Source organism: Zooshikella ganghwensis (assembly GCF_018263875.1).
GTDB lineage: Bacteria > Pseudomonadota > Gammaproteobacteria > Pseudomonadales > Zooshikellaceae > Zooshikella > Zooshikella ganghwensis.
Genome location: NZ_JAEVHG010000025.1, coordinates 1 through 57,671 on the forward strand (window position 1 = coordinate 1; position 57,671 = coordinate 57,671).

The 57,671-nt window shown below is 39.5% G+C and carries 62 protein-coding genes and 1 CRISPR repeat array (1 of these 63 running past the window's edge); of the genes, 38 read left to right on the forward strand and 24 right to left on the reverse strand.

All coding sequences use genetic code 11. The features are described from left to right. Together KHS79_RS22865 and KHS79_RS22870 are read left to right on the forward strand one after the other, a co-directional pair. Positions 1–1,892, forward strand: a 1,892-nt coding sequence (locus KHS79_RS22865; protein WP_325167769.1) for an RHS repeat domain-containing protein, incomplete at its 5' end; no start/stop codon positions are given. A gap of 18 nt (positions 1,893–1,910) precedes the next feature. Beyond that, the gene (locus tag KHS79_RS22870; protein WP_212722390.1) at positions 1,911–2,189 is read left to right on the forward strand and encodes a hypothetical protein; all 279 of its coding nucleotides are present in this window, start codon (positions 1,911–1,913) and stop codon (positions 2,187–2,189) included. 54 nt (positions 2,190–2,243) lie between these two features. Here the strand turns inward: KHS79_RS22870 and KHS79_RS22875 are convergent, their stop codons facing one another. Then, positions 2,244–3,161 (reverse strand): ADP-ribosylglycohydrolase family protein, encoded by a 918-nt coding sequence (locus KHS79_RS22875; protein ID WP_212722392.1) that lies wholly within the window; start codon positions 3,159–3,161, stop codon positions 2,244–2,246. Between the two features lie 1,120 nt (positions 3,162–4,281). Here KHS79_RS22875 and KHS79_RS22880 point away from each other — a divergent pair. The 4 genes from KHS79_RS22880 (at position 4,282) to KHS79_RS22895 (ending at position 6,698) form a co-directional block, all read left to right on the forward strand. After that, a complete protein-coding gene (locus tag KHS79_RS22880) occupies positions 4,282–4,542 on the forward strand; it encodes a type II toxin-antitoxin system TacA family antitoxin (protein ID WP_212722393.1) in 261 nt (86 codons plus the stop codon). Beyond that, entirely contained in the window at positions 4,542–5,066 is a 525-nt protein-coding gene (locus KHS79_RS22885; protein ID WP_212722394.1) for a GNAT family protein, read from the forward strand. The genes KHS79_RS22880 and KHS79_RS22885 overlap by 1 nt, the downstream gene beginning before the upstream one ends. Before the next feature lie 150 nt (positions 5,067–5,216). Then, entirely contained in the window at positions 5,217–5,909 is a 693-nt protein-coding gene (locus KHS79_RS22890) for a Fic family protein (protein WP_212722395.1), read from the forward strand. A gap of 435 nt (positions 5,910–6,344) precedes the next feature. Beyond that, positions 6,345–6,698, forward strand: a complete 354-nt coding sequence (locus tag KHS79_RS22895) for a helix-turn-helix domain-containing protein (RefSeq protein WP_212722396.1) — start codon at positions 6,345–6,347, stop codon at positions 6,696–6,698. A gap of 55 nt (positions 6,699–6,753) precedes the next feature. On the opposite strand, the gene KHS79_RS22900 is transcribed toward KHS79_RS22895, so the two are convergent. Beyond that, entirely contained in the window at positions 6,754–7,311 is a 558-nt protein-coding gene (locus tag KHS79_RS22900) for an MbcA/ParS/Xre antitoxin family protein (protein ID WP_212722397.1), read from the reverse strand. Further along, positions 7,304–9,934, reverse strand: a complete 2,631-nt coding sequence (locus tag KHS79_RS22905; RefSeq protein ID WP_212722398.1) for a P-loop NTPase family protein — start codon at positions 9,932–9,934, stop codon at positions 7,304–7,306. The genes KHS79_RS22900 and KHS79_RS22905 overlap by 8 nt, the downstream gene beginning before the upstream one ends. Positions 9,935–10,115: 181 nt before the next feature. Between KHS79_RS22905 and KHS79_RS22910 the strand changes: the two genes are divergently transcribed. The 4 genes from KHS79_RS22910 to KHS79_RS22925 are packed head-to-tail and all read left to right on the forward strand — an operon-like array spanning position 10,116 to position 13,588. Then, positions 10,116–11,261 carry a type I-F CRISPR-associated protein Csy1 gene (locus KHS79_RS22910; protein WP_212722399.1) on the forward strand — a complete coding sequence of 382 codons (1,146 nt, stop codon included), beginning with the start codon at positions 10,116–10,118 and terminating at the stop codon, positions 11,259–11,261. Then, positions 11,258–12,034, forward strand: coding sequence for a type I-F CRISPR-associated protein Csy2 (locus KHS79_RS22915; RefSeq protein ID WP_212722400.1), 777 nt, complete (start codon positions 11,258–11,260; stop codon positions 12,032–12,034). Before KHS79_RS22910 ends, KHS79_RS22915 begins: the two co-directional genes overlap by 4 nt. 1 nt (position 12,035) lies before the next feature. After that, positions 12,036–13,073, forward strand: coding sequence for a type I-F CRISPR-associated protein Csy3 (gene csy3, locus KHS79_RS22920; protein ID WP_212722401.1), 1,038 nt, complete (start codon positions 12,036–12,038; stop codon positions 13,071–13,073). A gap of 5 nt (positions 13,074–13,078) precedes the next feature. Then, on the forward strand, positions 13,079–13,588 hold the full coding sequence (locus KHS79_RS22925) for a type I-F CRISPR-associated endoribonuclease Cas6/Csy4 (RefSeq protein WP_212722403.1): 510 nt from the start codon (positions 13,079–13,081) through the stop codon (positions 13,586–13,588). A 143-nt stretch (positions 13,589–13,731) separates the two neighbouring features. Beyond that, positions 13,732–14,239: a CRISPR direct-repeat array (repeat unit 28 nt; unit sequence GTGAACCGCCATCTAGGCGGCTTAGAAA). Positions 14,240–14,332: 93 nt separating this feature from the next. On the opposite strand, the gene KHS79_RS22930 is transcribed toward KHS79_RS22925, so the two are convergent. The 8 genes from KHS79_RS22930 to KHS79_RS22965 all read right to left on the reverse strand — a co-directional run bounded on the left by KHS79_RS22930 (position 14,333) and on the right by KHS79_RS22965 (position 20,665). Beyond that, on the reverse strand, positions 14,333–14,818 hold the full coding sequence (locus KHS79_RS22930; protein ID WP_212722405.1) for an AbrB/MazE/SpoVT family DNA-binding domain-containing protein: 486 nt from the start codon (positions 14,816–14,818) through the stop codon (positions 14,333–14,335). A gap of 284 nt (positions 14,819–15,102) precedes the next feature. Then, complete coding sequence (locus tag KHS79_RS22935) at positions 15,103–15,465, reverse strand: hypothetical protein (protein ID WP_212722407.1); 363 nt, start codon at positions 15,463–15,465, stop codon at positions 15,103–15,105. 307 nt (positions 15,466–15,772) lie between these two features. Continuing rightward, on the reverse strand, positions 15,773–16,318 hold the full coding sequence (locus KHS79_RS22940) for a hypothetical protein (RefSeq protein ID WP_212722409.1): 546 nt from the start codon (positions 16,316–16,318) through the stop codon (positions 15,773–15,775). Between the two features lie 36 nt (positions 16,319–16,354). After that, complete coding sequence (locus KHS79_RS22945) at positions 16,355–16,696, reverse strand: helix-turn-helix domain-containing protein (RefSeq protein ID WP_212722412.1); 342 nt, start codon at positions 16,694–16,696, stop codon at positions 16,355–16,357. 43 nt (positions 16,697–16,739) lie between these two features. Beyond that, on the reverse strand, positions 16,740–17,213 hold the full coding sequence (gene radC, locus KHS79_RS22950) for a RadC family protein (protein ID WP_212722415.1): 474 nt from the start codon (positions 17,211–17,213) through the stop codon (positions 16,740–16,742). Between the two features lie 116 nt (positions 17,214–17,329). After that, positions 17,330–18,523, reverse strand: a complete 1,194-nt coding sequence (locus tag KHS79_RS22955) for a hypothetical protein (RefSeq protein ID WP_212722417.1) — start codon at positions 18,521–18,523, stop codon at positions 17,330–17,332. A gap of 156 nt (positions 18,524–18,679) precedes the next feature. Next, the gene (locus tag KHS79_RS22960; protein WP_212722419.1) at positions 18,680–20,203 is read right to left on the reverse strand and encodes a hypothetical protein; all 1,524 of its coding nucleotides are present in this window, start codon (positions 20,201–20,203) and stop codon (positions 18,680–18,682) included. Positions 20,204–20,410: 207 nt separating this feature from the next. Then, positions 20,411–20,665, reverse strand: coding sequence for a hypothetical protein (locus KHS79_RS22965; RefSeq protein WP_212722421.1), 255 nt, complete (start codon positions 20,663–20,665; stop codon positions 20,411–20,413). 500 nt (positions 20,666–21,165) lie between these two features. Here KHS79_RS22965 and KHS79_RS22970 point away from each other — a divergent pair, with 500 nt between their 5' ends. From KHS79_RS22970 to KHS79_RS23035, 14 genes are all read left to right on the forward strand, one after another. Beyond that, positions 21,166–21,885: a DotI/IcmL family type IV secretion protein gene (locus KHS79_RS22970; RefSeq protein WP_212722423.1), complete on the forward strand. Its 720-nt coding sequence runs from the start codon at positions 21,166–21,168 to the stop codon at positions 21,883–21,885. Between the two features lie 8 nt (positions 21,886–21,893). Continuing rightward, positions 21,894–23,003 carry a DotH/IcmK family type IV secretion protein gene (locus KHS79_RS22975; protein WP_212722427.1) on the forward strand — a complete coding sequence of 370 codons (1,110 nt, stop codon included), beginning with the start codon at positions 21,894–21,896 and terminating at the stop codon, positions 23,001–23,003. 10 nt (positions 23,004–23,013) lie between these two features. Then, positions 23,014–24,399, forward strand: a complete 1,386-nt coding sequence (gene traO / locus KHS79_RS22980; protein WP_212722430.1) for a conjugal transfer protein TraO — start codon at positions 23,014–23,016, stop codon at positions 24,397–24,399. 10 nt (positions 24,400–24,409) lie between these two features. After that, positions 24,410–25,231 (forward strand): hypothetical protein, encoded by an 822-nt coding sequence (locus tag KHS79_RS22985; RefSeq protein ID WP_212722433.1) that lies wholly within the window; start codon positions 24,410–24,412, stop codon positions 25,229–25,231. 26 nt (positions 25,232–25,257) lie between these two features. After that, a complete protein-coding gene (gene traQ, locus KHS79_RS22990) occupies positions 25,258–25,767 on the forward strand; it encodes a conjugal transfer protein TraQ (RefSeq protein ID WP_233468566.1) in 510 nt (169 codons plus the stop codon). A gap of 16 nt (positions 25,768–25,783) precedes the next feature. Next, positions 25,784–26,269, forward strand: coding sequence for a DUF6750 family protein (locus KHS79_RS22995; RefSeq protein ID WP_212722438.1), 486 nt, complete (start codon positions 25,784–25,786; stop codon positions 26,267–26,269). A gap of 62 nt (positions 26,270–26,331) precedes the next feature. Next, positions 26,332–27,024, forward strand: a complete 693-nt coding sequence (locus KHS79_RS23000; protein WP_212722440.1) for a hypothetical protein — start codon at positions 26,332–26,334, stop codon at positions 27,022–27,024. Beyond that, on the forward strand, positions 27,025–30,069 hold the full coding sequence (locus KHS79_RS23005; protein ID WP_212722442.1) for a hypothetical protein: 3,045 nt from the start codon (positions 27,025–27,027) through the stop codon (positions 30,067–30,069). After that, positions 30,066–31,310, forward strand: a complete 1,245-nt coding sequence (gene traW / locus KHS79_RS23010) for a conjugal transfer protein TraW (RefSeq protein WP_212722444.1) — start codon at positions 30,066–30,068, stop codon at positions 31,308–31,310. The genes KHS79_RS23005 and traW overlap by 4 nt, the downstream gene beginning before the upstream one ends. A gap of 1 nt (position 31,311) precedes the next feature. Further along, positions 31,312–31,899 carry a hypothetical protein gene (locus KHS79_RS23015; RefSeq protein ID WP_212722447.1) on the forward strand — a complete coding sequence of 196 codons (588 nt, stop codon included), beginning with the start codon at positions 31,312–31,314 and terminating at the stop codon, positions 31,897–31,899. A 1-nt stretch (position 31,900) separates the two neighbouring features. After that, positions 31,901–34,099, forward strand: coding sequence for a DotA/TraY family protein (locus KHS79_RS23020; RefSeq protein ID WP_212722449.1), 2,199 nt, complete (start codon positions 31,901–31,903; stop codon positions 34,097–34,099). A gap of 44 nt (positions 34,100–34,143) precedes the next feature. Next, positions 34,144–34,665: a hypothetical protein gene (locus tag KHS79_RS23025; RefSeq protein WP_212722452.1), complete on the forward strand. Its 522-nt coding sequence runs from the start codon at positions 34,144–34,146 to the stop codon at positions 34,663–34,665. A gap of 35 nt (positions 34,666–34,700) precedes the next feature. Then, positions 34,701–34,901: an EexN family lipoprotein gene (locus KHS79_RS23030; protein WP_212722454.1), complete on the forward strand. Its 201-nt coding sequence runs from the start codon at positions 34,701–34,703 to the stop codon at positions 34,899–34,901. A 111-nt stretch (positions 34,902–35,012) separates the two neighbouring features. Next, on the forward strand, positions 35,013–35,357 hold the full coding sequence (locus KHS79_RS23035; protein WP_212722456.1) for a hypothetical protein: 345 nt from the start codon (positions 35,013–35,015) through the stop codon (positions 35,355–35,357). A 181-nt stretch (positions 35,358–35,538) separates the two neighbouring features. Here the strand turns inward: KHS79_RS23035 and KHS79_RS23040 are convergent, their stop codons facing one another. Then, the gene (locus tag KHS79_RS23040; RefSeq protein WP_094789546.1) at positions 35,539–35,946 is read right to left on the reverse strand and encodes a type II toxin-antitoxin system HicB family antitoxin; all 408 of its coding nucleotides are present in this window, start codon (positions 35,944–35,946) and stop codon (positions 35,539–35,541) included. A 58-nt stretch (positions 35,947–36,004) separates the two neighbouring features. Beyond that, positions 36,005–36,187: a type II toxin-antitoxin system HicA family toxin gene (locus KHS79_RS23045; protein ID WP_094789547.1), complete on the reverse strand. Its 183-nt coding sequence runs from the start codon at positions 36,185–36,187 to the stop codon at positions 36,005–36,007. Positions 36,188–36,566: 379 nt separating this feature from the next. Between KHS79_RS23045 and KHS79_RS23050 the strand changes: the two genes are divergently transcribed. Genes KHS79_RS23050 through KHS79_RS23060 form a run of 3 tightly spaced genes read left to right on the forward strand, consistent with a single transcriptional unit; the run spans position 36,567 to position 38,278 of the window. Then, entirely contained in the window at positions 36,567–37,196 is a 630-nt protein-coding gene (locus tag KHS79_RS23050; RefSeq protein WP_212722458.1) for a hypothetical protein, read from the forward strand. 12 nt (positions 37,197–37,208) lie between these two features. Further along, positions 37,209–38,042 carry an abortive infection family protein gene (locus tag KHS79_RS23055; RefSeq protein ID WP_212722460.1) on the forward strand — a complete coding sequence of 278 codons (834 nt, stop codon included), beginning with the start codon at positions 37,209–37,211 and terminating at the stop codon, positions 38,040–38,042. 2 nt (positions 38,043–38,044) lie between these two features. Next, positions 38,045–38,278, forward strand: a complete 234-nt coding sequence (locus KHS79_RS23060; RefSeq protein WP_212722462.1) for a hypothetical protein — start codon at positions 38,045–38,047, stop codon at positions 38,276–38,278. A 117-nt stretch (positions 38,279–38,395) separates the two neighbouring features. Here the strand turns inward: KHS79_RS23060 and ssb are convergent, their stop codons facing one another. Beyond that, positions 38,396–38,935: a single-stranded DNA-binding protein gene (gene ssb / locus KHS79_RS23065; protein ID WP_212722464.1), complete on the reverse strand. Its 540-nt coding sequence runs from the start codon at positions 38,933–38,935 to the stop codon at positions 38,396–38,398. 13 nt (positions 38,936–38,948) lie between these two features. Next, positions 38,949–39,290: a hypothetical protein gene (locus tag KHS79_RS23070; protein WP_212722466.1), complete on the reverse strand. Its 342-nt coding sequence runs from the start codon at positions 39,288–39,290 to the stop codon at positions 38,949–38,951. 106 nt (positions 39,291–39,396) lie between these two features. Between KHS79_RS23070 and KHS79_RS23075 the strand changes: the two genes are divergently transcribed. The 7 genes from KHS79_RS23075 to KHS79_RS23105 all read left to right on the forward strand — a co-directional run bounded on the left by KHS79_RS23075 (position 39,397) and on the right by KHS79_RS23105 (position 46,226). Continuing rightward, the gene (locus KHS79_RS23075) at positions 39,397–39,798 is read left to right on the forward strand and encodes a lytic transglycosylase domain-containing protein (protein ID WP_212722468.1); all 402 of its coding nucleotides are present in this window, start codon (positions 39,397–39,399) and stop codon (positions 39,796–39,798) included. 9 nt (positions 39,799–39,807) lie between these two features. Then, positions 39,808–40,929, forward strand: a complete 1,122-nt coding sequence (locus tag KHS79_RS23080; protein WP_212722470.1) for a secretion/conjugation apparatus DotM-related subunit — start codon at positions 39,808–39,810, stop codon at positions 40,927–40,929. Continuing rightward, entirely contained in the window at positions 40,926–41,879 is a 954-nt protein-coding gene (locus KHS79_RS23085; RefSeq protein ID WP_212722472.1) for a DsbC family protein, read from the forward strand. Before KHS79_RS23080 ends, KHS79_RS23085 begins: the two co-directional genes overlap by 4 nt. A gap of 15 nt (positions 41,880–41,894) precedes the next feature. Next, positions 41,895–44,105, forward strand: a complete 2,211-nt coding sequence (locus KHS79_RS23090) for a TraM recognition domain-containing protein (RefSeq protein ID WP_212722474.1) — start codon at positions 41,895–41,897, stop codon at positions 44,103–44,105. Next, positions 44,102–45,154, forward strand: coding sequence for a toprim domain-containing protein (locus tag KHS79_RS23095; protein ID WP_212722477.1), 1,053 nt, complete (start codon positions 44,102–44,104; stop codon positions 45,152–45,154). Before KHS79_RS23090 ends, KHS79_RS23095 begins: the two co-directional genes overlap by 4 nt. A 127-nt stretch (positions 45,155–45,281) precedes the next feature. Then, positions 45,282–45,758 (forward strand): type II RES/Xre toxin-antitoxin system antitoxin, encoded by a 477-nt coding sequence (parS, locus tag KHS79_RS23100; protein ID WP_212722479.1) that lies wholly within the window; start codon positions 45,282–45,284, stop codon positions 45,756–45,758. Then, positions 45,759–46,226: an RES family NAD+ phosphorylase gene (locus KHS79_RS23105; protein ID WP_267910773.1), complete on the forward strand. Its 468-nt coding sequence runs from the start codon at positions 45,759–45,761 to the stop codon at positions 46,224–46,226. It begins immediately after the preceding gene. Positions 46,227–46,363: 137 nt separating this feature from the next. Here KHS79_RS23105 and KHS79_RS23110 read toward each other — a convergent pair whose 3' ends face one another. Both KHS79_RS23110 and KHS79_RS23115 read right to left on the reverse strand, forming a co-directional pair. After that, the gene (locus KHS79_RS23110) at positions 46,364–46,855 is read right to left on the reverse strand and encodes a hypothetical protein (RefSeq protein WP_212722482.1); all 492 of its coding nucleotides are present in this window, start codon (positions 46,853–46,855) and stop codon (positions 46,364–46,366) included. A gap of 122 nt (positions 46,856–46,977) precedes the next feature. Next, entirely contained in the window at positions 46,978–47,433 is a 456-nt protein-coding gene (locus KHS79_RS23115) for a hypothetical protein (RefSeq protein WP_212722483.1), read from the reverse strand. A 262-nt stretch (positions 47,434–47,695) separates the two neighbouring features. Here KHS79_RS23115 and KHS79_RS23120 point away from each other — a divergent pair, with 262 nt between their 5' ends. The 4 genes from KHS79_RS23120 to KHS79_RS23135 all read left to right on the forward strand — a co-directional run bounded on the left by KHS79_RS23120 (position 47,696) and on the right by KHS79_RS23135 (position 51,578). Beyond that, a complete protein-coding gene (locus KHS79_RS23120) occupies positions 47,696–47,956 on the forward strand; it encodes a hypothetical protein (RefSeq protein WP_212722484.1) in 261 nt (86 codons plus the stop codon). 7 nt (positions 47,957–47,963) lie between these two features. Further along, positions 47,964–50,450 (forward strand): zeta toxin family protein, encoded by a 2,487-nt coding sequence (locus tag KHS79_RS23125; RefSeq protein WP_212722485.1) that lies wholly within the window; start codon positions 47,964–47,966, stop codon positions 50,448–50,450. Continuing rightward, positions 50,447–50,944 (forward strand): hypothetical protein, encoded by a 498-nt coding sequence (locus KHS79_RS23130; RefSeq protein WP_212722486.1) that lies wholly within the window; start codon positions 50,447–50,449, stop codon positions 50,942–50,944. Before KHS79_RS23125 ends, KHS79_RS23130 begins: the two co-directional genes overlap by 4 nt. A gap of 343 nt (positions 50,945–51,287) precedes the next feature. Beyond that, positions 51,288–51,578, forward strand: a complete 291-nt coding sequence (locus KHS79_RS23135) for a hypothetical protein (protein ID WP_212722487.1) — start codon at positions 51,288–51,290, stop codon at positions 51,576–51,578. Between the two features lie 67 nt (positions 51,579–51,645). On the opposite strand, the gene KHS79_RS23140 is transcribed toward KHS79_RS23135, so the two are convergent. From KHS79_RS23140 to KHS79_RS23170, 7 genes are all read right to left on the reverse strand, one after another. Beyond that, positions 51,646–52,278: a hypothetical protein gene (locus KHS79_RS23140; RefSeq protein ID WP_212722488.1), complete on the reverse strand. Its 633-nt coding sequence runs from the start codon at positions 52,276–52,278 to the stop codon at positions 51,646–51,648. A gap of 29 nt (positions 52,279–52,307) precedes the next feature. Beyond that, positions 52,308–52,970 (reverse strand): OmpA family protein, encoded by a 663-nt coding sequence (locus KHS79_RS23145; RefSeq protein WP_212722489.1) that lies wholly within the window; start codon positions 52,968–52,970, stop codon positions 52,308–52,310. Between the two features lie 19 nt (positions 52,971–52,989). Continuing rightward, on the reverse strand, positions 52,990–53,352 hold the full coding sequence (locus tag KHS79_RS23150) for a hypothetical protein (protein ID WP_212722492.1): 363 nt from the start codon (positions 53,350–53,352) through the stop codon (positions 52,990–52,992). An 18-nt stretch (positions 53,353–53,370) separates the two neighbouring features. Next, positions 53,371–55,560, reverse strand: a complete 2,190-nt coding sequence (locus KHS79_RS23155) for a DNA topoisomerase 3 (protein ID WP_212722494.1) — start codon at positions 55,558–55,560, stop codon at positions 53,371–53,373. Positions 55,561–55,626: 66 nt separating this feature from the next. Further along, positions 55,627–55,938, reverse strand: coding sequence for an IcmT/TraK family protein (icmT, locus tag KHS79_RS23160; RefSeq protein WP_212722496.1), 312 nt, complete (start codon positions 55,936–55,938; stop codon positions 55,627–55,629). Continuing rightward, positions 55,928–57,085 (reverse strand): plasmid transfer ATPase TraJ, encoded by a 1,158-nt coding sequence (traJ, locus tag KHS79_RS23165; RefSeq protein ID WP_212722498.1) that lies wholly within the window; start codon positions 57,083–57,085, stop codon positions 55,928–55,930. Before traJ ends, icmT begins: the two co-directional genes overlap by 11 nt. Beyond that, positions 57,082–57,671: the 3' portion of a type IV secretory system conjugative DNA transfer family protein gene (locus KHS79_RS23170; RefSeq protein ID WP_212722500.1), read on the reverse strand. 289 nt of this gene lie beyond the right edge of the window; 590 of the gene's 879 nt are visible here — the last part of the coding sequence; the start codon falls outside the window, past its right edge — the gene reads right to left on this strand; the stop codon is at positions 57,082–57,084. The genes traJ and KHS79_RS23170 overlap by 4 nt, the downstream gene beginning before the upstream one ends.

Here is a 57,671-nt window from a genome sequence, read left to right on the forward strand (position 1 = left end):
AGTACGGTAATGGTGCGACAACGCTACGGGTGTTTGATGCCAAAACCGGACGTTTGCAAGACAGTGGCGCGTATATCAGCAGTACCACGCAAATTGAAGACCTGCACTTTGCCTACGACGCGTTAGGTAATCTCACTCAGCGGGAAGATAAACGACAGAAGATCCACGAGACGTTTGCTTATGATCAACTGAACCGTTTAACGGAAGTGACCGCCAAACTCAGTAGCAACACCTTAACCACCAGTGTGCAGTACGATGCATTGGGCAATATTACCCATAAATCCGATGTCGGTGATTACCAGTACGCAGACAAGTGTGGTAGCCAACAAGCCGGTCCCCATGCGTTAACCAAAACCACCGGCAGCCAAAATGCTACCTACTGCTACGATGCCAACGGCAACATGACCAGTGGTAATGGCCGTACCGTGCGCTATACCGCCTTTGATAAACCCGATCAGATCATTCGTGGCGATCATCAAATCGACTTGGTATACGGACCAGATCAAAAACGGGTACGCCGGATTGACCAAGGCCCTACCGGTACCTCCACAACCTACTACCAATCCGGTATTTATGAAAAGGTGGTCAGTGATACCGGCAAAATACAGCACAAGCATTACATCGGTGAAGTGGCGATTATCACCAAAACCGAAAATGCTGGCACAGAAGATGGCACAAAAACCAACTACTTCCATCGGGATCACTTAAGCTCAATCACGGCCATTACGGATCAAAACGGCCAAGTTATAGAACGCTTCAGCTATGATCCCTGGGGTAAACGCCGTCAGACCGACTGGCAAGCCGCAATTGATTTTACGCAAATCACCAGCACCATTACCAAACGTGGCTTTACCGACCACGAGCACCTAGATGGTGTGGGCTTAATCCACATGAATGGCCGCGTTTATGATCCGAATGTGGGGCGGTTTTTAAGTGCGGATCCGTTTATTCAGTTTGAAAGCAACTTACAAAGCTATAACCGTTATAGTTACGGCTTAAATAACCCATTAAATGGTTCAGATCCGACTGGATTTTTATGGGAGGATTTTACAAATTGGTTGAGCAATATCTGGGGGAGTAGCCCTCAATCAGGAGCACCCATTGAGGCTTATAACAATGGTGGTTCTGAAAATGGGCCTGCTGATAATAGCTATATTACTCCGCTTAGAGCAGAGTACCAGCCTCAGAAAGAATTGAACTACGGAGAACAAATCGCTAATGATGTCATGAACCACTACAACCAAATAGGTCGTGGTGAGTCGAATACCACTGATGGCAGTGATCTTCAAAATAGGCGTATGATGACTCCTTTGAGGAGGGAAAATTTTGGTAGAGTACAGCAGCCTTCGTATAATAGAGCACAAAGGAACTCTGATCCTGATATAGGAGGCTATTCCCCAGTTGGTGGTGAGTATTACAATGAAAACGGTGATCTAGTATCTGTAGAGGTTGCTAGTTATGGTGGACTAGTAAGCTCAGATGGGTTAACTGCTTATGACTTTGATCATGAGTCAGGCTTGTTAGTTAACCCTAGAGCAACTGGAGCTGTAGGAAATGTTTGTGCAATAGCATGCCTAGCTCCAATTGCAAAAGGCTTGTTATTATTCCGAAGTAGCTATGTCACTGTTACTTCATGGGCTGCAGCAGGTCAGACTGCAGATTTAGCAGCGGGTCGTTGGGTAATGATAGGAGGAGCTACCAGGTGGAACTTTATAAGAACTGGTTTGTGGGGACCACAAATGACTGTGAGGCCTTTTTCTTTCTCTTGGGGCGCTGGTCAAAGCGCTTTTACTCCAGTTACGGGACAGGTTTTAAGGTCTAGGGTAGGACTTGGCCCTGGGCTTGATGGTTTAAAAGGTGCTTTATTTGGTCAGAGGTATCTGAGGTATTAAGTGGATTTACTTTTTTACATGATAACAATTCTTTTTCTTCTAAAAGTAGCATGGAACTTTTTAGTTCCACTACTTCTTGTTCGTATGGAAAAGAGTGGTAGCTCTCAAAGACGTATATCAATGATGCCTATTGAAGTAGTGTTTTGGTTGTTGGTTGTCGTCTATGCTTTTGTTAAAAACGATTTTTATATATTTGGTTTAGGATCGCTTGGTATAGCTTTTGTAGGTGCAGGTCTGATAGTTTTATCTTATATGACTTGTATTGTTTTCGCTTGGTATAAAACTAAAAAAAACTAATGATGTTGGTTGAGGGTTCGCTGGGATACTAGATTATATTTAGCTGTATATAAGTTAGAACCCTGGTTGACCCTCCTGTTTGATAAATAGCTTTTCAGCAAATTTGATTATTTCGTTGCTACGTTCAACGGCTTTAGCCTTATTTTTAATAGATAAGCTTCCGTTAAACGCTCCCCAAATTGCACCAGCCATAGAGCTAATTGTATCAGTATCCCCACCGAGTTTGATTACTTGGTCTAGCATTGAATCAAATTCCTGGTTCCTAAATTTTAACGAAAAGTAAATGGCTGTAACGCATGATTGTGGTGCTGCTATTCCATTGCCTAAATTACTTATAATTTTTCTGAGTTTTATGTCGGATTGCTTTAAAGCTTCAGCGCAAAAAGTAATTTTACTTTTATAATCTTTTGAGTCGCATTGGCGAAACAAATATTCCAAGATTGCTTCGTTGCTGAATTTTTGAAACGCTATTTGGGTTGCAAGTGCTATTAATTTAGCACCTTCAATTCCTAGTGGGTGTGCATGAGTAATTTCAGCGCTTCTAATAACACTGTTCAATAATTCGTGAGTATTGGAAGGGAAGCACATTGCTAATATGGGAGCTCTCATTGCTGCACCATTTCCAAATGACCCAGTTTTAAATTTTTTTTTGTTGATTTCCTTCCAGTGAACTCCCCTTTTTATGAGCTTTAAAAGTTGTGAGGTTGAAGGGCCATAACCTCTTGACCATTGATAGCTTTCGGCAAAGGTGTGAGCTAAATGGTCTTGGTTGATTGTGCTGTTGTAGAGAAATGACTTTGCTAAATCAATAGCCATCTGAGTATCGTCAGTGTATCTCAGTTTTCCATCTTTTGTTTTACCTATTGCTTTCCAAAGCAATCTTTCTAGTGGGCCTCCCTCGTAGGGAGCACCAAATGCATCACCTATAGCAAGTCCTAGAAAGCAACCTTTGTACTGATCCATGCTTATCATGATAATGTTCCGCTAATATTTTTTGTTGATAGATAGGGTATTTCCGCAAGCTATACATTTATTGTAAAGCCCATAGCGACCATCAACTAACTTAGTGATGCCTCTACACTTGTTACAGTTGTAGGTTTTTCCCTTGGCCCAGGAAATCAACTGGATAGTACTTTGTATCGCTGATAGTGCTGCAAAAATAAAAACTATCATTCCTGCCCAAGGAGCGACACTTTTAGACTTCTCTGCAAGTGGAATCAATAACTGATGGTTAGTGAATGAACTTGGTATCAAATAGTATAAGAAGCTAAAAACAGCTAGTGAGAGAACTAATAACAAAAATGAGGGTAAAAAAAGCTTAAAAAGCATCCTATTTAAGTACAAAATTTATTCCTTATTTACAACTTAAACTTCCAGTATGAATTGTACATTAAGTGCCTGATAATGCCTATGGATATTGGTCAACAGGCTTGTTGTTTGCTTTTTGATCATTGATAAATAGCAAAAAGCCCTCAAAAGCTACCAATAATTTCAGGCACATTTTTCATTAAAAACAGATACTTATAGGTGATTCTGGCCAATTTGGTCAGAATCCCTGCCGATCCTCATGTTGATTCTTTTTCTTGCTCATTGGAAAATCCTGTGTTGTTGGGTGGTTGTAGTTCATATTTTTATAATTATTTATTTTATTTATTGTTGGGTTAATTATTTATATTTTTTGTTTTTTTGATTTATGGACTTTATATTTCATTAGCTAAAGAATTGCTGAGGTAACAATTAGCTTACTATTTAGCTGATTAGATTGTTTTAACAACTACTTATGCCCTTAGTGCTCCTACCCCGCCCCAGAATACCCAACCCCCTCGAAAAAAGTTCCGATAATTATAGTTATCGGCTATTTTTGGGTTGTAGGAGTAGTATACTATCAAAAACGGTAATACGTATTACTAAGTGCAAAAGCTCTAATATAGTGAAAAATGACGACAAACCGGCTGTAGGCCATTAATAGCAAAGGATTTCGCGTGCAGGCGCAGGACCTAGTCGAGATTGCCAATTACTTTGTGCGTGTTAAAATGACACGCTAATAATAAGTGTGCTATATTGACACGTATATGTTTCCGGAGACGAGATCATGTCACGCATTACCACCACACTCGATGAAACACAGCGCAAGCTGATTGATTCAGCCTTACCTTTATCAGGCGCTACCTCGATCAACTCTTTTGTGGCGGAAGCCGCGCTTGATAGAGCACGAGCACTCATTGAAGCTGAAAAAAGACTGTACCCCAATGAGGAGCAAGCTCAGCGTTTTTTTGAGGCACTGGAAAACCCTCCAGAACCTAATGACTATTTAAAAGATGCGTTGAAGCAGTTCTTAGGGTCAGATGCTTAATGGCTGATTTACCCTTTAAAACAATGGCATTAGACACCCATATTCATGATCGGCAGGCTTTTGATTGCGGCAATGAAGATCTTAACCATTATCTGCAACGAACAGCAAACCAGCATGGTCTCAAGTACTTATCGCAAACTTTTGTACTCACCCGTCGAGAACAGCGAAACTTCATTCGTGGCTTTTACAGTATTGGGCCTTGCGAAGTAGATACCTGTAAACTGCCAGCTGCGTTTATGAAAAAGTACAAGGGCTTGCTTGCCGTACCCTGTATTCGAATCAACCGGTTAGCCGTGGAACTGTCTGAGCATGGTAAAGGGTTGGGTAAAGTGCTGATTATTGACGCGTTAATGCGCTCACTGGTGGTGGCTAAATCGGTGGGTAGTGCTGCAGTGATTGTGGATGCCAAGACTGAAGCGCTTTTGTCACTTTATGAGAAGTGTGGCTTTATGGTTTATGATGAGTTATCTCTGTTTCTTCCCATGAAAACCATCAATAATTTATTTACTGAACTTGTACAGTAACTGCTTTATGTTCCGTGTGGAACAAGTACTTTCTATATTAACCAAATTCAGGCCACTGACGTGAGCATTTTTAAAGTAGACTGTACACACTATCTACTATCACAGCGTTTACTCACATTTTGCTCGCTTTGAATAAAAGAAAATAATCGTATGGCAACAGATAAACACTGGCATATTACGCCCAACAAAAATAAAGCATTAATGCTGGCAAAACGTGAAATTGCAGTGTTTGTACATGATGCTGTAGCACTGGAAGGTATTCACTTCACGTTCCCAGAGATCCAAACACTGTTAGAGGGTATTACCGTTGGTGGTTATAAACTCAGTGATCAGCAAATTGCAGTAAACCAGGGTAATGCGTGGCGGCACTTGTTTCACTCAATACAGCAAGGGACGTTTAAATTGAACGCTGACTATGCTTGTTGGTTGCATGGCATTGCAGGGAAAGAAGAAGCCATAGAGTGGGGTCAATTCCGTTCTGGAGGAGTCACCATTGCGGGTACTGATTACATGCCTCCCCAAGCCAGTGAACTACCTTGCCTGTTTGATAAAATGGTAGCGGGTGCCAAAGGGATAGACGACATCTATGACCAAGCGATTTTTGTATTCCTAACCATGGCGCGTCATCGGTTTTTCTATGGTGTGAATAAACGGATGGGACGGCTCATGATGAACGGTATATTACTCAATGCTGGTTACCCCGCAATTAACCTTCCAGTTAAACGAAAGCTGGAGTTTAACCAGTTAATGTTGGACTTTTATCAGTCTGGTGATCAAGGTCCTATGAATCAGTTTATGCGTTCTTGCCTGGATGATCGTTTGATTACTATTATGTGCGAGTAAAGCACAACGCATTAACCTTCTTTTTCGAGACAACTTTTACATACTTATAAATCAATGAGTTAGCGAATGGCCTAGAAAAGAAGTTAACGACCATCCATTACGCTACAGCTCTTTAACAATCAAGCTTTACAACGTTTTTCCTATAGTGAACCGCCATCTAGGCGGCTTAGAGAATGCCGCAATTCAGCCTCTGTAATGGATGAAAGTGAACCGCCATCTAGGCGGCTTAGAGAAACAAATCGAAATAATGACTACTTAACCCCCAGTGAACCGCCATCTAGGCGGCTTAGAAAACTTGCTGATTTTAGTGATTATTTAGCTGACGGTGAACCGCCATGTAGGCGGCTTAGAATGTAACTTCATTTATTCCCAGAAATAGCCAGAGCCAGGATGCTAACTATAATGATGTTTGGACTTTTTGTTTAAGGTGGCAACATGAGCAATAAAAATAAACCTGCCCCATTTGAATTACAGAAAGAATATAAGCTGGACGATGCCCCAAAAGCAGTAACCACAACTCAGCGTTTTGATAGTGTTTGGGATGCATTGGATTTTCCCCCCATTGAAGCCAAAAAGCTCAAAATTAAATCCAAGCTGATGATCGCCATTAATCAGGAAATTAAAGATAAAAAATTAACCTCAAGTGATTTAAAAAAGCAGTTTAATATCAGTGATCAACTGGTAGCTTATTTAGTTAATGAAAAGTTCGATGCGCCCAGTATTGACCAATTATTGGAAGTCGCATGGTCACTTAAGCTTCCAGTAAAACTCAATATCACGCATGAATGAGCAAGCAAACACACTACAAAATACCGCTAGTACGGTCTTTCACTGGAAGTACGTGTCACGCTAAATCACCATATTTCATGCGACTTAGCGTTTCGTAGACCCGCTCTATACCAGGCAGTGTAGTGAGCAGATCATAAGGTTTTCCATTGAAAGCCTCGTGCTCTGTCACCAGCCAACTTAAAAATACAGCTTCATCACCAAAGTAGTGTATGCCTCTTGTAAAGAGGCGACTCATCGCTAACACGTAGTTTGTCTGATGAGAAGAGAGAGTGTGTTGTTGGCTTAAACCTACATTTGGCTCAACTTCTTTATTTATCGTTAGGTCATCTGATGACATATATGCTTTAACAATAGGGCCATACTCATTAATTATAAAATCTATTTTATTGTGATCATTAATGCGTAAATTATGTAATTCCTTTCTATATTGGCTGCTCTCTGCTATCCACTGATCAATCCTAGTGTGGTTTGGATTATGGGTTGTTTTCTGTTCCTCATGTATCCATTCGGCACGCATAGCGATTAACAGTCCCAGGATTTCCTGTGCAGTTTCATAACGCGCTAACCTTTCAGACGTATTTTGGGCGTTACCTGGTAGATTATTTTCAGACATAATAAAACCCTATTCCTATACAATAATGCAGCGTTTTATCTTTTTGGCTGTGTAAGACGGCTGTCATGCCCTGTGCTTCTGTTAAGCCCATTTTCTGGCAATAATGTTGTTGTGCTTCCCATGATGAAGCAAGCCATAAGTCAATCGGCAGTGTTTCCAGCTGAACTTTCACAGGGGCATCAAAGATAGGTATGTTTGACAATACAGACGGCTTTAGTTGCACCGCCAGTGTTTGACTTTCTGTAGGCTCTCGCAGCGGATATTGCTGATAAAAACCCCGTGTTAATAAGTGTCGTTCATATTTGGGTTGCGTAATGAGCTTTACGGGTTTATCCAGCTGACTTTGCAGCATTTTCTGCTCATTCTTCGCCATAGTGGTCATGCCCTGAGTAGAACCAAAACGTAATCGGGCATCCAGCTCAAACGGTGTGTAGCCAACCTCTAACAACACACTCATGCGTGGATCAGTGTACCGGTTTCGTTCTGTTTCTAAACCAGGATAAGCATAATAGGTTTTGGCATCAGGAGCCGTATACCCATGAAACCCGATATCCATTATAAAAATATTGGGATGGCAAACCTCATATAAACGATGACGATTCACACGGCCTGCCGTCTGAATAATACTATGCAGTGAGGTCGGTTCGATAATCGCCCAGTCGAAGTCATGGTCACGACCTACCTCTTCAACAGGAGAGGCAACCACAATAAACATCACATCTGAGCCTGGACTACATTCAATTCGTTTTAATACCTCAGGGTGATCTAGTTGTTTTCCGTGCTGTCGGTTCAACACACGATCTAATACAGATTCTTTGTAAGCACGTGCGGCAAGGGTATCTTGTGCCGTATAACAGACGATATGGGTTGTCTTTGTATCGCAATGACGCGCCAGGTAATGCGTGAGTAAGGCAGCGGTTTTCACCCTGGCTACACGCACCAACCCAAAGGAAACACGCTTACCCTGTATATACTCATGATGATGGCAGTGTAATGCGTCAAATCCTGTATAAATTGTCTCAAAGTAGTGTTCCGCATCTGTACCTTTTGCCAATGGCAAAACTTGAGCACACTTGGTCACATGGTTGGCTTGAGCATGCTCTGTCATAAGCTGGCAGTAGGCTTGAGGCAATTGCTCTGTTGGTAGCAACTGAGGGGGAAATGCTGAATGAACCACCGCAACACTTGCCGTTACAGACTGTTTTAACGCGGTATAGTGGGCTAGTCCCGCTTGCCAGGCATCTTTCAACGCGTTGGCCTGGTAAGGCGGTAATGTTGCACTGGAACACACCACATGACGTCCTAATGCAGCTGCTGTTTTGACCAACAGCAGGAGTGCTGGAAAAGCTGATACGTTGTATTGGTCTATCTCATCAAGGATTAAATCACTGTGCATCAGTCGTGCAAGCGCTACGACATGATGGCCTTGTCTCCCTGGTTGGCTGGCCGCGATTAAATAATCAACGGTAGACACCAAAAACGGTGCGGCTAAAAAGCCATGCTGAGCTTCAGGAAAGCTAAACGCTAGCTCTGAAGGTAGTTTGGCTTGACTGACGGTATCAAAAAATACCTGTGGTTGTTCTTCCTCTTTCTTTTCATGCCAGGCGGGGTGATTATGCGCAAATACTTGTAGTGTGGGCTTGTCACCTATTACGACCGCTAATGTCTCCTGGTTTAAACCTAAATATTTACCCAGGGCATACCCTGATTGCAGTGTTAAACTACGTAGACCAAGGCAATAACTGACACGTAACCCGTTAGGCCGGAGCGCTGCCAGTAACTTAACATTGGCGATGGTTTTTCCGGCCCCCGTGGGTGCTGTGTTGAGTATCAGTAATGGACCTTCGTGTGCACCTACGGCTTGCAGTGTATTTTGCCAGGCATAAGGTGATTCGCCAGGTAACCTTTCCTTTAACCGCTGCATACTGCTATCAGGCAAGCTAGGTAATGCCTCATTAAATAAAGCCGCTGTAGTATGTTTTGTGGCATCAGCGACGGCTTGAAGGTGGAAATCAAGTGTTTGGTTATACCGAATTTCGCCAGCTTGTTGCATGGTATTGGCGTAAGCTGATGTGCCTGTCATTGCCATGTGTTGCGCGGAAACACGATGATCCGCCAGGATCATCGCGGCACGGGCTAACACCATCGGATAAAACCAACGCCCCTTGTCACTTAATGTCAGCCTGTGAGCCTCGTCCAGTAATTGCTGGTAAGGCTGCCAGTCAATGTCATCGACCAGGCTGAACGGGGTAATGGGTTCATGAGAACGACGGTGTGCTTGATCATCAAAAGCGATTGCTTTTGTAGGGCCTAGTAAAAAGTGATGGGTGGCGACAATTATGTTAAGTGCTGATACGCCATTATCTAATGGCTGGGTGCACAAGGTATTATCAGCAGTATTCAGTGCTTTTACATCAATAGTCCCTTTACTTCCCAGCTGCTCCAGGAGCTTGGCTGAAACCCAGCTGTGTTGGTAAGGATCTCTAATCGTGGGCTTGCCTTGTTGAGTAATGACTGACTCCAACATTGCCGCAAACCACTGGCCGTATTTTCCTAAGTCATGTGTTTTGCCTGCAATATACGCCAATTGCTGTATACAATTAACTACTTTTTGATGGTACATTTTTTTCCTAATACACGCTGTTTCTACTTATAATGTGCACACATTAATTCATGTAAAAGGTACCGTATTAATAGCGGATTGTTTAATTAATTCTGTGAAAGGAAATAAATAAATTTAAATAATAAGAATATTCTGATACTTTTCTAAGCCATCGTAGTGCCTTAGAACAGTAGGACAAATTATGTCGAAAGAGAGCAATCCGGAGCCTTTTAATGGCGAGTGGGTTGCGCGAAACAGGGATGAATTGTTGTCTATTTTTTCTGAATGTTTCGCCTCTCACTCCGCCAAGCTTGTTAATAGTAATATCAGTTCTACCGGTGTTAGAGTCAGTCGCCATGATCAGGCGAAAATGCCGTATATTTGTACTTCTTCCTTATTAGCAGCGGGTGAACCGTTAATTATCGATTGTACTGGTAATGCGGCTGTAGAAGGTCCTTACGCCAAACAGTTAAGAGCCATTGAGGCTGGACACGTCGCGGATATTGATCCAGCACAAATCGAGTTATTTAAATCCGTTTATGAAGAAGTGACGGAACACAGTGCTGTTTTGAGTGATGAAGCACTGAACCCAAGGCTTCGCCAAATTTATTTACCAAAAGACAACGCATATGTTGTCGCAACACCTTTACCCCCTTTAACCGTGATTCAATCATTACGCAATGCGATTGATCAGCATAACGAGGAGGCAAAGCAGGAACGTAGCACGTTAAAAAAAGGTGAAACGCCAGTTTTTCGAAAAATAGTATTGGCAGAAACGCCTTATGGCGGTGCCAATGCACAAAATGTCACCTCATTATTTCGGGCTGTTACACGCACATTGTATTGCCCTGCTCCCTCCTCTCAGCCGTCAATTAAAGAGGCATTATCCATTTATTATCGTGGGTTTGACTCACCGTTTATTCCTTATGCGCAGCAAGGTGGTATACCAGAAAGTGTGGCCGAACCATTAGCAGCAGAGGTTGCACAATGTCAAAAGCGTCCGTTAAATGCACAACAAGTGATGTGTTTACAGCAATGGGGTCATAAAGTGGGTCGCTACTTTATGTGGCTTGCCAATCACTTAGTCACTCTGGTTGCCCCTGTGGTTGATTCTATGTCAGATCTTCCTGAGGGAAAACGCTGTGTCGCAACACGACCTAACGTTGAGCAAGGTTTTTTTCATCCTAAGCAGCGTGATATGGCTTGGGTGAATGAAACTTCAGCATTTATTGTTCAGCGTTTAGCACATTACTCCCTGAAAAACGGCGAGCGTATGGGCTTGGACACAGAATTATCTGAGGCAATTGAGCATGGTGTAAAACACGTATTAATGGGAGGCAGCCAATGATTTTAATTAAGCAGCTGCATGTCTCTCGTTTAAATGCGTTATCCGGTGGTGTGGTTGTCAACACAACGCCGCTTACCGCGATATACGGTTTTGTGCACGCCCTGCAGCGCAAGCTGGATGAAACATTGGATCGCTTTGTGGTAATCCACCATGATAGTCGTGTACGTGGTGAACGCTTCTTTAACTACGACACGATGGCACCTGGCTTTTGTCGTAGTGCCAGCTGGATTAATGGTAAAGATTATCCAAAAAATGGTTTATCCTTATCCATCCAACCCCATATAGAGGCGGCTGTTACCCTCAGCCTATTAATTCATTGTGATATTCCTCCAGTAGACGCTTTACCACTGATCAAACAGTTTATGCATAACGCAAGGCTAGCCGGTGGGCCTGTTGTACGTTATCAGGATATTGTATTACTGGACGATGAAGCAGCCTTGGCTGAACATATCCATACGGGTTACTTTGTGGTTGAGCGCAAAGACCTCATCAACCCTGATCAGCCCGTGCCTAGTCTGATTTCTGCACTCGGTAATCAATCCATCCCCTGGTTATTTGCAACCAGTACTGGGTACCGAACGCTCTCTTCCCCAGAGGATCGTGAAGGGACCCGTTTATATGACCACGATTATCCTCACGCGTTTGTCGAGCCTATCCTCGGCCTTTACCAGTATGTACCGTTACGGCAAAGAATGGCAGAGCCTTTACCGTATTTAGCCGGTCACTGGGCAGATGAAAAAACATTTTTAATTCATCAGGTGGAGTATTCATAAAATGGCGGTTAAAACAGCAGGTGTATTAGCATTTCAACGCAGCCTATATGCAACCGATGCGCAATTTTACAGTGTCTTACCTCATCAACAGGAAAAACCTGTTTGGGTGATTCGCCATGGTATTCGTGGTACCCAAAATGTCAATAAAGCCACTGAAAAAGAATTTTCCAATATTCAAATTACCGATACCGCAAAATTAGATCCCGCTGCGGAAAAAATGAAAGTGGTTTTTGATATTAAATTTTTTGATTTAGCTAACTCACTTTTTGCTTGTGCTAAAGGTAAAAAAGATAAAGAAAAAGATACGGTAAAAAAATTTCGTGCGACGTATGATGCCTTTTTAACCCGTGCCAAAGATTCCCATGGTTTAAAAGAAGTGGTGCTGCGTTATGTACGCAACTGTACGAATGGGCGGTGGTTATGGCGTAATTTAACCCTTGCCAGTACCGCAACCATTACCGTGGTTAAAAATGATGAAACAGAGCATGGCCTTTCATTTGATGCAGTGGCGTTATCCCGTAAAGGCTTTACTGATTACACCGCTGATGAGTTAGCGTTAGCGGAACTGTTTGTAGCAAATCTACAAGGCTACGCAACAGATCGGTTTCGGGTCACGGCATTGTTAGACTTTGGCATGCCAGGTGTACAAGTGTACCCTTCGCAACTGTATACCTCGAATAAACCCAAAGGCTTTGCTCGCCCACTTTACGCAGTAGGTGCTGAGGAGCCTGTTCGTACTGTAGAGGATGTCATGCATTTTCAGGCAACCCGAAAAATGGGTCAGGCTGCATTACGGGATGATAAAGTGGCAAATGCCATTCGTACCATTGATACCTGGTATCCTGATTATGAAAGCATTCAACGTCCTATTGCGATTGAACCGCAGGGTGTCAGCCTTGAATTACAGGAGCGGTTTAGGATTAAAAAAGCCAGTGCATTTGAGATTATTCAGCAAATCGATGAATTAGATCCTGATTCGCCGAATGGTATGTTTATGATTGCATCCTTAATCCGGGGTGGAGTGTACAGCGGAGAATAATTCTTATGTTTTATGCTGACATCACCATCCCCTATACACCTAACAGGGATTCACCTGCGCGGGTTTTTTATGCTCTGAATGCACGCTTTAAAGATGCCCCAAAGACCTATGCGCTGGCATTGCCGAATTATGGACAACGAAATGCGCGGGGAATATTTCGGGTATTTGCCAAACAGCTTGAGTCATTAGTGGCGTTAAACCTTGCCAATGATCCCGTAGGACCTTTATGTGACTTTAAAATGCCTGTTCCTGTCGCACAGGATTATGCTGGCCCTTGGTGTGTTTACCGTCGCTACCGTGTTCCCCCCAGAGGGAGAAAAAACCGTATCCAGCGATTAGCTTATGCATTTGAACACAACCTGCCCCGTTTTGTGTTACACAGTCAGTCCAATCAGCAAGTTTATTGCGTATCGGTTGAGAAAATGCCTGTAGAAGAGGGGCAGCTTGGTGAAATCAATACGTGTAACTTTGGGCTATCAACAACAGAGCAGGTGACTGTATTACCTGACCTTTGAGTCGAGCACATTGACCCTTTTTTGGAAGCCACTTTTACACGCTTATAAATCAATATGTTAGCGTAGGAGCGAGAAAAAGGGTCAACGATCATATATTACGCTACAGCTCTTTAACAATCAGACTTTACATAGTTTGATCTATAGTGAACCGCCATCTAGGCGGCTTAGAAATTCGCTTTAGAGCGGGACCAGCAATCAAGCAAGTGAACCGCCATCTAGGCGGCTTAGAAATTAACGCCGAGAGCGTGCCTGGCGAGCGTTTTGTGAACCGCCATCTAGGCGGCTTAGAAACGAGGAAAAACAAAAATAGACGAGGATGTCACGTGAACCGCCATCTAGGCGGCTTAGAAAAATAGCGCGGGCTAGAGTGCTTTTCCCGACCCGTGAACCGCCATCTAGGCGGCTTAGAAATCAACAAGCATTCTACGGCAAGTACTGTCTGTGTGAACCGCCATCTAGGCGGCTTAGAAATGAAGGTGGTTTTTTTGCACCGACTAGGGCGCGTGAACCGCCATCTAGGCGGCTTAGAGATAAAAAGCTGACAAAAACTCCCATGTCCATAGGTGAACCGCCATCTAGGCGGCTTAGAGAATATTACACAGCAAGCAGTGGTGCTGTAGCACGTGAACCGCCATGTAGGCGGCTTAGAGATTACGTAACTTGTTGTATAGGGACATCTCTGTGTGAACCGCCATATAGAGGGTTGGCTAGATTACGAACTTGAAGACATTCATAAAGTTATTCTCACTCTGGTCTTCCAAATATCTGTACAACTATACTAGAAATATCTTTAGCTACTTCTTTCTCATACCCTTCATCTTGCAATAATTCTGGCAGAATATACTCCGCTAAGTATTTAACAACATCTATGGATAGTGATCTCTTTCCCGTTTGCCAGTCTGAAAACCTGCTGGTTGTAAACTTTTTACCCAATGTATCATTCAGATGCTCTACTGCATCACTAACCTTTTTACCATCAAGTTCATAGAGTTGCCGCCAATAACGAACTATATCAACATCACTTCTTTCAATGTTAGATTTTTGATATCCTTTCTCTTTCGCAATATTTTTAACAGTATACATATGTAATTTATCGGGTTGTGGGTCAAACTCAATATAATCGCCAATATCAATCTCATACTGTCTTCTTAGTTTAACCGGAATAGTGATAAAACAACTGTCCCCATATTGCCGCACTTTCCCCTTAATTTTCTCTATCTCTATAGACATATACACCCTCACAACACTATAATATTAAACGTATTCTCAATGATACGCGCCGGGGGAGGGAGGTGGTCCTGAACTCGGCACTCCATCAAATACGCTTAACACCTTAGCTTATATTTTTACGTTGACTTTCAATGAGTTAGTTTGCGGTGTTGTTAACCTCCCAATCCAGTATATTATATATAATATCCATATTGGTATATTTTTCAAGTTTTTTATATGTGTGAGGGTTAGCAGGGCGGGTATCCCCGTTTTTCAAAACGGGGAAGATGTCAAATATCAGCCAATTAAATATCGTACTTTTCTATAAACTCTTTGATTGTTGAGTTATACTTTCCTAACCTCAGTTTTACTTGATATGCCTTATCATTATTAATAAATACTTCTAAATACTGTCTAATGTATAATCTGAGATTGATATCAAATTCATTGATATTTCTTAATTCAATTGTATCTTCATATTCTTCATTATCTTCAAAAACTACAGTAAATTTACATTGATGAAAGTCCTTTTTATTAGTTGGTGCAGTCTCTTTCCACTTTCTTAGTGTTCTGTTTGCGTCACTGTATGACGTAACCTTTTCATTTAAGCTGTTTTTTCCGCCTTCTAAACGAATAAGTACAATGTATTTAACTTGAATTTTGCTCATTTTCTTACCTTAGTTCTCAATGATAACTACAAGATTGAGGTGGTGGTGGTGGTAATTCCCCAGTCTTGAATTTATATATTAAACCCATTATGGTTTTACTTGCAAGTTATTTATTTTTATTTAGGCAAAAAAAACAGCCTAAATCGGCTGTTTTTTTAATTACTATCAAGTTTACTTTCTAATTGTTAAATCTTTTAAGTATTTATAATTCTATCTTCGAATTCACTGTGTACTTTCAAAACGTGTGTTATTAAATTTTTTTGGCTTATCGTTTGCCGGCCTTGAGAACTCGATATATTATATACAATCAATCAGGTTCTTGTGTATTTGATATTAATATTTCTAAATCCTCTTTTGAAATATTTTTATACCGCTTGAAAAATAAAGGTAAATCACGCTTGGAGTTATCTATAATACGTACAGTGTACTTACTATTATGACGATCGAATAATATATTTAAGTCTCCAAAGTACACAGCTTTATTTGCTTTAACTTCAAACGGTACAGAAAAATCACCCCTTAATGTATAATTATAAGCATACTGGTAAAAACTCCATAATTCATAATTACCAGCAGGTAACTCTAAAGCTACTAACCTTCCTATATAATATGGGTTGCTCCAATCTAATGGATTATCATTTGTCCATAATGATAATTCATCAGTAACTCGTTCAGAGGCGTATGATTTTCCATGCAAAAAAATAGAATAATTACCAATATGGCCATTTGATGAGACAGAAAATACAGCTAATCCATAGTTAGGCTTAGTATTTAAATCATAGTTAAGTGGCACATTAACAGCCACGCATGACGTTAATAACAGTGATAAAACACACAGATACTTCTTAACCATCGAAAATATACCTATAATTAGTATTCTAACTTTCTCTTATCCTTGAATATTTGTTAAATCACTAGTGACATCGACCACACCTGCATAAATTAATAATAACCTCCAAGCTGAGTAAGGTATTTTCCTATGCTCATCGTTTCCTTCAGGCGTTTTCCACTTTCTTACTGTAGTTGAGCCTTTCTTTGACCAACTCACACCCACTAGTATCGCTGTTTGCCTCTGAGACCAGCCTGCAAGCTTTATCAGTTGCCCAACCTCAGCAGCCGTAGGTGATAGATAATTCTCATCTGAAAAAGGCAAGCAACATGGGCGATTTTTAAATGCCTGAAGATTTTGAGGCAAGCTATTTGCCTGATATACAGGAGATTTTTCACTCATTTTTTTACCTCAAACTATTAAAGGGGCAATATGCCCCATTTAATTACAGCAAGCCGTGTTCAGAAAAGCTGTAACTGTCTTTACATGAAACGACAATATGATCAAGAACTCTGATGTCAAAGAGATCCAAAGCATCAAATAAGCACTTAGTGATACCTTTATCAGCTCTTGAAGGCTCACAATCACCAGATGGATGGTTATGTGTAAATACGACAGCAGCAGCATTAACTATTAGTGCCTCTTTAACTACCTCTCTCGGGTAAACTGAAGTTACATTGATCGTCCCACGGAAAAGTTGGCTAAACTTGATCAACCTATGTCGGTTATCTAAGAAGAGAATACCAAAAACTTCATGCTCCAAATGTCCTATCTGGAGGCGACAGAATGTTTTAACGTCTGATGGGCTTTCAACAAGCAAATCTTCACGTTTATACAAGTCACTGAGAATAGACACTGCTTCATTAATTACAGATTTTTGAGCTTCACTTAACATGGATAATTCCCGCTTAAAGGTCATGACGGAATGCCCGACCAGATGAAGCTATTATAAACCACCCCAATGGGGCGGTCAATATTTATTTTTTAATTCTAAAACTACAAATTGTGGTTTTCCCCTTCTTTTCCTTCAGCCCATCAATTGCAAACCACAAGAGATAACTGCGTTTCTGGTAATCTATGCCGAGTTTGACCATTTTCTGTTTCATAGCTAAGAAGAACACCACGCTCACTCAAAATATCAACAATGGCTTTTGCTGTTGATTCTTTAACCTTCAGCGCTCTTCTTAGGTTAGTTCTAAAACCACTTACAACTGTTCTATTATTAATCAATTCTGAAGCTTGTGCTACTAGTTGTTCAATCTCACTCGATTCTTGTTTTTTCTTACTCTTTGCTTTAATTTCTTTCTCACTCTCACCCAAAAAAACCTTACCCTGAATCTCACTCTCACCAGAAAAAACCTCACCCTGTTTATTACCCACCTTGATACTATTGTGCTGTGGCTGGGTGAAATTTAGAGTAAGATCCGCAAAACTATAATTTATAGGGTAAGGTTGGGTGATGTTAGATACTGTTTTTTGGGTTAGGTTGCTACCATCTCTTTTACTTTCAGACTGTAATTCAGCTTCATATTTATGATTATTTATTAAACTTTTTTCTCTAGTAATCCAACCCACAAAAACAAGTGCTAGTAGATCAAAAAATAATCCAGCGGCGATCACACCAACTGTATTGATTTTCACTGGATCTACATTAATTTTGAGTAGTGAAAATAAAGATACGACGGCATCAGTGGCAGCGGAACTTGCTTCTGTATCTACTGTTGACTTTTCAACTAGCTTAATCAGCTCAGCTTGCTTTGATTCAAGCCTAGCTTGTTTTACTGCCCGTGTTTCTTTCCTCGGATTAACTTGCATCCTGATTTCACTACGCTTTGTGTAAAAAGCGATTTCTCGGTTCAACTCATTGATATCTATGTTTAACTGTTTAATTTCACTCTCAAGCACTGATCGTTTATAGCTGTCTAAGCTTCCCTGAGCCTCTGTATTCAACGATAAGCTATTAATCGTACCAGTCACAGTTATAATGCTGATAAGTAGCGTCACCGCGAATATAGCGCTATCTACGAGTGTTGCATGTTTGAGCACAATCTTTTTATACGACTCAATGCGTGCAATCTCTGTAACAAGAATAAAAGTTAAAGCAAGTACGATAGCAATTAATCCAGCATTTTCAGTAAAACTGTATGCAAAAGCTGCAGACAACGCTAAAGAGCAAGCTCTACAAAAAAAAGCTCCAAGGTGATTGGCAGTTAATGTTGATATATGCATTGTTCATTTCTCCATTTGGATTGAAATGCTCAATGCAGTTGCGCTGGTTAGATAAAACATCATAGTTTACAATAATGATGTTGTTACTCTGGTCCGTGCAGCGCAACTGCATTGAGTCGACAACAGCCTTGTCCAGCACCACCTGGACAAGGCACCCTAGCTATCTAACTCTACGTCTACACTTTCAAATCTGAATTTATCAGCCCAGCTATAATCTGTAAGTTCTTCAGGAGTTGATTCATACTGACTACGAGAGTTTTTCTTCATATTTTTAGTGTTAGTAGCTTCATCTAACGCTTTAGTTTTCTTTTCTTGCCTCTGATTATCAGCAAGCCGATATTTCATACCTGTTTCGACATATTTCAGCATTCCAGCAAGTGTTGATTGCTTGCTTTTACTTTTTGCATGAGTTTCGTAGTCAACAACAAGAGCTTTTACATAGAGCGCATCAATTGCTGTGTGTTTGTTTTCTTCAATGTAGTTTTCAATAAATTCATCTTTTAATTTTCCATACTGATCAATATTTGTACTCTCATTAGTAGTAGTTGTATTTATATTGTTATAAATGTCTTTTTGGGGTGCGCTACAGCCCTCGTCAGCCGTAGCCTGTAGAGGAGGTAATGTCCCTGAGCAACCATTCGTGAATGACCCTGAGCAACCATTCACTGATTTTAGTGGGCTGTAGCCATTTTCGAGTAATGACCCTGAGCAACCATTCACTGATTTTAGTGGGCTGTAGCCATTTTCGGGTAATGACCCTGAGCAACCATTCGTGGATGTCCCTGAGCAACCATTCACTGATTTTAGTGGGCTGTAGCCATTTTTGGGTAATGACCCTGAGCAACCATTCATTGAATTTACTGAGCTGTCAGCTAATTTGGGCACTTTTCTTTCGAATAATTGATCTTTGTGTAACGACTGCTCTAATGAACAATGAATGACTGAGTGCTCATTCTTTTTAGACTCTAATTCTTTGTTAATTAACGCCGATAGAGTTGATCTATTAATCTGGTACCAGGTTGTGCGCTTAGGTTTCGTAATGGAGTTTTCAGATATGAGTGATAAAGATTTTAGAATGTCACGGGCTTTGGCTTGCTCTTTTCGATTTAAAGAAGTCTCAACTTCCCACTCACGGAACGTTTTGTAGAACCATCCGTTTCGAGATTGAGCTGTGGGGTTATTGGACCAAAACAGCATTTTTGCTAAGAGAATGGCAGAGTTAACTGAGTTAGTGATATGCCTCAGAAGTGGTGGAAACTGTATATACTCTTCAAAAATAACGGATGACGGATCAACTTGTAGCTCAATACCCTTGTCTTGTAATAAACCAATTAACTTTTGGTTTAAAACATCTTTATTGACTTGATACCAAGTTGCTTTGTTTGGGGCCTTACCAAAGAGCTTAACTGCTGCCGTTTCTTCAAATATTAGATTTTGCTTGCATAGTGTTTTGCGAGCTGTTCTTTGTTCCTGTCGAGTCAAAGAAGTCTCAACTTCCCACTCACGGAATGTTTTGTAGAACCATCCGTTTCGAGATTGAGCTGTGGGGTTATTGGACCAAAACAGCATTTTTGCTAAGAGAATGGCAGAGTTAACTGAGCCAGTGACATCTCTTAGGCTGGGTGGGAACTGTACATAGTTTTCGAAGGCGAATGTAACTGATGTATTTGTATTGCTCATTCTTATAAAGCCTTAAACTTCTGGCATTTAGAGCAATCAAACAGTTGTTTAGTATGATAGCTTGCTTGTAATTATTTTGACACTAGCAAAATTTGTATCATCAAGTATAATATCAACTGTGATTGCTCAAAGTTAGTCGAACTTTGGTATCATCAAGCCCTGGTAAGTTTGGCGACTAGGCAGGGCCGATTTCTTGAACCCAGCTTCTTAGCTGGGTTTTTCCTTTCTACCTAAAACTTTTTCTTCATCAATCCAGTATTCATAAGGAATATCGAATTGATGGCGAAGCCTGACTATATGCTCCATCGATAAGCCTCGCTCTCCTTTAAAGATTTTTGTAATACTTCCTTGATCCCTGAAAATAGGCAGGAAGTCTTTTCGGTTGTAACCTAATTTTTTTTGGATTATGAGCAGATTATCTATTGGCTTTCCTACTTGAAGCTCTTGTACAGATATGGACATATCTCACTCCATCCAATTAAAAAACTAAAACTTTCTCATTCTTGATGTGTTGTATGCTTACAAATATAGGATTGGCAATACGCCAAGTCAAGTGTTTTTATAAAACAGTTTCAACCTTATTCTTGTGTCTGTAAACAAAGCTGTATATTAATACAGTGTTAAAGTGATCATGTTCTATATAATTTGATTAATAACTATACAAAAACTGTATTTTAGTTTGTTGTAAGTCACATAAAAACTTTGTTTAAAGTAGCAAATATGATGTTCAACCATAAATGCAACATATGTCTTAAATATGTGCACTGATTCCTGTTTGTAGTGTGAGTTAATGTCTGACGAAATAGTTAAGTAAATGATAATATTACACTCCGCTTTAAACCCTCAAAAAAACCGTCAAGCTGCAATACAAATAAGGTGTGCATCTTTCAAAATTTGTTATGATCATGGTTGAATTGGTTTTGTATATTGCGTAGTATACAAAATAGAAAAGGAGTTAAAGAATGCAGGTTGATGGTGAATCAAAACAGTTAAAAATTTTATCTACTCGTGAAGAAGTTCTGGATGAGGTTCGAAATGTATTAACTCAAACGGTAAATACAGTAGATCCGGCAGCTAAAGCTAATGAGGAAAGAAAGAGAGTAGCTAAGGTTACAACAGCTGCAGTAAAACTAAATATTATTTTGGCATCGGTTCTATTGGTTTCGGTGAGTGCAAATTGTGTTTTTGGTTGGTTTGCGATTCATAGAGAACGTCAATATTTTGCTGCAGATAATGGTAGATATACGCAACTAGTTCCCTTAAATAGACCTTATCGAAAGGTATCAGGCATTATTCAATATGCAAAAGATACTATTAACAGATCCTTTTCATTAGACTTTTTAAACTGGCGTCAACAGTTAGAAGATGTGCGTCCACTATATACAAAAAGTGGATTCAAACAATATTTAGATGCTTTAGAAAAAGGTAAGTACATTAAATATTTAGAAAAAGATTTAATGAATATTACTATCACTAGCTCTACAGGTGTTGTAAGTAAAGAGGGTCTAGTGAATGGAGTATATGTCTGGATTATTGAAATACCGATTGAAGTTAAAGTTGCAGGACAATCAAAACAGCTTACACCACAGAAGTTTGTTGCACATGTGAGGGTTGAGCGAGTCTCTACATTAGAGTCCGTGGGAGGAATAAGTGTTGGACAAATCATCACTAAACCAAAATAGGAATCAGTATGAGTATACGTAAGTTGGCACTATTTATTTGTCTTAACCTCAGCGCTGTTTCCCTAGTTGTAGCAGAAGAGACTAGTGATGAGAAAAAAACGAAAGACACTCAAAGTGCTCAAAAGGAGTGGGTTCAATCACCTAATTTTCCACCACCTCCTGGCTTTAATGGCAATACGAACTATACAACAAACAACTATCCAGATCCTAATGGTAGATATTATCAATATAATGCGCAGTCCCAACAGCCCCAAGCTGCAGGACAAAACCCTGGACAGAATGGTGTAGCAAAACTGCCTCCTTTGGTGCCACCAAACGGGTATGATCGAGCGAAATCACACATGGCTCCATTTACACCTGAGCAACTAAAAGAGTTACGTAATCTTTTAGAGTCTACACGTAAAGCTAATTCTTATGAGCCTGTACGTTCAGTCCCAAGAATAAGTGGAGAGTCAGTTGATCTATCACCAGGCGCTGCTATTCCTATTTTACGTACTTTACCTGGAGAAATGAGTTCGCTTGTATTTATTGACTCGACAGGTGCCCCTTGGCCTCTAGCTGCAGCACCTAGAGTTTCAGGTGGAAATAATAAATTATTCTCTGTTGAGTGGTTAAAGGATTCACCTACAGTCATTGTGTCTGCATTAACGTCCTATCAAGACGGTAACTTAACAGTATTGTTAAAAGGTTTAGCTACACCTGTTGTAATAAAACTAGTTACAGGTGAGGCGGATAACAATAAAAAACTACGCGTTGTTGATTTTAGAAAAGATCTCAGAATTCCTGGTAGAGGGCCATTTGCTAAGGCTCCTATTTATAGCGAAAGTAAAATAAATCTATATAACGACACACTGCAATCATTTTTAGATGGGATAAAACCAGCTAATGCAAAACCCGTAAAATGGCAGCCAAAAGATCAATACCCATCAGAAAAAGTACAAATTTGGCAATTAAAAGATAAGCTTTTTTTGAGAACCCGCCTAAGTTTGCAGTCTGGCTTTGATGAAACCTTAGCCTCAAGCGATGGCACAAAGGTTTACAGTATGCCGCTAACACCTTACATCAATTTATCTGATATGAGTAATTCAATCGTTCTTCTTCTGAACATTGAACAATAAGGAGGATGCTATGAGTGAAATACAGAATGATACAACTCAAAATGATGCATCCAGACACTCGAAAGCAGTTTTAGTAGCTGCTATGGGATTGGTGTTTGCTGTAGCCTATTTAGGCATCAGTTACTTAACAGATAAGCCTGAAACACCTTCGCATATATCGGGACTAGGGAATACAAGTTCAAGTAACTCTCAAGAGTCTGAGCATTATAAAAAGACATTAAATGAGTACAACAAAAACAAAGCAGACATAGCAGAAAATAGTGGTGATAGTTATTTAAGCGTGCTTTCTGCAAGAACAAAAGATAAACCTCTCGCTGAAGATGAGAACGTTCAAAATAATCAGCCACAAGTTGTATATAGATATATAGAGGTACCACAACAACAACAGCAGCAACCGGTAAATTATGAGGCTGATGTAGCCCAGTTAGATAGCATCATTACTCAGACTGTCATGAATAACTGGCAAGCAACGAGTCATAGTGCTGCAACAGTGACTGAAGAAAAGGGCTATGCTTCTTCATTAATGCCTGTCAATTTTGCTGGGGGTAATAATGCAGGACCAGGGCAACAAGGTATCCCTGCTGAAAAAATTGTAGAGGATTTTGCGCTTATCCCTGGTACTTTGGAAACGGACATAGATACCGATGAAAATTCAGGAGTATCAGTTGTCGTTACAAGTGGTAAGTATGCAGGTATGCGGGTTTATTCGGAAGGATACAAGCTGCTTACCAAAACAGTAGATGTAAATCTTTTATGGATGCAGTGGAAAGGAAAATCTTACAAGATAAAGGCTAAGCTAGTTGATCAACATTCAGGAAGGACATCTCTTTCGGGTGAAGTTAATAATCGTTACTTTTCACGGATAATACTGCCAGCTATCGCTCAAGGTATAAGTAAGGCAGGGCAGATATATGAAGAGTCTGGTACAACAACAAGTGTATCCGATGGTGTTATTGTCCAATCAAGAGATGGAAATCCTTCAGGAAAGCAAATAACAGGGGCGTTTGTTGGTGGTTTAGGTAGTCAAACAGCCAGTGTGATGCGTCAAGATGCTGCAAGAATGCCTATCAGACAGGTATTAGTGCCAAAAAACGAAACAGTAGGCATTCAGTTTTATGGACCTGTTCTATCAACGGATGAAGTAAGGGCAAATGATCAGCAAAATCACTCCCTTCCTTCTGTCCAGTATCAACCTAATTCTAATGGGTATAATTTAGCTGCTCCACCTCAACAGCAGCCTTATTACCAGCCACAGTATCAGCAGATACAAGGGCAGCCAGTACAAAATATTCAACCACAGTATATAAACCAAGGGCAGCTACCTAGTGGTGTTTACCCCATTCAGCCTCAACCGAATAGCCAGCATTATTACCAGCAACAGCCAGCTCTAAGGTAAGGAAAACAGGATGTCAGATAAATTTTTTGATGAAGATAATGATGATATTTTCAAAGAAGAAATAGTTCCTGCTAAAGATGAAGGCTTAGTTAATAAAAATAGGCCAGAAGAAAGTGAAGAAACGAAAAAACCTGCAATTACAGGTATTCACTTTACGATACTGGCGGCTTTGTTAAGTGCTGGATGGATATTTGGCCCTAAGTTGTTTTCATATTTGGAGACAAAAGAACAAGTAGTACTTAGCACTGAAGATAAAAAAAGCAAAGAAGAAGAATCATATGATTTTTTAAAGCCAAACAATCATGAAACCTTAGATATTAAGACCGCAAAAATTCCTGAAAATAGCACTACTAATGACTCTTATAGCACAAACTTAAAGGATGATAATGATGTAAGGGTAAAAGAGTTAGAAAAGGAACTCATGAGCTTAAGGGCAGAAGGAGAGGAGCTTTCAGAGAAGGTAGCGGGTTTAGAATTACAGCTTTCTGAGAAAGAAACTGCATTAAATACGTGCTTGGTAGATACGAAAGAAAAGTCAGTATCCAACTCTAAAGCAAAGCCAAAGCCGCGAAAAGTTGCTAGTAATTCAGCAAGATGGTCTGTTGTTAAAAAAAATACAGCTAAACCTAAATCTGTCAGATCAAAACCAGTTAGACATAGCAATAATATCAGAAAGTACTCGCTGAATACGGTCTTTAATGGTCAAGCATGGATACAAAATGATGATCGAACATATGTTGTACATGTTGGAGATGTCATTGATGGATTTAGGATTATAAAAATTGATCCAAATCGCAGGCAAGTTATTACTTCATCTGGGGTTATAAGGTAAGAAGGTTATAGATGGATCTGGCTACAATGGTGACAAAGGCTGGGGAGCAATTCACTTCCTTTTGGCCTTTGCTATGGGCACTTGGCGGCTTGTGTGGCATTTGGTTTTCAGGAACAACTGTCATGCGCGTAATTAGGGCCAATAGGTTCCCTGGTGCTCCTATGATTTCTGCAAAAGAAGCTATTGGTTTAATGATATCTGCTGCATTAATGGCGAATTTATCAGTGTTTATAAATAACTTTTGGAATTCGTATGGCAGTGGTCAAACAGTTTATGGCGCATTGAGTTATTCAGGTGCTGCGGGATTAGGGCAACTATCTGCAGCACTTGGAGCGGTTTTAACGATTGCGAGTGTTTTTGGGGGCTTTTATTTCTTCAAAGGACTTTTAATGTTTAAAAATGCTCAAGTTGGGGATAGCTCTCAATCGGGAGATCAGGCATGGCGAGGTCTTGGAGTTATGTTGTTTAGTTCTGCGTTAATTAACATAGTTCCTATGATTGAGTCGTTTAGGCAGACGTTTGGTCTAGTTTGGTAATTTAGGAAACAAGTAGATGGTTAATAAAGTCAAGAACCCAATTAATTTAATAACAAATATAGGAAGAAAAGCTCATATATCTGCCCAAATGAAAGCGGCTGATTGTTTGGCTCAAGCGGCTTCATTTAACCGCTTTCAGCGTATATTAATGGTCTCCAGTGCGGCAGTTACTTTCTTAGGAACGTTATTTTTGCCTGCAGCGCTATATGCCGATGGTCTTGCAGATATGACTGATAAATTTGGCACGCAAGCAAGTGATATTAAAGGTGATGTAGGAAAAATGTTTGCAGCTGGTGGCTTTTGCTGTGCTGGTTATGGTGGCTGGAACTGGATTCGTAAAGGGCGCGAAGGTGATCGTAGCCAGATTGAAGGTAAGCAAATATTTGTGCCTATTTTAGGCGGTGCGGTTCTAGGTGCTATTGGTACAGTGATGCTTAAGACTGGTCAAAGTATTGGTTTGACGGATGGTGATCACGGTAAGGTTCCTGGTGCAGGAGGCTAAACCCTAAAGGCAACCATTTGGTTGCCTTATCCCTCCCTAAAGTAAATTGTCAGGTAGATATTATGGATAGACAAAAACTTGATTTGACGTTTTCTGTTCGCTCAACAATATGGGGAGATAACAATGATTATGTTGAAAGCTCAAATGAACCTGACACTAATACTTTTACAAAAGAGAAAAAAAATGAGGTATTAAAACAAGATAAATATAAGTGCGCTTTTTGTGGTTTTGAGTCTTTATCAAATGAAATACATTCTATCAATGATAATCACTATGATTTAAGTGATGAAAACCTTTGTGCAGCAGATCCTCTTTGTCATACATGGCAGCATTTAGAGTCTATAAGCGATAAGGATGCAGTAGTAGCACTAATACCTGGACTGAAGCCAGAAGATGTTAATCATCTCCAAAGAACAATTTTTATTGCGCTTCAATCTGATGATAAGACAGTAAAATCAGAAGCTAAAGCACTACTTAACTGGCTTGCATCTCACAAAGAATACCTTGAAGAGTTTGGGTCGTGTTGGACGACTTCAAAGCCTGCGGTATTTGCTAAGGCACTAAAAAAGCTGGATCAAGAGCAAAGAAATAAGCGTCAAATAGTGCTTGAAGACTTGGTATTAATATTTAACCCAGTGTTTATAAAAAATTATGTACAAGGCTGGTTTCAAGATTGCCAACAAAAAATGCCTTTAAAGAGCTGGAAAAAGCATTATGTAGATACCAAAAACCTAATAAGTATAAGGGGTAAATGAGTGGGAAGCTTTATCGGAAAATGTCTAAACAATATTGAAGAAATTTTAGAGTTTGCTGCTAAGTATGCTGTTGGTAAAGATTTACCCTCATATTGCCACCTAAATACAGCGATTGGTTTGACTGATGAAGATATAGCACGTCATCCTGATCTTAAATCACCTTACACGCTTGTAACAGATCAGAACTCTTTAGTTTCATGCTTTGAGATACAGGGTTGCTATGAAATTCTTTCTGATGAGCAGTTTGAAGAAGTCGTAAAAAACCTGCGCCTAAAATTAAATGGATACATGCGTACTTATGGACACTCTTTAACATTTTCTTTTGAGCGTGATCCGAACAGAGCATTTGATGAACTAATGCGTTTAGCAGAACCTCAGCTAAAAACAGCTAAAAGAATAGGTTTAAATACAGAAGATATTGTTATTTCAAGAATAAAAAGAAATTCACCTTTGGTGGCATGGGAGCAAAACCTACTGTTTGTTTATACGCATACGAGTGTTTTCAGTAAGGAAGAAATTCGCCATTTGAATACTGAGCGTGCTAAGGCTATGGCTAAGCATAAGATGCCAAAAATCAATTATGGTCAAAACCCCGCAGTTTATTTTTCGGCCATGAAAATGATGCATGACACATTTATAGAACGTATTCAAACAGACTTTGAGCGGTCTGGAATAGAAGGTAGAAAGGGTGTCATGTTACAGCTGCTTTCAGGTCATGAAGCAGTAAAGCGTATAAAAATAATGACAAACCGTGAAAGAACATCACAAAAGTATAAGCCTGTTCTGCCTGGAGACCGCATTATACCACGAGGAAGAGAGGATAAAGCGGACTACTCTGATCTCGTACCTCCTAAGCTGTCTTATCAAATATGTACACAAAACATCGAGACAGAAAAGGAGTTTATTAAATCGGATAATTTAGTTCACGGTAACTTATCAATGGAGCTTGGCCCACAAGAGCCTATGCCTTTTACCGAGCTATTTAAAAGTATTCGAAGAGATATACCATGGCGTATTACATTTGATATTACGCCATGTGGTTTAGATCAAATGAAGCTTAAGAGTGTTTCACTTGCGTTTGTTGGTATGCTGCCTAGCAACAAACTAATTAAGAAGTCTTTTGATGACTTAAAAGTAAAAGATAAGGAAGATGCTGTTTGTTCTATGAAGGTTACTATGTCCACATGGTCTGGTGATCTTAACCAAACAAAACGTAACCTTGCGGATCTAGAAAAAAGTATTCAGGTATGGGGTGTTTGTTCTGCCACGTCTATACATGGAGATCCTGTAGCAATTTGGGCAGCATCAATTCCAGGGTTTACATGCAAAAACCCCGCAAACCGTCTTGTACCACCACTTACGGATGCACTCTACATGACGCCTTTACAGCGGCCAGCCAACCCGTGGGGTGGTGAAGGTAATACGATACTTAGAACCCCAGATGGAAAGATATTTCCTATACAGCAAGGCAGTCAAATTCAAGATGCATGGATAGAGCTCTATGCTGCAACGATGGGTGGAGGTAAGTCGGTTCTTCTAAATGTAATGAACTTTGCCACCATTCATTCAGCAGGTAATGTGCGTCTTCCGTTGATGACAATCATTGATAAAGGCCCATCATCGCTAGGCTTGATTCAAATGGTTCGTGATCACTTACCCGAGAATAGACAAAATGAAGCGATATATTTGCTATTAGAGAATAATAAGCAATTTGCTTCAAATCAATTTGATACACAGTTGGGGCTACGCTATCCCGACTCATTTCAAAAAAGTTATTTAGATAGCTTTTTCACCCTTATTTGTGCAGATCCAATCACACGAAGCGCACCAAGGGAAACCTTAGATCTTATCTCTGCAGCAATTAATATTGCTTACAAAGATAAAGCAGAAATCAATTTAAACCTCTATGAGGAAACGATCTCTGAAAAGGTGGATAAAGCAATTAAGCAGGGTCGTTTACGTGAAAAGAAAGGTGATGCATGGTGGTCTGATGCAACTTGGTGGGAATTAGTTGACCTGCTGTTTGATGAAGGCTTTATCCAAGAAGCTATATTGGCGCAAAGGCTTGCTGTACCTGTGCTTGCGGATTTAATTCGGGCTATAAAACATGCCAGTATCCAAGACACTTTTTCAACAGCTAAAACAGATCATGGTGAGCCATTAATTAACTATGTTGAACGTCGCTTGCGTTCTGCAATGAACACGTATGCACTGTTTGCAGGGGTAACACGGTTCGAAATTGGTAGTGAAACACGCATAGTATCACTTGATATACAGAACGTGATGGGTGATGAAACCCCTGAAGGCAAGTTGAGAACTGCGGTTGTTTACATGTTTGGGCGACAATTAGCAGCAAAAAACTTCTTTATAAATGAAGATAATTTCTTACCTCTGGTCAGTAATCGGTATTTGGAGTATCACAAGAAGCGCGTGCAGGATATTCAGAATGAAATGAAAATCATGGCTTATGATGAGTTTCATAACACTGGGGGCCAAGAAGAAATCGTTAATGCATTAATCAGAGATGCGCGTGAGGGACGAAAGTGGGGTATTAGAATTGCAGTTATTTCTCAGCTTCTAGAGGACTTTCCAAAACCTTTACGTAGTGTTGCTTCGAATATCTATGTATTGAAAGGTGGTGTTTTAAGTGATGAAGAAATATTAAGCAATGAATATAAAGTATCTAAAGACACAATACGTTTACTTCGTCGTGAAGCGACAGGTCCTACCTCTGAAGGTGCAAACTTTTTAGCAATATTTATCACGAAAAAAGGCCCAGTTATTCAGATGTTAACAAACACAATCGGGCCAATAGAAATGTGGGCTTTTTCTACTACCAAAGAAGATGTAGCTGTAAGGAATAAACTATACAAGCTAATAGGCCCAATAGCCGCAAGACAGTTGCTTGCAATTCGTTTCCCTTCAGGTACTGCTCGCCCTGAGCTGCAAAGAATGCGCGATGAATCAGGAGACTATGAGGAAGTGTCTGTAATAGAGCGATTAGTCAGTAAGTTGGAGTTAGAGTATAAGGCGTTAGCAGTATGAAATTAAAAAAAGCGCGAACAGTATTTTTAAGTGCATCGATTTCTTCAATAGTATTACTTTCTTCTCCTGTCTTTGCTGGCGGTTGGCCTGTTCATGATGCAATAACAAATTTTAGTGTGGGTTTGGTAAATAAATCTGTTCTTGGTGTAACTATGAGTGTTAACGCGATGAATACCAGCGTGACACAAATGCTGTATAACGTAGGTATGTCAGTGAACCAAAATGGTACGAAGATTTCTCATACGGTTGAGGCTGCATCAAGAGTAGAGCGAGAGTTTGCTGTTGTTCAAGAGAGGAACAAGCGTGTTGAGGATGCCCGCCAGCGGTATAAAGTTTCGGCTAGCATATGTAGTGAAAACGTCTCTGGTGGCGCAGTAACAATTTCAAAAACTTCATCCATGAATAAGTCTACCATCAGACCTGGAGCAGGTGGTGGCTTTTCAGATGCTGATATACAAAAAGCAATCAATGAGCCATCTGTTGCGCCTGAAGTTGATAGTGCTCAATCAGCAAAAATACACACCAAATATTGTGATCATATAGATTATAAGGCTTATGGTGGCTCAAAAGCATGTCCATCGATTTCTGAGATGCCAGGTGGTGATAAGCGAATAGATTCTTTGCTTGTAGGAGCAGGTAAGGATGGCAAAGAGCCAGACCTGACGTTTGACCCAAAGCAAATTGATGCGGCCAGAATGTATGTAAAGAACTCTGTACGTCGTTCTGTAGGGGCTCAGTTAAAGAAGGGCGAAGCGGATACAACAGCAGGAGCACAGTACATAGGTTTACTGAATCAGTACAACGCCGTTATCTCTGCTGCCGCAGATCCACAGGAGAGCATGATTGCTCGAAGTGTACCAAGTAATGCAACAAAAGAGTTACTAAGTGAAGCATTGAAATCATCTGCTTCATCAAAGATTTACTTTGATCAGTTTGCTTCAAAAGTTGCAAAGCAAAAAAAGATAATGTCTGAACGTGAGTTTGAAGAGTTTGAAGCAGGGCGGCGCTACTCAAACGTAGAGTATCAGCGGGATCTACAGGAAATGTCGGGTGATAATCTTATCAGAGAGCAAATTAGGGTCTTAGCGTACCAGAATTGGTTATTACTCAAGACAAAAAATAATATAGAAAAAAATAACATTATTTCAGGCCAAATTTTGGCCTCAATGGCGCGTAAAGAGTTTAAGCCTGAACTTAATCAGCTGAAAACACGAGTTAACGCTGAGTTGGGGAGCAATTAGTATGCCTGATCAGAAGCAGCCCGGTAAATTGAAAAAAACAGGCTCATTTGTTTGGCGTTATTTGCTGCCTTTTCGCTCAATGGGGCAAACGGTTGGGCTTGTAAAAAATGAAATAACGCGTAGCAAAGACAATCTTGGTACTATTAAAGAGCTTGGTGGGGAAGCTGCTCGTCGTGTGGTTGAAGTTACCAGTAAGAAGAATGTTAAAAATCAATCATTTGAAGATGCGATTAATAATCGACCTGAAGGCTCATTGAATATCCCTGAATTAATAGATCACTTTTTAACAAAGAAGCGAATAACGTTGATGTTTTTTGGTGTTCTAGCGCTGGTGAGTGCTGTAGGTATTTTCACTGGTATAGCATACGGACAGATAGGGCGAATTTTTTTCGCTTCTTTAACCTGCATCACAGCTTTACCAGTATTATTTCTATACGCACTTCAAACACAGCTAAGAGTATGGCAATTAAGGAACCGTAGGCTCTCCAAGGAAGAAAAGGGTGGTATAAAAGACTTTATGCGAGAAACGAAAAACTGGTTCTGGGCAACCTTGAATCCTGAACTACCACTTTTAAAAAGCAGGGGGTAGTGTGAAAAGAATTTCAATTATCTCATTGCTGACATTTTTAACGCTATCTTTTTTTGCTGAGCTTTCTGTTGCTGATCCTGTTGCATATGGTGATATCCATGGTGCAGCAACTCGAAGCGATGATAAATCAAGGCAAGCGCTGACAACGGTATTTGGTGATATTGTAAATAACCCTTTGGCAGGAGCGGGTTCTGGTAACTATATTGCTGATATTTTTGCGATTATCAATGGTGTGTTATTGGTAATTGGTGCCTTTATAGCAATCTATGTTTTTGTTCGTAAGCTTGGACAGTCTGCACATGATGGTTCGGCTTTTGATCGGCAACGTAATAGCATGTGGGGACCAATAAACCTCCTGCTAGGTATAGCATTTATGGTTCCTACGGCTAGTGGTTGGTCATTAAGCCAACTAGTAATGCTATGGGGGGTTTCTATTATGGGGGTTGGGTCAGCAAATCTTGGGATGGATGTAGCTCTTGATGCATTTGCGAAGGGTGAAGAGATGGTGACGCAAGCACCTACACCCGACACAAGTAAACTGGCGTATGACCTGTTTGAGATTCAACTATGTAAACATTCTATAAACCAAGGGATTGCTGATGCAGTAAGAAATGGTGCACTTCTTAACGCAAAGATGATTAATAAAGTAGTCAAGGGAGCTGGCTTTGAGTTTACTAATGGCAGCTATAGCTGTGGTGGTGCTGAAGTAGAGCCGCCCAAAAGGCCATCAGGATTCAGTTTTACACGTGATCAAAGCGCATACTCTGTAACTGCAGATCACAATAAAGCGTTGCAGCAAGCCCATAAAACAGCATTGTTTAAAATGGAGAGAGAGCTGGATACAGCTGCAAAGGAGTTTGTCGTTGCAGTGTTAAGGCGTCAAGCAAACATTAATTCAAATGTGTCTAGTCCTGTACCAAAGATAAAATCTGCAGCAAATAATTATGAGAGATATATAACAAGAGTTGCAAATGGGCAATCGTTGACATTAAAAAACTTAGCTAACAAGCTTAAAACAAGTTTAAAAAACGAAGGTTGGATGTCTCTGGGAGCTTGGTATCAAACGTTTGCACAAGCGAATACCCGTGTGGCAGATGATGTAGCAGCGAAGGGGAAAGTATTTCTAAAAACAAATCGTGGTGATTATCAATTTGAACATGTTTTTGAAACGGTCATTATTGCTTATGAAACAAACCTTGCAACAGGACCATCAGCAAGTGACGCAAGCCCAATAGGGAATACCTTAAATAAAAAAGCTGGTGAAGATCTTAGTTCTGTTATAGCGGATATTGTCCGAGCACCTGGGGAAAAATTAACAAAAGGTCTAGTCGGATTAGCAAAAAATGGTGATACAAACCAAGTTAACCCAATTATAGCATTCAAAAATTTAGGTGATTACACTTTAGTGTTTGCCGAAGGATTAACAATTGGATATTTGGGATTATCTGCAGCTGCGGCTGTAGCAGAAGGATTTAGTATAGCGGGTGCCTTTGTCGCTGTAGCAAACGCATTTACAAGTGCAAAGGATGCCGCAATCGGTGTGTTTGAAGCATTAGGACCTTTTATACTGGCGATGATATCTGCGTTGTTTATTATGGGATCATTTTTATCTACTTATGTACCTTTTATTCCATTTATTACATGGCTTTCAGGTATTTTAAGTTGGATAATATCTGTTGTAGTTGCCGTAGTTGCTGCTCCGCTATGGGCCTTATGCCATATACTTCCTGAGGAAGGGGAAGGTGTAAACTCAAGAACATCAATGGGATACTTAACATTGCTAGATGTAATGCTAAGACCACTATTGATGGTAATTGCCTTTTTTATAGCTAGCATTATTGTAGTTATTATGGGAACCATCCTTCTAGAACTATTTGGGATAGCATTATCAAATATACAGTTTGAGTCTATAACAGGTGTTGTTAGTATTATTCTTTTTATTGGGGTTTTTATCTCGATAGGAGTAAACCTTATCCACACATCGTTTAACTTGGTATTAATTTTACCAGACAAAGCAATTAGTATGTTGGGACAATTAGTTGGAGCAAATAATAATGACCTTGGTGATCGAACAGGTTCTAGTGTGGCTGCAATGAGAAACAGAAACTACTCTGGCGGTCATATGAGAATTAGAGGTCAAGGAGGTAAAAGTGGTAATAATGGCTCAAGTGGTAGTGATGGTGCCAAAAAGGCTAAATAAAGTTTGGTGCTTCTAAATAATGAGTATTATAGGCAGGTGATTGGATGTATTTTGTACTTATAAAAAATGCTAGAAGGCTTTATCTAATATTTGCATTTTTCTTATCACCTGTTTTTTTTGCTGAACTCTTTGTAAAGGACTCATATTTTGATGCTCTTACGTTAGTCACATGGGGTTATGCTTTTATTGGAGTTATCCTTTTTATCGTAATGGACCCCTGGAGTAAGTTAGAGAAAAATATTAAGAAAGTAGTTCATAGATTATATGATGATAAAGCCTACTATTTCAGACCAAATATAGAGATATGGGGCAAATTAAAAAATAGGTACCTTGGTTTTGATCATGATACAAGAACAATACTATTTGTTGATGTAATGTTAGATACGCGTAAAGCAAATGAATATGTTCTTAAATACGATGATATTATAGAGGTTGAATTCTTTGATCGGCGTGTTGAGATGGTTTTTTATACGCATAAAGATGAGTTGCCGACATTTAATATTGTTCCTAAAGCGGCAGATTGGACAAAGTCAAAAGCATATGTTTTACAAGTGTTAAATAGGTAATACGATGTGTTCAATAATTCAGATTGAGGAAAAACATGTTTAAGTATTATATATCAGCGGTATTTATTTCTTCTGTAATGCTGTCTGGATGTGGAAGTAAAGACGAAGAAAAAGAGGTTAAAACTAGGAGTTGGTACAAAAATCATCCTGAAGAAAGAAAAGCGGTCATTAAAGCGTGTCAAGATAACCCAGGTGTAAAAGATCCAAACTGTGTTAATGCATGGCTTGAAGACTAGGTAACTAAATTCTCATCTAAAGCGCTATAGTACCAAATTGATAGTGTGGGAGCGAAACTTGACTTTATAATTACCACACAATTATTAATGATAAAGAGCAGTTAGTAAATCATGAAAAATCTATTAGCCCTATTTTTGGTAGTTATTCTATCTGGATGTGCAGGTGTAATGGCTTACAAATCTGGAACCCCTATCAGTGCAGCTCAAACAGCAGAGTTTAAGAAAGGAGTAACAACTAGAAATCAAATAACTACTAAGTTTGGGGCACCCCAAAAAACAGAATCGGTTGGTAATGAGATACATTATGTATATCAGTATACAGAAATTAACCACTTAGCCGCCAACCGCGATGAATCAACGCGCTTCGTATTTAATAGTAAAACGGGGAAGCTAATAGATATCCAGCGGTCAGCAAGTGCAGGTAATACAAACTCTCTTTTTCAGAGCCACCCGTAAAAAAGTTAATAAACGGTGCACTCTCGGTGAAGATGCGTGAAAACAAAAATTTTTTTAGTCATCCACACATAGTTACCGAGAGGATACAAAATGAGGGTCGGCCAGGACCCCCCTCTAGAGAGGGCATAAAAAAGCCGCCTAAATGGCGGCTTGTAGCTTCGCTTGATAGTTCAGACGTTTATTAACCTTCTTTACCTAGCTCTTTTCTCGCAGCCTGAGCTAAAAAGCCAGATCGACTACCATACCCTGGGTGTTCCGAAACAAAGTTATCAATCTTTAAAATTAATAGCTCAGGCAGTGTAATATTAATTTTTTGGGCTTTACCTTCATATCTGGTTGTATCAACTTCAACCATAAACCAAAAGCCGTTTTGGCAGTCTTCATCGTCTAAGTGACTATCAATATCTGCGGCTTTAGGTATCTCATTACCGTCATCTGCTAATAATTCAAAATGTGCATCAAAAGCGCTTTTCGCATCTATAATACACTCCTCTATAGTATCACCAGCAAAGAAAAGACCTGTCACGCCAGGAGCAAAGCCACTAGCGGAACCATCTTCATCTTTATGAACGTAAATTGGATATAACATCTTTTACGCTCCTACATCCTCTTATTTTGTTTCCTGAAAAGAGGGGAATACCCCCTCTTTATTTTAAACCGGCATCTTTAAGAATTCGGTTCAGCGTACCGACTTTTAAATCCTTCCTAGGGTGTGGGACTGTAATCACTTTGTCCGAGTTTGGGTGCTTGAACTGGTGATGACTCCCCTTAACCCTTTCCAGTTGCCAGCCGGCTTGCTCCAACATCTTGATTACGTCTGAACTTCTCAAGATGAACCTCCTTTTTACTTGGAGTCGGTGGTTATTATACCTACTAAATTGTAAAAATCAACTTTTTAGTGGTTATAGTGGGTATAAATAATATCTTACTAGGAAATCTCCATCCAAAGCGGACTAGCATCGCTTCGATGTCTGGGCTGACCACTACAGGCAGATTGCGAGACTACTTTACTGAGCAAGTAGAGTTCGGCAAGATGTACGACATGAGAGTGTACAAATACAAATGGAATGGCAGAAAACTACTGACTCTAGACCGCTTTGCGCCTATTTCAAATATATGCAATCGTTGGCCTGAAGCAAGAAAAAATGCTCTTTGAGAATACATGAGTAGTATGAAAATGCCTGAATAAATACAATAGGATATTTGATTGTGCGAATTGAAAATTTAAAAGTTGAAGACCTATTCGCTACCATTGATTGGTGTATTAAAAAATATTTTCCTGATAATTATGATGCAAGGTGCCTATACTCTGCTTGCGCTATTCATACAATTTTAGTTAGTTGCGGAGTTAAAGCTCAAATAGTTGGTGGTAATGTGGGTATTTTTACCGTATCAATTGATGGTCGCGAAGCTTTACTCCAAGGTTTTGGAGGTAGTGATGCTACTCAGCCAAGCCATTACTGGGTAGAAACAAGTGAGTTAATATTAGATCCTGGTGCTGCTTATTTACCCAAGAGCTCACAAATAAAAGTGGTACCCATGCCAATGGTAGCATGGAGAAAAACGAACCCATTGCCAAGCTACCTCCAATATCAGGATAAAATTCGCTACGCGGTTGATGCGGAATATATGTTTGCAGAGGATATTGCAACACGAATTTCAGACTTTATTGAACTTTGCAAAAAAAGATATACATCAAGGGCAGCTAAAAAAAAGCTCGTTACCTGGTTATTAACCTCCCCTGACTCTCTCAATAACGCTGCAAAGTTAGGAAATAAATGGGCAAAATGTGCACTGCACTTTCAGTCAATGAAATCTGTACCGACTATACCGGTATAAGGGAATGCGATAATGCCTAAGCTTAAAAAGTCTGAAATGAGGCTGATTAACTCTATCTTTAATATGGAAGAAGGCTACTGTTTAGATTTCTCTAATCGCACAATGGCAGAATTTTTTGAAGATGAGCTTAACGTTGAAATCTACAATGATAAGTATTCGTTTAATGGAACCTCAAAAGCCAGGCGTATACGAGCATTCATAGAGGTAGAAGATGAATTGCTTGTATCTAAGTTATTAAAAAAACTGTATGAGCATAAGGCTTCCATACTCAACTCTCCAAAGGACGACATCAAAGATAAAAAGTTGTTTGATTTGATAAGCCATATTGAATCAGCGGCTTCTAACGTGGCTGTATCAAAGCTATCAGAAAAGGCCAAAGTGCTAGATTTTGATACCGTTTCAACTGACTTAGATCGAGCCCTTAACGACGCAAAAAATGATCCAGAAAGTGCCATAACCTCAGCCTGTTCAACCCTAGAGAGTGTTTGTAGGTCTATTTTGGTAGAAATGAAAATTAAGCTACCAAAGTCAAAAGACCTAATGAGTCTCTATAAGGAAGTCCGAAAACCATTGGGTCTAACGCCTGACACATCAGCTTTTCCATCAGATATTGCAAATGACGTACTAAAAATCTTGGGTGGTTTAACAACAACAGTAGAAGGCATTGGAGCATTGCGTACTCATGCAGGTGATGCACATGGTAGAGAGAAGGGTTACAAGCGAGTTGATTCAAGAATAGCGAGTTTGTCTGTACATGCGGCTAGCACATTGGCACTTTTTATTCTTGAAACATGGCAGCGGAGCTACCCTGGAAAACAACTTAACATTTCACCAACAGGAAGTTGAGTATGCGTAAAGCCTGCATCGAACTTAATAAAACATTAAAAAATGCAACTTTGTTGGCAGGAGATCTTGGTGGTGGTAAGTGTCTGCACCTTTTTTCTTTATCAAATGAAAACTTGTCATATGACCCAAGCTCAGCAGAATGGTCTGCTGCATTTGATGAGTGTTTAGGTAAAGCGGACGAGTATAAATATGAGGTGAGTCGAGTACGAGGGCTCTCATTGACTAAGTCAAAATAAACTTTGCTATGCAGAATAATGTAAACTTTGTTTTAGGTTTGGTTATGTGTGAGTGAGAGTAGCAAAGAGTCCTCGCCCGATTAGGGCGGGGAGTGTAGGTCTGATATCCCATACCATTCAAAAAGGGATATCACCAAAATCATCTGTTGTAGGTCCAGTGTTTGGTGAGCGTTGAGGCTGGTTATTTGGCACTTGTTGCCCCATAGGTGGCTGATTATTAATGTTTTGCTGAGGCTGTTGACCTGGCATACCTTGCTGCCGGGCCATATTTTGCTGATTGTTAAACCCTTGATTTGGTACGCCTGGACTATCTTGTCGACTATCAAGCATCTGCATTTGACCGTTAATATCAATCACAATCTCTGTAGAATAACGATCTGAGCCATCCTGTGCTTGCCACTTACGCGTTTGTAGCTTGCCTTCCAAATAAACCTTGGAGCCTTTTTTTAAGTACTGGCCTGCTATTTCAGCCAACTTACCAAACATGACAACCCTATGCCATTCAGTTCGGTCTTGTGGCTGGCCTGTTTGTTTATCTTTCCATTGCTCACTGGTAGCAACGCTTATGTTAGCTACAGCGCCGCCATTAGGTGTATAGCGTACATCAGGATCAGCACCCAAATTTCCAACAAGAATGACTTTGTTGACACCTCTCATCGTATTCTCCCACTTAATTAACTTGCTTGACTGAAAAATTTTTCACTATGCATTCCATCAAATTTGCTGCAACTTCATCGTCCTGGCAACGAAATAAGACAAATGCATCTTTGATGTCCATCACTTTTTTAAACTTACGATAAACCTCATCTAGAGGGTCATTTTTTGAAACAGTAGAGATAATCATGCCATCCCTTTTTGTGCGCTCAACAAGTCGATCAATAGCATTTTGAACAACAGGCAAAAATTCGGCATTACCATCTTTAAAAGTTAATAATGAAATAATGAAAGGCATCTCATTATTATTGCAATCTTTCGCATAAAAAGAAGGTATCATCTTTGTGCTGTTAACCAATCCAAACTCCGAAATGTAAAGGGATTAAAGTGTTGTATAGTTTTGTATAGAATGTATAATACAAAATAGTATGCTATTTATGCAGCACTTTGTAAAGGTTAGATTTATGTTAGATATGCCTCCAGAACCTCCGTTAAATATACCTCACTGTATGGTGCAGGCTGCAAGTGATTACAATATTCCACTGCGTGGCTTATTAGCTTTGTGGATGGTTGAAGGTGGGCAAATAGGTACAGTAAGCAAGAATACAAATGGTACTAATGATTATGGTCCATTTCAGACAAATACAGTGTGGGTAAAAAAGCTTAAGAAGGACTTTGGTATTACAGCAGAAATGTTAACTGATGACTTCTGTCTATCAGCAAGAACAGCAGCATACATTCTTCGATATGAAATAAATCTTGCTGGAGGAAGTTTTTGGGATGGCGTTGGACATTATCACTCTAGAACGCCTAAGTATAAATACAAATATATTAAACGCGTATACCAGAAGTCGCTTTTATTTTAAGGAATAACAATGGCTAAACCTAGAAAGGATGAAATGGCTTTAGTTTATTTGACATTTCTGGCCGTAACCATCGGTTTCTTTCTCTACCTATGGTATGAGAACCGTACTTATATCTCGTACTATGCTTTGAAGTGGGCATGGCTTCAACTTTCAGTGTTTGATTGGGACTTTATGCCATTATTTGTCAAAGATTGGCAGCATCAAATTGCTGCGATGGCAAGAAATCCCAGTGGTGTAACCTTTGGTAGTTTATTAGATGTGCTTAATAAGGTTGGTTACTTCTTTATCTGGATACCTGTTTTATTTGCACTAAAAGCAGTTAAACAAACCTTAAATCACCCAGCAGAGCGCACTAGACGTGAAATTACGGTTGATACATTACCGCATATTATGGCTAAACATTCACCAGCTGTAATTCCTGCGCTTTACTATGGCAATTTACTTAATGAAGATCCCGAAGATCAGCGAAGCTCTGTATCACCAGATGATTATGCAAAAAAACATAAACTGATTGAAAACGGTTACTTAAATAAAGATAGAGCAAGAAGTCAGTTAGTTAAAGATCTGGGAAGAAAAGTCCATTCTTTTGACCAGTTATACGACTATGAAAAAGCATTATTTGCAGTTTTTGCTTCAAGAATATTTATAGAGAATATGGCAGATAAAAAAGAATTTGCTATTGCGCAAAAGCTGCTTGATAAGCTTAATTACTCATGCCACAAAGGTACTTATAAGGGTAAAAAAGGCTATCCAATTTTAAATTTAGTGTTTGGTGATTTTAAAAGATACAGCAGTAAAGAAGAAGCAAAAGCATGGTTAGCCAGGCACCCATACCCAAGAACACTTTTACATGCGATGCATAAAGAAGCTTTAACAAGGGGTAAGCTTCCATCTTCACATTTTAGATGGCTAAAAGGCATAGATAGGGAGCTTTGGTACAGTTTAAATACAACTGGTAGAAAGACACCATTCATCGAGTCGGCAGCTGTTTTTACACAGACGCTGTGGGAAGAGTTTGCGTACAAAAACGGCTTCACTATAGGTCAGCCTTATGTTGAAGATGCAGTAAATGGCTTGGAAAAGTACTTGGCTAAAGTAGGACTAGTTAGGTTGACAGGAGAAAATCATTGAAATTTGTTGATAAAATTGAAGTGAACGAAAATACACTATACATACAGTTTACTTCAACAGGTGAAACACAATTAAGTACGCTGCTTAATATTAGCCAGGATATTAGCTTTTTCAAAGAGGATAAGGCGTTAATTGCAAGTTTGCATGGGCCAGATAAAAAAATTACTCTTGAAAGGTTTTCTAGTGAAGAGTCTGCCAGAAGAGCATACGAATTTTTGCAAAATAAATTGCAAAAATATCGTAGAATTAATAAATTGAGCAGAATAGCTAAGGGTATTATTAAGTGGGGCGTACTACCTTTAATAGGTATCGTGTTAGCGCTAGCAATCAATACTGCCATCGCATTCAGAAGTATGCCAGTGCAGAATCCTCAGCTTGCTCAGTCTGTTAATGCATTAGCAGGACAAATACCTGTTACTAATCAAGTAGAATCTGTAAGCAATGAAAATACCCCTTCTCCTTCTGCCCCAACATATCAGATACCACCACCTGCAGAGCTTGCAAAAGCATTAAATGAAGGTATTAATGCTGGTGACTACGCGATTCCAGTTTCAACAACAGGAAAAAAACGACTTTATGTCTTTTCAGACCCACAATGTCCTCATTGTAAAAACATTGAGCCTATGCTGGATAAATTATCAAAAGAATATTCAGTTTATGTATTTCCAGTATCTCTAATTGGCGGTGAAGTATCAAAAAAACAAATTACTAAAGTGTTATGTGCAAAACCTGAAGAACGCAAGACTCATTGGTCTGAAGCTATTGAAGATGGAAGTATAAACGTTGAACCATGCGCGGAAGGAAAAGAAGCGCTTATTTCAAATGAAAAAATATTCTCCATTATGCGCTTTGAAGGAACGCCGACACTAATTAGGGGCGACGGAACTCAATTTCCTCTTACTCAAGAAATGTCATATGAATCTGTAAATGGTTGGATGTCAGCGAAGTAAGGAGCTCAGTAGCTAATGGTTAAGTCACCAAACCATTTATCTCCTGATCAGTTAAGTAGGGATCAACTGGTTAGGGATACAAGATCAACAGGTAAAAGGTTTGCACAAGCGCTATTTCGTCCAGCAACCTTTAGGAAAGTGCTTATTGCTGTAATTCTTTTTCAGTTTTATATGCCTGCATTTTGGCCTGTTTCATTGATAGTGATATGGGTTTTGGTGCTCTCCTACCAAGATTATAAGTTTCATATGCCTTTGCGTATGCCGAAAGACATTGGCGGTATAGATCGAACTGATTACACAGAAACGATTAAGGAAAGTTCATTTCTGTTTGGATTGTTTAAAAATACAAAGCCTGTACGTCGATATGCTGACTCTGGTGGGATAATGTACCTTGGCTTTATGCGCTCTAAAGACCTAAAAGATGTAGGGAGAGAGCTTTGGCTAACAAACTCGGATGCGCGTACTCATATGTCATTACCTGCGACCACTGGTGGTGGTAAAACCGAAACTATCAACGGTATGTCTTATAACGGGCTATGTTGGGGGTCTGGTTATACGATCGCTGATGGTAAAGGGACTAATGAGCTCCCTTTTAGTCACTGGTGTCTTACACGTCGTCTTGGTAGAGAAGATGACTTCCTTGTACTGAATTATTTACGCGGAGGCCAAGACCCGTATGAAAGGTTGGTCCAGGCAGAGGAAAAGCGTGCCCAAGATGCACCAATTAACGAGCAAAGTAATTCAATAAATCCGTTTTCTGATGGTACAGCAGACTTCATTATTCAGCTATTAACCTCATTATTGCCCAAGGCTACAGGCGATGGGGCAAAATGGCAAAAGGCTGCCATCGCTATGATGTCTGCAGTTGTTCGAACGCTTTGCTATAAAAGAGCTAAAGGTGAAGTAGAGCTATCCATTTCTGAAATTCAAAAAAACATGGAATTGCATGGCCTTGTTAAATTGTACAAAGAAGGCATTAGAGGTGAGATACCTGAAAAAGCATTTTCATCCTTAAAAACCTATCTGGAACAAGGGTTACCTGGTTTTAATATCAACTTAATTGATAAGCCTGAAGAGTGGGAACCAGAAGTTTTTACCCAGCATGGCTATTTGGCACGTGATTTTATTGATCCAATAACCATGATGTCGGATACCTATGGGTATATTTTTGAAGATACATTTGCAGAAATTGATATGCAAGATGTGCTTTTAAACAATAGAATTCTTATTGTTTTAATCCCTTCTATGGATAAGTCCTCAAGTGAAGCTGGATCATTAGGAAAACTATTTGTCTCTGCTACACGCTTGATGATGGCTAGAAACTTAGGTGAGCAGATTGAGGGATACTCAACACTCATTGATGTTAAGTCAACGAACTCACCCAACCCTTACATTATATTTTTAGATGAGCTTGGCTACTATTTTGCTGAAGGCATTGCAGTCATGTTTGCTCAAGCACGTTCAATGGGGTTTATGCTGGTATCTGCATTTCAAGATATTCAAGCGCTCAAGCGAGGTGACGGCTCTGGTGAGTATGCTTCGATGATAGCGAATACTAAGGTCAAGTGGGTATTAGCACTTGAAGATCCAGAAGATACCTTTGAAATGGTCCGCAAGGCAGCAGGAACTGCATATTATAGTATGCTGTCGGGCCATGACACAGTCCAAGGTTCACTAAGTCATTCATATAAAGCGCAATATACTACAAGTGTCTATGAAAAGGATCGTATAACCTTACCTGAACTAAAAAGACTGAACAGTGGTGAAGGTGTATTAGTCTTTAAAGACAGCGTAATACCTACACAATCATTTTATATACCTTCTGATAAAAAGGTTTCTCAAAAGCTGCAAGTTAGAATAAATCGTTTTATACAAGTAGAGCGACCTTCTTTAAGCAGAAAACCTGATTTTATGAAACCTGTAAATGAAGCAGAAATTGGTAGTGAAGCGGGCGTTATCAAACAGTTTTCTATTGGCGAAAAGCCCTATTACCATGGTTTAGATGACCCTATTCTGGATGCAGTAAAAGAAGCTGCAAGTGGCATGGATGGTTTGAGTGATGACGATAAGCTAAACGCAACAGAGCGTGGAGTTTTCTTGTATGAAGCGGCCAGAAGGGCAATGTACCAGGCTAAGTCTGATGGTTATACAGGCTATATGCACTCAGCTGTTTATGATGATCTTGAGTTAACTCCTGAAATGCTGACAGATGAGGTAGAGTCATGAGTCATCAGGGTTTTGCAGGTAATGCGGACAAGAAATTTAAAGATGCAGATGAATTAGAGAGATTTAAAACGGATATAGACCTTGTGCAGTATGCTGCATCGAGAGGCTTTGAAATAGTCCGATCAGAAAGTAGTAAAAGCTGCCAAAAGTTGAGAATTGGCAAAGAAGAACAAATCTTGGTGTTTAAGGATAAGGGCGGCGGACATTATGTATATAAGTCTGTTTATAATGAGGATAATAAAGGCTCAATTATAGATTTCGTTCAAAAAATGGATCACTGTAATCTTGGTGAAGTAAGAAAAAAGCTTAGAGATTTCGCTAGGATGCCAAAGCCTGAAATTAAAGGCTATAATGGTAAATTGCAGTCCGTAGAAAAAGATATATTAGCTGTTCAAAGTGAGTATTTTTCTACTGATATATGTAATGACAGCAAGTATTTAAATAGTAGAGGAATATCAAACAACACAATAAATAACCCACGATTTTTCGGTACAATGAAGGTAGGACAATATAATAATATTCTATTCCCACACTACAATGAAAAGGGTTTATGTGGGTTCGAAAAGAAAAATAAAAACTTTACAGGGTTTGTTGAAGGTGGTGAAAAGGGTTTATGGTTGTCACGTTCTCGAACTGGTAAAGATAATACACTCGTGGTATCGGAATCAGCTATAGATGCACTAAGCCATTATGAGTTGAAGCCTAGTAGCTACACCCGCTATGCAAGTATCGGTGGGTCTATGAACGAAAATCAACCACAATTATTAGCCAAGATGTTTAAAAGCTTGCCGTCACACATGAAAGTGGTTGGAGCTTTTGATAATGATAAGCAAGGTGAAGCATTCTCCAAGCAAGTTGAAGGCATATTAAAAGAAAATAACCCTGCATTAAGTTATGAGCGAGATATACCTACAGCTAAAGACTTTAATAAACAACTCACAGACAGTTTAGGTATAACGCATAACAACACACAACAAGCAGTAGCTATGCGGAAAAATCAAGAATCCAAGCCTCGTATGACGCAAGCAGAGAGGCAAGTAAGGAGATAGGACCAATTAAAGTTTGCATAGGTCATGCCAAATGGCATTATATATTCGCCATATTGCAAGTAATTATTCTGAGTGCTACACTACATATATGGCGATCACATTACGCCATTTGGCATAGGAAAAAATTATGCAAAACTCTACAACAGAATTTAAGCAAAAAAAACTATCTGCAAAAGACTTGAAAGGTTTTGCAAGTAAGTTGAACACACCTGGTGTATTAATCAAACAGTGGCGAGACCCCGTTTTTTTGATCGATACGATTGAAAAGGGGCTTAAGACGCAGGTCATATTGTCTTTACAGAGTCAGCTTGAGCTGTCAGATGAAAAGATGGCTTATATTCTGCAAATGAAGCCAAGAACATTCAGCCGCCGTAAGACAGAGCCTTCATTGAAGCCAATTGGTGAATCTGAGGCGGGAGTGCGTATTGTAAGACTTTGGGAAATGGCTTTGAACACTTTTGGTGATAAAAACCAAGCAAAAGAGTGGTTTATCAAGCCAAAGCAAATGCTTGGTAATATAGCCCCTATCGATCTGTGCCGCACGGAACCAGGAGCAAGAGAGGTTGAAGACGAACTAATCCGGATCGAGTGGAGCGTTTACTAAATGCTTTGCTACAGGCTAATCCGTAAACGTTATAGGTCAACTAAAATGAGTTGTCGAGGTGCTGAGCAAGCTGGAGGTAGATGGAACAGAAAGGGTATACCTGTCTTATATACATCAGATAGCCCATCACTTGCAGCGCTAGAAATTCTCGTACACACCAATTCTATCGATGATTTAGTCAATCAATATTGTCTATTTCAGATAAATATCCCTGATAATGCAGTTGAAGTTTTTGATACAGCTGATATTGATAATGACTGGAAATCAAGTACGTATTCAGAAGCTACACAGTTTCTTGGCGAATATATGTTAGAGCAGGGCATATTGGCTGTTAAAGTGCCTTCGGTTGTAGTGCCAATGCAGTACAATATAGTTCTTAATGGATCTCACTCTTTATATAACATGCTAGAAACGACTGATCCTGAGCCCTTTTTATTCGATACTAGGTTGGGAAATATTAAAATGTAGAAATAAAAAAACCGCAGTCTGCAAAGACTGCGGTTTTTCTTTTCTCAACGCATAACATAATAGCAAGTATACACTAGCATAAATGATAGGGGTTTTCTAGGTACTCATTGTTTTTAAAGGGCAGAAGGAAGAAAAAATTATACTGTAACTTTTATGTGTGAATAAAAGCGACAGACAGGGTTTTGAATATATTTATAGTGGCGCTGAGGTATAATTCCGATATTCACAGGATTATCATGGAACAGTGTTTTACCTTGGTAGTTAAAAACTCTGATGTGTCTAAGTTTGGGGTGGTTTAATAAATTTGCTGCCTTGTCTGGCTCTGAAGCTAGATAACTGATTAGGCTATCGTTATCACTAAAATCACTATTTGTTTCTTGTAAAGATCGCTCAAGCTGCTGAATGGTTGCTTTTGTCATTCTGTTTGTTGATATGAACTCATAATAACTTAAATCATCAGGCTTTAGCCTTTGAGTGTAACGAGGCTTAGATAGTACGACATCAAAGTCAATGATAGTAAAGTCCAGCTGCAGCTTTTTAGCAAACTCTGTGGCTTTTGCGTAACACAGGTGTTTGCTTTGATGACCATACAGTGCGAATAAAGCTTGCTCTGTATTGCTATTAGACATGTAATTCGTACAATCTCTCAACTTTATATTAGAAATTTTTGATATGTCGCCTTCGTGAAAATAAATAGTAGAAAGTGAAACAATTGCACTTACAGTATTAGTCATAATTAAGCCAGGTTATTTTATATTTTCGCTATTTTTTTCATTAGTAGTAACGTTTTGTTCGGACTTAAATTTAGCTTTACTAGTGATTGTATCCACATAGATACGGCTTTACTTGTTGTACCATCATGCATCAATAGACGACATGCTGATGATGTCGAACGACCTATGAGCTTTGCAAACATTTCACGGTCTTTAGGGTCATCTTTAAGTCCTAGAAATGTGTAGAACTCTTTGATATCTGGTTGTTTATTGTTCGGAACAAGCTCTGGATGTTGATTGAATAGCTCTAAATGCATAACAATCACAGCATCTTGTAGAGGCTTAGCGAGCACATCTGGCTTTGTGAGGTTGATCCAGTTATTTTCTGTAATACCAAACGCCATGGATGCTTCAAGCTTTGTAAGACCATGTTTAAGCCGCCATGCTTCAAGATCATCAGCCGTTCTTTGAGTCAATTCTGTAGATAATGTCATATGCTCGCAGTTCTTCAATTATAGTTGCTTTATAAAGCAATATGTTTCGTGTATTATATACTATACAAAAAAATGTCATTCTCATAGAGCTATTATACATCAACTGATAAATGACAATCTGATATATTTGCACACAGTGTTGTATATATTTTCTCCCAATACACTCAGATTGCATCTTTATAACGTGTTTAACATCAACTTACTGAACCAAGGTAAGTTGTAGAGCTATCGATATTAAAAATGGTGATATTAAGGTTTTTTAATGACACTAAGTACGTCAGATAAGCTAGCTAGATACGAAACAGCACAAGAAATAATAGGAATGTTAATTTCTATCCGTGCTGAATGGATATATGAAGAAAAAGCTAAAGCAAAACCAGATCAGGAAAAAATTGATAAATGGATGGCGGAAAGTACTTCATATAGGAAGGAATTACATAATTTACGCATTAATGATCACAATAAAATAGATTTTATAATTAATGAGTATGGCCCTATAGTTAAAACGTATATGAGTAGTTGAGGTATAGATGGATAACAACGAATATATACTTCCAAAGGCTCTACATGATGAAATATTTAAAGAAAAGATTGAAAAAGATTACTTAGAGTTTAGTAAAGCACAGAAAAGTCCTATAGCAATTATTACTGGAGGCCAGCCAGGCTCTGGAAAGTCTGGCATCACAGAAGCGGCTGCAACAGAGCTCAGTGATAGAGGGGGTTGCATCATAGTAGATGCAGATGTTTTAAGAAAGGAACATCCAAGTTACGGTAAGCTTCTAAGAAACAATGATAAGCAGGCTGCAAACCTAACTCATCAGGATGCGAGCCAGTGGGCTGTTGAACTTATCAAATCTGCAGCACAAAACCGTAGGAATATAATCGTTGATCAAACATCTAAAGACCCAAAATCATTTGACGAGCTAGCTAGAGGGCTTAAACAAGCAGGTTATATCGTTGAGTTTCGTGCAATGTCTGTAAGTGAAAAAGTCAGCCAGCAACGGATATATAACAGGTACGAAACCCAAAAAATGGCGTATGGCCATGGACGCTTTGCCACAAAAGATAATCATGATGTTGCCTATAAAGGGCTTGCTGATGTAGTAGGTTTGGCTGAATCACAGAAACTTGTTGATAAAATCACCTTATATAACAAAGACCATAAAGAAATATACAGTAATCAAACTGTTGATAATGACTGGTCAAAGACCCCTCAAGCAGCAAATAAGATAAATGAAGAGCGAACTCGCTCAATGACCCCAAGTGAAATTAGTGAATTACAGGAAGGTTATAGGAAGATTAAGTCCATGGTTGAAGCTCCAGAGCGCAATGCAAGCGCAGAAGAAATAAAAAATATAAATAACCTATTGGCTGAATCAAGGGAACAGGAAGAAAGTTTAAAACAAAATAAAACAGAAGTTAAAAATGGATTTACTTCAGGAAATGAAAACCCTGATGATAAACCATTAGATCCTGAAGAAGCATTAAAGAAATTAAAATCAGCTCATCTCGATCATAAGCCAATAACACAGCAAGTTCTTGATAGTATGAGTTATAGAGCAAATGATGACGACTCTGTAACTTATTTAGTGGATAAAGAGCCTGTATTTATAGATCATGGTGACCACCTGTCAATAGTAAAAGGTAAGTCAGAAGACGACAAAGCTATAGTTGCCGCAGTATTATTTGCAAAAGAAAAGTATCACGGATCATTTGAGTTAACGGGAAGCGAAGAGTTTAAGAAAAGAGCAATAGAGTTAATTGTAAATCACAATATTGAGGTCAACCTTAAAAGCCCAGCACAAGATGCATATAAAAAAGAGCTTTTGAAAAACAAAGAAGCAGAGCTAAGCACTGCTGAGGTTAAAGTTGCTGAGAGTCAACCTAAAGAGCAAGATGGAGCTATAGGAAGAAAGAATTTCGAAGAGATTCTAGACCAGAAGTTTGTTATTTCCCATAAAAGTGCTGAAAATGAGACAAAATACTTAAAGAACGATGCAGGCTGGTCATATTCAATTGAAGACGCTAGGCACTTTAAAACAAGAGATGACGCAGAGAAGGTTGCAAGCACGTACTCTGATTTAACTGGGGGGCCGCAATACACTATTGAACCAACAATGGTTAAGGGGCCGTCTGAAAAAGAAGAGAATTTTAATACCCAGGCAAGCAGTCAAAAATCAATCAATCAGAAGCCCGATAGTAATGGGGTTAGGCTTGTTGGCTTTGGTCACGCTAAGTACCAATTTCAGGATAATGAAGGTGATAGTTTTTACGTCCAAACACAGGGTTTTTCTGGAGATATAAAAACTGTTTGGGGGGTAGATCTTGAACGTGCGATTTACGAAAGTGGTGTGAAGGTCGGAGATAATATAGAGCTTCAAAATTTAGGCAGGCAAGCTGTTACAGTAGAAAAGCCAATATACGACGCATATGGTCAACAGGTCGATACTCAAAAAATACAGACACATCGTAATACTTGGGCTATCAACCAGGCAGATGGAAAGGAGGTTCTTCTAACTGCAAAGCAGAAACTAGCTAATGGTGAAGATGCAACGCTTAAGTTATATCCAGCGGAAAACGGTAATTTAGAAGGCTTTTTAACTAAAAATAACCAAGCATACCCAATTCAAGCGATTAGACAACAAACTGATGATAATAAAGTTAGTTACAAATTAGTTGGTTACCTTGGTGATACACAGAAGCAGTTAGGTCATGGTAATGCTGTGAATAGCCGCACGGATGGTAAAGAAGTTAACTATGATCAAATGCTATTCCGTATTGGCAATACTATAATGCAGGCCAAACTTGAAGGTAAGCCAGATAGCACAATTCATGAGTCACTAGGTTTCAAGCAGCCTCAAAAAATACAGCATGAGAATTCCCAAAAAAGGGAAAATGACTCACTAAAGGTCAAAGACTATAAGAGCAAAGAAACTGTTGAGAAAAAGCCAGTGAATGACTCACTGGAAAACCAAAGTACGAAAAGTGCCCCAAGACCAAAGGCCGTAAGACCATGAGAATCTCTAATGTTATCAGTATAATGACTTTGTGCTTATTAATCTTATCTGGTGTAGTAAACTCAGCTCCATGTCGTACAGCTGAAGCGGCGGTCAAAGGTGCTGAAGATGGATTCAAACTGGATAAAGATGCAGCATATGAAGTAGCACGAAAAGAAAGGTCATCGAGTAATATTTTAGGTCGATGTGTTGGTAGTATTACTGCAATATTTACTACACCACAGTTTCCATCTCTTGCTGCGATATTTAAGCGTATACAAGAGCAAATTTGTCGTATGGTAAGTCAGAAAGTTGATGATGCTGTAGGTGCTGTAAATGGTCAAATTGATGGTATTTTAAGTGGTGTAAATAAACGAATTAATGATGCTGCAAGAAATGCTACAAAAGGTACTCCCTTAGAAGGGGAAATTCCGTCAGCAGGTGTTAGTGGACCGCGTGTTAATCGCTCAACTGGCAATTCGGCATCAGAGTTTTGGAGAAACATTTATAAATAATAGACCATCCAAGCATGGTAAATACTGAGGGTTGGTCAAAGTCATGATAGACCCTCATATTGCTCTTTATATTGAATTAAAGTGACTGCTCCCCTCCCTAGTCAGGCTTTGCGCCTTATATTCTCTCCAGCATTGGGTGAGGGTTTATGGCACGTTTGCTAAGGAAATTTGGCTATGAATTGATATATTATTTTTATGTTAGGATGGTCTATTGTTATAGGTTTTGTATTCTTAGATATAGCATACCTCTATTTTGTGTGGTCGAGTAATAAAGTTGTTAAAGGCCGTAGACCGCTGTTTAGTAAACAACTTTATTACTCGACCACATTCTGGAGCGTCATATGTGAGAACACTTGTGAAAAAAGTTTTTATTGTTGAAGATAAGTTTGCTATTAAAGGAAAGGGTATAGTTATAACCGGTGTGCCAGAGGGGCATTCACTTAAAGTTTATGAAGGAGATGAAATTTATATTAAGCAAAAATTATCCAAAGATATTCGTACCACTGTACTTAAACTAGAACTGTTCCGAAATTGCTGGTCACCACATAAACCTAGAAACTTGGGGCTGTTAATACCTAAACAAATTGGCATAGAGAATGTTGAACTGAAATCAGTCGTTTTTATAGATGTTTGATGCCATCTCACCTCTCAGGCTCCCAGGAGGAAACCTCAAAGTATGTCCATCCTTGGAAAAGAAGTCTTCAGCAAAAACTAATAGCAGACTTATGTTTTATGCTAAGGCGAGCAGCTTCATATAGTGCAATCCATACGCAATACTCACGATAAAAGCTACTATTAGACTCATTTATAAGGTTGATTCTTTGAGCTTCTTGATCTGACAATTCACCATTTTCCAACTCTATGCCTAACTTTGGTGCTATTTCTATAAGCTCCTTGAAAAGCATATAGCTTGAGCCAAGTAAACCACCTGGAACCTTGTCACCAACAAGAATATCGTTAAACTTTATTGGCAAATAAAAGCCTTCACAGTCAGAATGACAAAGCAAATGACTTGAGAACATCATCATTTGCTCTTCAAGTACTGTGTCAGTTGCAGGATCAACACCATCACTTACAGGCATTGGTCTCCAATCTGGAGTTTCAATAATATTCGCGTAAAAGCGCCTTAAATAGTGAAGATATGAATATGAAAAAGATTTACATGCGGATCTATTATTTAAATAGAAAGTAGCTTCTGGCTCAATGTGCTGCTCAATACCATTTTTCCTTAAAACAGCATTTAAATCTTCAAACCCTCTCTTGAGCAAGCCCGCCCCTTCGGCATCATTTTGGAGGAGATCAGAATACAGGCCAACACTAACAAATAATCCCATCTTTATACCCTATACAGAATTGCGTTCTACTATCGGTATTGTACGCCTTCCACAGCATACAGATTGATCTCAACGCGGCGGTTTTGTGCACGACCTTGTGAATTACTGTTGCTAGCTATTGGACGGTCTGGGCCATAACCAACAGGACGAACACGATTTGCCATCACACCTTGATTTATTAAATAACTTGCAACACTTCGTGCACGTTTGTCAGAAAGTTGCATGTTATAAGTATGAGCGCCAGTACTATCTGTGTGCCCTGCCACCTCGATAATAGTTTGATCAAACTCCCGTAAGACCATACCCACAGAGTTTAAGGTGCGATAAAATCCAGCTTGAATATCATAGGAATCGGTATTGAATGTAATATTTCCAGGCATAATCAACGAAAGTTGATCGCCGTTTCGTACAACACGAACACCCGTGCCACGTAAATGCTCTCTTAATGCATCTTCTTGACGGTCAACATAATAGCCCCAGCCAGAACCTGCAGCTGCGCCAATCGCTGCACCAGCAAGCGCTCCATCTTTTCCATTTGCTAGAGCGCCAATAACTGCTCCAGTTAGTGCACCAATGCCACCATACTTGCTGGTTTTGTTGTATTCTGCTTCTCCCGTATATGGGTTAGTTGTTTGACACCCTGTAAGTGCCACTGAACCAGACACTAAAACTGCAATAATAGTTTTTTTCATTAAAGTCTCCACATGATTTTTAAAGCGTTAACTGATAGTTTTCAATTAATCCTGCTAGTCTTTTATCACCAATAATCTTCTTAAATTCACCATAGTCGCTTTCACATAATGCCTTTTTACCATTGGTGTTTAATGTAAGGATATGTAAGATCAGTGGCGCTTCGATTTGCTTTAGTAAATTCTCCGATGCATTTTCCTTTATAGCTGTTTGGTATATTTTCACTAAAGCTTTAAAGCTAGCCAATTGTTGCTTGGTAGCTTCCTGATAGACTTCATTTACTGATATAGCAACATCATCAATATTTGTAGGAGTTGCATATACATGCGAAGAAATAGATGCTGAAATAATTGCAGCAATTACAGATACTTTTAACATTTGCATAGCCTATCTTCTTAAATCTTAACTGCAGTAATTAGGTTTACCGTATTCATCAGAATATCTTTGTTTACAAGTTGGAAATCCTGAACAACCCCACCATGAAGCTCCGACTTTTCTACCAACCCTTTTGCCAGGTCTTCTTATAAGGCCGCTTCCACATGCTTCACACTTAAAACTTGATACCACAGCCTTGGGCTTTGGTTTTAGTGTCAAATCAGGTTCACCTTTATTATCGGGATAACTAGCTTTACAGCCATCTTGGTAGCCAGTACAACCCCAAAAGTAGCCATTTTTACCTTTAATACGTCGAAGTGCTTTTGTACATTCAGGGCAGAAGTGGACATTGGCTTTGATGGCTAAACCCTCAGCTTTGATACGCTCTACCTCAGCTGACAGATAACCACAAAACTCTTCTAAAAACTGATTAAGGTTTAACGAGTTGTCTTGAATAAGCTTCTGTTGCTGGTGCCAAATGGCTGTCATATCTGGCACAACAGCCGACTTAGGTAGCACATCATGAAATTCACGGCCTAGCTTTGTGCTGATAATTTTCTTGTTTTTCTTCTCCAAATAGCCCCGATCCAGCAGGTTTTTTAATATAGTACTTCGAGTTGCAGGCGTTCCGATTCCACCATGCTCACCTTTTTTCCCTTTATCCTTTTCAATGAGGGATTTTTTTATTTCAGGATCTGAAATGTATTTAGCTACACAAGCCAGATCTTTTAGCAACGTGGCTTCAGTGTATCGAGCTGGTGGCTTAGTTTCTTTCTCTTCTACCATAGTGTCAGTACAGAACCCTTCAGTATTAGTTTTGAAAATACTGAGGTCTTTATCTGTATCGCCCTGGGCTTCTAGCTGATCATTATCTTGATCATTTTTATACAAAGCTGTCCAACCGGCTCTTAAGATCATTTTACTGGTAACTTGATACTCGTACCCTTCACACTCAATTGATAAGCCTGTTTGTCGGTATAACTGTTTCGGAAAAAACTGCGCAATATACTGTCGTGCAATGAGTAAATATATTTGCTGTTCTTGTTTAGATAAGCCTTCAAGGTTAGCTGTAGCCTCGGTTGGGATAATTGCATGGTGAGCACTAACGTTTGCAGAGTTGAAAGCTCTACTCTTAATTGAAGGATCACCTTTACTTGCTGCTCCCTTAAGTGCTGGCGCAGTTTCAGCTATAGCTGCTAAAACACCTGTAGCGTCTTCGTGTTGCTCATCACTCAAATACTCGCAATCTGAGCGGTTATATGTAATTAGCTTGTATTTCTCTCTCAAATTCTGAGTAATTGTAAGCGTTTCATCAGGACTAATATTGAATTTTCGGCTAGCATCAGCTTGAAGTGAAAGTAAATTGTATGGTAATGGCGGGGCAGCTTCTTTTTCTTCGCTATGTACGTTCACGATTGTTGCATGCTTGTTTTTACAAGTCTTCGCAACTTTTTCAATAAACTCTTTGCTTATTACACGCTTTTTATCATCAATTGGATCATCAGATTTTGGTTTAAAGTTTGCACTAACTGCTTGGTTATCAAAGTCAAAGTGACCAGTTAAAGTATAGTATTTGCTGGCTTTATGATCCTCATTAATTCTATCCCGATGTACAACAAGCCCCAAAATTGGTGTTTGTACACGTCCAACGCTAAGAACATTAGAAAGCCCTTTCTCGCGACCAGATAAAGTACAAACACGAGTCATGTTGTATCCATACATTTGATCTGCAACCGAGCGCGCCAACGCTGACTGATACAGACCATAAAACTCGCTGTTATCTCGTAAATTATTTAGAGCTTTTTTTACAACATTAATGTTATTGTCGTTAATAAGTAGTCGTTTAACCGGCTTTTTATTATTTGCATAAACCAATATTTCATCACATAGCAATTGACCCTCTTCATCAGGATCTGATGCGTTTACTATCTCATCAGCTTCTTTAAGTAGTGATAGTATTATATTTAATTGCTTCTTCGACTTAGGTATTTTTTTATATTTCCAGGGAATATTTATAATTGGAAGATCATTTTTATTCCATTTTGCATAACGCTCGTCGTAATCTTCAGGGTCACACAATGCAAGCATATGACCAAAGCACCAAGTAATCTTATCATTGCCACAATCAAAGTAACCATCTTCTCGCTTTGGCGTTACCCCAAGCGCTGCAACTATTGCTTTAGCAACATCCGGTTTTTCTGCAATAAATAAACGCATAACGCCCTCGCAAAGTGTCTACGATTTATTTTTTCATGGTGTTGGGTAAGTCACATCAAATAGGGGCTAAATATCGCCTCGAAATCTATTTCTATACCACCAGGGCCTAGCATGAATAATTGACCCTCGAACAATATGTAAGAATTTGGCCCAGATAACTTTAAAGCTAAAACCAAACTTTCTGAGGATAGAAAAGAAAACTATCGTTCCCGCAGCTATATAAAACGTCGTCCAAGACCAATGATAAAGCCAGATAAATAGTGGTGCGTAAGCAACAGGAGTAATACCAAAAACTGTTTCATCATGTGAAGCATACTTCCAAATTGATATGCCTTTTGGCGTATTATAAGCTTCTTTTTCATCATCTCTATTTAGCATTGCGCTCATCCCTTACTCTAAACGCCTTATAACCCGCCAACTCTATAAATTCCTGCTTATCTATTTTCCCTTCTTTAAATAGCAGCCAAGCTTTATCATCAATTGTCTTTTCTGCATTTTCTAGCTTCTGTCTTAACATTGGAGCCCACCGATCATATGAGTGATCCTGCAGCTCATTTCTCAACTCTCTGTCAAATACTACAAACTCTCGAATAGCTTCACGCTTACCATCAAGGGTTTTCAATAGCCGCTGAACAACAATCACTCGCAGTGTTCCCATTAATCGGCTAGCCACTGATGCTTGCTGTGCAGGAGGATAAACCTGTATAACACGGTTAATCGTTTCTGCTACAGATTCAGTATGCACAGTTGCAAAACATAGGTGTCCTGTTAGGCCAGCCTCTACCATTGCGTCCATCGTTTCCAAATCCCTGGCTTCCCCAATGCCGATAATAGATGGCTTACGGCGCATACCATTCCTGATACCGTCAGCAAAAGTTTGTATGTCACGTCCTATCTGCGATTGCGCAGGCTGTGGGCCTTTCCAGTGAGATCCACCGAGTATGAATTCAATAGGATCTTCGTAGGTAATTACTTTTCGGTCTGGGTAGTGCTTTCCTGCATAAGCGTAAATGCCTGCTTGAAGTGTTGTCTTACCAGAACCTGTTGGACCACAAATTAGAACAATACCCATAGCAGGGTAAAAAGCATGAAATAGCTCTTCTTCAATGCTCATTTTGTTCAAGTCAGGTAGTTCTGATGGGATAATACGCATTGTTATAGCGTAAGCTTCATTAACACGGGCAACCCTAGCCTGAATAAAGTTACATCGAAATCTTAAGTATTCCCCTCTAGGAATCCCGTATTCTTCACCATAAACTTCTAAAGCTCGGTCTGCACCATAACCTGAGCCTAATGCAGCCTCGACATCTGCAGACCAAAAAGTAGATATTAAATTTGATAAGTGAGCTTGTTTGATGGTATGAGTCGTAGCCTTGATTTGGCGTCCATATAACTCAACCCAAATATAGTCTCCACCTTGAACCAAAATATCTGAAACGTTCTTGTCAGCACAGTACTTTAGAAACCGCTTGAACTCCCCTGAGTCAAGCTCTCCATGGAAGTTGAATTGTTCAAAGTCTATCATTGTGGTTGCTTAATAGGTGTCACTCTATTTTCTTGCGTATTTTTAATCACCCATCGATTACCACGAGTCACAGATGGCTCCCATTTTTTTGAATCAGTTTCAAACTTAGCTTTATCAACAAACCTACGATGTTTATCGCCAATGATTAACTCATTTTCATCACCAGTGACAGTTTGCTGAGTTTCTGCTACTTGAGTTTTTGAGATCATATTGTTCTGCAGCAAGATTGAGTACCGCATCATTCCAACAAAGTCTCTGGTTAAACGATTGAAATTCTCTTCTAGAATCTCATCAGCCTGTTTATGACCATCTTTCCACCCTTTTTTAACTGCTTTTTCCCATATTTCTTGCTCTTCACTATTTTTAGGTCTAGCTGATTTATCAGGAAGGTCTATATTATTTGTAAGAGGTAAACCGATATATAAATAATCTCTCCATGTTGGAGGCACAGAAACAAACTTTTCCGGTCTATGGATTTTATAAACACGGCTTGCTGTCCTAATTTGTTCTTTTTCGAATGACGCTAAATCTTGAGCTTCTACAATTATAGGGGGTAAGTTCCCATTTGAAGTCATTATTGAGCTAA

Bases quoted from the DNA above. Each gene is read 5' to 3' on its own strand.
- KHS79_RS22875 (WP_212722392.1), bottom strand. From the start codon at position 3,161: ATGATAAGCATGGATCAGTACAAAGGTTGCTTTCTAGGACTTGCTATA.
- KHS79_RS22870 (WP_212722390.1), top strand. From the start codon at position 1,911: ATGATAACAATTCTTTTTCTTCTAAAAGTAGCATGGAACTTTTTAGTT.
- KHS79_RS23075 (WP_212722468.1), top strand. From the start codon at position 39,397: ATGTTAGATATGCCTCCAGAACCTCCGTTAAATATACCTCACTGTATG.
- KHS79_RS23115 (WP_212722483.1), bottom strand. From the start codon at position 47,433: ATGACATTATCTACAGAATTGACTCAAAGAACGGCTGATGATCTTGAA.
- KHS79_RS23155 (WP_212722494.1), bottom strand. From the start codon at position 55,560: ATGCGTTTATTTATTGCAGAAAAACCGGATGTTGCTAAAGCAATAGTT.
- KHS79_RS22880 (WP_212722393.1), top strand. From the start codon at position 4,282: ATGTCACGCATTACCACCACACTCGATGAAACACAGCGCAAGCTGATT.
- KHS79_RS22930 (WP_212722405.1), bottom strand. From the start codon at position 14,818: ATGTCTATAGAGATAGAGAAAATTAAGGGGAAAGTGCGGCAATATGGG.
- KHS79_RS22960 (WP_212722419.1), bottom strand. From the start codon at position 20,203: ATGAGCAATACAAATACATCAGTTACATTCGCCTTCGAAAACTATGTA.
- KHS79_RS23025 (WP_212722452.1), top strand. From the start codon at position 34,144: ATGTATTTTGTACTTATAAAAAATGCTAGAAGGCTTTATCTAATATTT.
- KHS79_RS22935 (WP_212722407.1), bottom strand. From the start codon at position 15,465: ATGAGCAAAATTCAAGTTAAATACATTGTACTTATTCGTTTAGAAGGC.
- parS (WP_212722479.1), top strand. From the start codon at position 45,282: ATGCAAAACTCTACAACAGAATTTAAGCAAAAAAAACTATCTGCAAAA.
- KHS79_RS22885 (WP_212722394.1), top strand. From the start codon at position 4,542: ATGGCTGATTTACCCTTTAAAACAATGGCATTAGACACCCATATTCAT.
- KHS79_RS22970 (WP_212722423.1), top strand. From the start codon at position 21,166: ATGCAGGTTGATGGTGAATCAAAACAGTTAAAAATTTTATCTACTCGT.
- KHS79_RS22925 (WP_212722403.1), top strand. From the start codon at position 13,079: ATGTTTTATGCTGACATCACCATCCCCTATACACCTAACAGGGATTCA.
- KHS79_RS23015 (WP_212722447.1), top strand. From the start codon at position 31,312: ATGCCTGATCAGAAGCAGCCCGGTAAATTGAAAAAAACAGGCTCATTT.
- icmT (WP_212722496.1), bottom strand. From the start codon at position 55,938: ATGCTAAATAGAGATGATGAAAAAGAAGCTTATAATACGCCAAAAGGC.
- KHS79_RS22910 (WP_212722399.1), top strand. From the start codon at position 10,116: ATGTCGAAAGAGAGCAATCCGGAGCCTTTTAATGGCGAGTGGGTTGCG.
- KHS79_RS22900 (WP_212722397.1), bottom strand. From the start codon at position 7,311: ATGTCTGAAAATAATCTACCAGGTAACGCCCAAAATACGTCTGAAAGG.
- KHS79_RS23035 (WP_212722456.1), top strand. From the start codon at position 35,013: ATGAAAAATCTATTAGCCCTATTTTTGGTAGTTATTCTATCTGGATGT.
- csy3 (WP_212722401.1), top strand. From the start codon at position 12,036: ATGGCGGTTAAAACAGCAGGTGTATTAGCATTTCAACGCAGCCTATAT.
- KHS79_RS22895 (WP_212722396.1), top strand. From the start codon at position 6,345: ATGAGCAATAAAAATAAACCTGCCCCATTTGAATTACAGAAAGAATAT.
- KHS79_RS23090 (WP_212722474.1), top strand. From the start codon at position 41,895: ATGGTTAAGTCACCAAACCATTTATCTCCTGATCAGTTAAGTAGGGAT.
- traW (WP_212722444.1), top strand. From the start codon at position 30,066: ATGAAATTAAAAAAAGCGCGAACAGTATTTTTAAGTGCATCGATTTCT.
- traQ (WP_233468566.1), top strand. From the start codon at position 25,258: ATGGTGACAAAGGCTGGGGAGCAATTCACTTCCTTTTGGCCTTTGCTA.
- traJ (WP_212722498.1), bottom strand. From the start codon at position 57,085: ATGATAGACTTTGAACAATTCAACTTCCATGGAGAGCTTGACTCAGGG.
- ssb (WP_212722464.1), bottom strand. From the start codon at position 38,935: ATGAGAGGTGTCAACAAAGTCATTCTTGTTGGAAATTTGGGTGCTGAT.
- KHS79_RS23150 (WP_212722492.1), bottom strand. From the start codon at position 53,352: ATGCAAATGTTAAAAGTATCTGTAATTGCTGCAATTATTTCAGCATCT.
- KHS79_RS23095 (WP_212722477.1), top strand. From the start codon at position 44,102: ATGAGTCATCAGGGTTTTGCAGGTAATGCGGACAAGAAATTTAAAGAT.
- KHS79_RS22905 (WP_212722398.1), bottom strand. From the start codon at position 9,934: ATGTACCATCAAAAAGTAGTTAATTGTATACAGCAATTGGCGTATATT.
- KHS79_RS23140 (WP_212722488.1), bottom strand. From the start codon at position 52,278: ATGGGATTATTTGTTAGTGTTGGCCTGTATTCTGATCTCCTCCAAAAT.
- KHS79_RS23105 (WP_267910773.1), top strand. From the start codon at position 45,759: ATGCTTTGCTACAGGCTAATCCGTAAACGTTATAGGTCAACTAAAATG.
- KHS79_RS23145 (WP_212722489.1), bottom strand. From the start codon at position 52,970: ATGAAAAAAACTATTATTGCAGTTTTAGTGTCTGGTTCAGTGGCACTT.
- KHS79_RS23120 (WP_212722484.1), top strand. From the start codon at position 47,696: ATGACACTAAGTACGTCAGATAAGCTAGCTAGATACGAAACAGCACAA.
- KHS79_RS22940 (WP_212722409.1), bottom strand. From the start codon at position 16,318: ATGGTTAAGAAGTATCTGTGTGTTTTATCACTGTTATTAACGTCATGC.
- KHS79_RS22945 (WP_212722412.1), bottom strand. From the start codon at position 16,696: ATGAGTGAAAAATCTCCTGTATATCAGGCAAATAGCTTGCCTCAAAAT.
- KHS79_RS22915 (WP_212722400.1), top strand. From the start codon at position 11,258: ATGATTTTAATTAAGCAGCTGCATGTCTCTCGTTTAAATGCGTTATCC.
- KHS79_RS23060 (WP_212722462.1), top strand. From the start codon at position 38,045: ATGCGTAAAGCCTGCATCGAACTTAATAAAACATTAAAAAATGCAACT.
- KHS79_RS22965 (WP_212722421.1), bottom strand. From the start codon at position 20,665: ATGTCCATATCTGTACAAGAGCTTCAAGTAGGAAAGCCAATAGATAAT.
- KHS79_RS23030 (WP_212722454.1), top strand. From the start codon at position 34,701: ATGTTTAAGTATTATATATCAGCGGTATTTATTTCTTCTGTAATGCTG.
- KHS79_RS23000 (WP_212722440.1), top strand. From the start codon at position 26,332: ATGGATAGACAAAAACTTGATTTGACGTTTTCTGTTCGCTCAACAATA.
- KHS79_RS23055 (WP_212722460.1), top strand. From the start codon at position 37,209: ATGCCTAAGCTTAAAAAGTCTGAAATGAGGCTGATTAACTCTATCTTT.
- KHS79_RS22955 (WP_212722417.1), bottom strand. From the start codon at position 18,523: ATGCATATATCAACATTAACTGCCAATCACCTTGGAGCTTTTTTTTGT.
- KHS79_RS23130 (WP_212722486.1), top strand. From the start codon at position 50,447: ATGAGAATCTCTAATGTTATCAGTATAATGACTTTGTGCTTATTAATC.
- KHS79_RS22985 (WP_212722433.1), top strand. From the start codon at position 24,410: ATGTCAGATAAATTTTTTGATGAAGATAATGATGATATTTTCAAAGAA.
- KHS79_RS23125 (WP_212722485.1), top strand. From the start codon at position 47,964: ATGGATAACAACGAATATATACTTCCAAAGGCTCTACATGATGAAATA.
- KHS79_RS23110 (WP_212722482.1), bottom strand. From the start codon at position 46,855: ATGTCTAATAGCAATACAGAGCAAGCTTTATTCGCACTGTATGGTCAT.
- KHS79_RS22890 (WP_212722395.1), top strand. From the start codon at position 5,217: ATGGCAACAGATAAACACTGGCATATTACGCCCAACAAAAATAAAGCA.
- KHS79_RS23040 (WP_094789546.1), bottom strand. From the start codon at position 35,946: ATGTTATATCCAATTTACGTTCATAAAGATGAAGATGGTTCCGCTAGT.
- KHS79_RS23080 (WP_212722470.1), top strand. From the start codon at position 39,808: ATGGCTAAACCTAGAAAGGATGAAATGGCTTTAGTTTATTTGACATTT.
- traO (WP_212722430.1), top strand. From the start codon at position 23,014: ATGAGTGAAATACAGAATGATACAACTCAAAATGATGCATCCAGACAC.
- KHS79_RS22975 (WP_212722427.1), top strand. From the start codon at position 21,894: ATGAGTATACGTAAGTTGGCACTATTTATTTGTCTTAACCTCAGCGCT.
- radC (WP_212722415.1), bottom strand. From the start codon at position 17,213: ATGACCTTTAAGCGGGAATTATCCATGTTAAGTGAAGCTCAAAAATCT.
- KHS79_RS22995 (WP_212722438.1), top strand. From the start codon at position 25,784: ATGGTTAATAAAGTCAAGAACCCAATTAATTTAATAACAAATATAGGA.